This is a genomic window from Photorhabdus hindustanensis (assembly GCF_002968995.1).
Taxonomy (GTDB): domain Bacteria; phylum Pseudomonadota; class Gammaproteobacteria; order Enterobacterales; family Enterobacteriaceae; genus Photorhabdus; species Photorhabdus akhurstii.
This window is the reverse complement of the sequence record NZ_PUWT01000016.1, coordinates 57672-111098: the sequence shown is the minus strand read 5'-3', so window position 1 is coordinate 111098 and position 53427 is coordinate 57672. Positions and strand designations below refer to the sequence as shown.

Here is a 53427-nt window from a genome sequence, read left to right as displayed (position 1 = left end):
CCCCAGACTGGCGGCTATCAGACGACCGTAGCCCTGTGTATCGGTCAAATCGGTGCTTTTCCCTTCAAAGACCGTCTTAGCCAACGCATTCGCCATTGCCGGCGGGTCATCACTGTTGTTCATCTGTTGCAGTTTCAGCCGCACTTCGGTTACCCGCGTGAGGAAGGTTTGTAAATTCAGCGTGCTGTCGGCTTTCATGCCCTCCGTTCCTCTGTTTTCTCCCATCAGCGCCAGCAACGGTCCAAAGGTCTCGTTCATTGGCCCGCGCACGCCGACCGTCTGTCGGTCAATCATTCGCGGCGTTTTTTTTATTCAGCAACGTTTTGGCGGATTTCACCAATGAATCCGATAAACTCGGCCCCTGTTGCCCGGTCTCCCCCTGATAGGCCAGTGTGTTCATCAACGCAATCAGCGGCGACTGACGCCTGTCCGCCATCAGGGTTAGCTGGTCGATAACATCCGACAAATTCCGGGTTTTATGCCAGCGCAAACTGTTGAGAAAATCCTGCCACACGCCGGCAAAATCGGTGAAGTAACGGGCGGTCAAGCGGGCTTTCAGCTCTTCGGGTGACACCGCAGCCGAGACTGTCTGACGGTTATCACTCAGCACCCAGTCAATCGCTTCCTTACGTGACGCCACCGCTTCCGCTATCGCTTTTTGTATCCCGCCTTCCCACGCCTGACGGGTAAACATCCCCGGTATCACGCGAGAGGTGGCAAACAGCCGTTCAGCATCGGTGTCGCCGGTCATTTGGTTGAGTGTCAGGTCCGCGTAATTTTTCTCCACCGATTGCAGCATCTGCTGGTAAAGCGCCGCTTCGGCATTGTGCTTACCGAGCTGGAGCAACAAAAGCTGACGCGCCTGTTTAACCAGCGCTTTATCCGGGGTTATCCGCCATTCGGGATGCGCGGGCAGATTCTCCGCATAAAACTTCCACAAACCCCACGACGCGTCCAGCCAGACGCCGGGGGCAATGCCGGCCCGCTCAGGTTCATTTTCATTCAGTATTCGGGTTAAAAACGCAGCATCCGCTTTTTCCGGCTGCGCCATCATCAAATAAGCTTTCAACTGGTCGTGACCGGCTTGCGCCCATTTGGCCCTCAAAGGGCTGCCCGGCGGTAAATTCACTAATGCGCTCAGTTTCGCATGCAGCACCGCCGCCGCTTTGTCCCGTATCAGGCGGTTATTGACCTGCGCATAATAGGGCAGCACCGTCGTCAACAGTTTCTGATTCTGACTCAAGCTAAAACGCTCATACCACGGCACGCCATGTTCAGCCCGGTATTGCAGCCGTTCCACCTCGTTACGCAGCTCCTTTAAAGCTATCAACTGGGCATCAGAATTCTCCGGCTGAGTTTTGAGGTCAGTTACCACCGCCTGCACCTCGACTATCTGGTCACGGTTGGTGAAAAGAGAGAGCACCATGCCGGCGCCCCACAATAAGCCCAGCACTATCAGGCCACGACAGATGGTCTGTGTGCGGAGCATGCCAACCCGCTGACCGTGGAAACGACGACTGCCCTCCAACACCCCCTGCCAGGCCGTATCGGGCAGCCAGATCTGCGGGATGCGAGTCGTCAGCGCCTTAAGCGGCAAACTGAACATCAAACCACGCAGCAAGACCACATCTCCATACTCCGCTAACCACGGCGTCAGGACCTGTTTCCAATGAGCAATCCCCCGTTGTTTCAAATTCGCGGACAGACGACAGAGAAAATCGTGGGCCGTCTTCTCCAGCAGTTGCTGCATCCCGCGCTCGCGCAACGGGTCAACCAATTCTTGCAACTGCGTCTCTACAATATCCGGGGTACAGCGTTCAGGAAAAAAGCAGCCGACAGCCTGAGTGATACGATCTTCCTGAGACCAGATGCTGTGACACACCTGCCACAGGTAGACCGGAGCCTGCCAGCGTAACTGTTGGGCCTGTTTTTGCAACATCCGCAAAGCTTTATCCATCAACACCGGCTGCGCGCTTTGGTTTTCGGTCAGCGCCCAGACAATACCATTGAGCGGCTGGTAACGGCGCAGGCGACGCAGCGCCATCAACTGAGCGGTATCCAGTTCAGCTTGCAAACTGCCGCCCCAGAGCAACAACGAGCGATAACCTTCCTGCCAATACGCCGTGGTCAGCCCCGGCGCGATGGCTTCCACCTGCTCCACTTCGCCCACCACCAGTAAAATGCGGACTCTATACCACCAGAACCGCCCGTAACGGAGGCGCATGCGATCGCCTAAATCACTCAATACCAAAGCGGCCTGGCTAGAGCGACCCGCTGCCCGCTCGATTTCAGGTCTGAGTTTTTTCTGTGCTTTATTCTGCCGAATATGCCACCAGACAGCATTGCCAAATAAGCCTATTAATAGGATCGGAAAAACTGTGGCGTAGGCATACCATGCGGATTTAAGCAGCCCCCGTTCCTCAAGTAATGTTTGATTCAAGTAGATCAACATGAGAAATATCCCAGCAAGGCTAAGGGTAATAAAAATATATCCAAAATAGCCATATTGGTGATGACGATTAACTTTCATTGATGTAATTCCTTAGTCATTAAATAGAGGCTAGCGCTCCCCTCGGGTAATTGATTGATAACGATATGATCGCTACCGGTCAGGCTAATTGCCTCAGTTAGCATGGCTGATGCCAAAAATATCGATAGCGGCCCCGGAGGACCAAAAGTATGATCGATTAAATGAACCGAATTTTCGGTAAAAAGATTAAACGCAGAGTCATGACTGTTAATTGTCAGTTCAGTCAGAGCATCATTCGTGACACCCGTTAGCCAAAGGTGCCGCATGTTATTTTTATCAATACGGTTATATTCAAACAATATCTGTAAGTCTTTGATTATTTCTCCGGGTAATGAAGGTAATGTTCGCCCCATACCGGCAAGGACATTGAGTTTTTCCTGCGTGGCAAATTTTGTCGACGAAAATAATTGAGCCGAGACAAATTCACTGTACGCTTTTTTATTGTTTTCAGAAGGCCAGCACTGGAATGCAATAACCATTATTAGCCCTTCAAAATCATCCTCATTGTATAATTTATCGATCTCATCCCGGTTTATTATCGGTAAAGGACTCATTTTCCACTGTCGATATATCGCAGGCTTATAAGAAGCGTGATCCTCGGAAGCAATATAAATCTGGCGTAAAAGAGAGCGATAACCCGGACACTGTTTTTCAAAATCCTGATCAATGTTAGCCAATAATTGCCGTCTATCGCTCGATGGCAGAGATAATGCCCGCCCTTGCTCAGGAAAAGCAGAAATCTCTTTCGCATCACCTAACAGCGACGCAATACCTTGTTGCTCAGGCGTCAGAATAATATTACCGATCACCGCCAGTTGTTTTCTGCTCCATTGCTGCCATTGGAAACGGGTTTCAGCACTGGCTTCTTCCCAAGCGTATGCTGCCGCGCAATATTGCTCATAGCGATTTAATACCGCACCAAATAATAGCAGCCACACCAGAAAGGACGGTAAACTGCTATAAATCGCCGCGTGATAGAAATCGGTGGTGTCTTTTATAAAAGCATAAATCAGTGTGCCGGCAATCAGTATTAAAAGTAAAATGATAAACCATAACCGATAACGCAGAGGCGACACTGCTTTAAGTTCCGGTATTTCAGGTATGGGCCAACTCATAATAATAACTCGATATTATCCTGGGAAATGGAATCGAAAACAGGCAACAACAATCATATATCACCATTGAATGCATACCTTGTTCCGCATTTAAATAAAAGATCAGGCTACTGATTAATTTAACCGATTTGTCTTTATCATAGAGCGTTAACTCTGTCACGTTTACGATTCTACTTTGATCAGTGATATGACTGATAAACATAATTATCTCCTCATATTCTCATCCGTTTAACCATATAATTTTATCCATACTATGAAGAAGATAAGAGAGCCACTCATTAACACAGCGGCAAAAATCAAGAATGACGCACTCCAGTATTTCTTATCTTGAATGCATTTCTTTATCCGATAAAGAGTAAATGCATCCAGTATCAGAATTATCGGCCAAGTGTAAAATAATATTAAAAGATAGACTAATAATGCCGATCCCCAAAAACCAAAACTAATCACATCTAACCTCACTAACTGATTATTTCTTTAAACATCTGGTTTCTCCTTCCACTGATGGTTAACCCTTACATCCCTATAAGGGGTTTTATTTGAAGCATGTTATTGCCGTTTAAAAGCACCGGGTCTAACCCTGACGGTCTGACTAATTGCATCCCAAAATGCCACGATTTCATTCTGAGTATAGGCTGTTGGTGTTTCTTCATCATTAACCACCGTTAAATCAAACACCGGTGTTTTTTTTCCGCCAGTTTTTTCATTTGTCAGTAATGTAAACAGATAACGCGGATCATCACTATTCGGCTGCTGCCCCACCAACAGCAACTCTTCGGTATCCAACTTATTAATTTTCCTCACTCCTTTACGGAAAACCCCTCCCCGATACAGACTCGGTGCAATTACACCGAAGCGTTCCAGCATACTGTCTTTTTCCCGGATAAAGTTATCCGTCTGTATTCTCACATTCAAATAATTATCCGGGTTCGTTTTATATAATGAACCAATATCTTCCTTATCCCTGTGATTATCGATAATAAACGCATTAGGAATACAACTCCCAGCGGTAGTGGGTATTTCCGTCTCCTTACGTCCTTGTATACGGGATAATAAGTTTTTCAACTCAACCAATTTCTCTGGCACAGTATTGGTATAGACCGTCGGTTCAGTCTGTCGATCCTTGTCATAACGTGCCGCAGAGCCATCTTTCGCTTTCATCTCCACTTTTATTGCCACACCATTATTGTACAGATGAGCTTCCAACACCCGGACTACATCCGGTACACTTTGGTTCTCCATCCGCTCGAAAATAATCCCCTGCATTCCTTCAGGTAAACGGTAGATATTTTTCAAATAAGGCATATCAATCGATTCCACCGTTTTTGTTTGCCGTAATGCCTCTTCCCGTAACTGAATACGCTGCTCAAAAGCAGGTAAGTAGAGCCGTTGAGTCTCTACCCAATTATCATTTACCCTAGCCATATTTACAGTGTTATTGTAGTCCGCTGGCAAATCAACCAAATATCGGCCAATACAACGGGTTTGCAAGTTTGTTAATAATCTATCCACGGCTAATTTTTCCTTCTGATTTAACACAGTATGAGGGGGATAAGGCTGTAACTGTTGCCATAACCCGTAAAACACCAGCAACAACAAGCTGACAATTGCAATAATGATTAATACTCTTTTTCTATTCATCGGGATAAGCTAGGGAAGTTTGTTTAACTAATTGCGCTATTTTGATAATTGCCCGCAGAGTAAAAAAACGGGTTTTATCAGTATTATAGGCATGCTCATGATCAACCTCCGCCCCCAATATTGAACGCAGCCCTCCAGCGGTAAACTTTCCACCCTGCACCGGTACTGTTCCATCACCGGGTTGCTGCGGCTGTTCAAGAATAAAAGCTCTTAAATGGCTATGGTCATCGGGTTTGTTTGGGTCGAGGGAATATCCCACCATGCGTGTATCAGAAAAGTGATTATTAAATGGATCATATACCGGTCTATTAAATGCCAGACTAGGATCATCTCCCCGGTCAACATAACTTCTACGAGTCCACCTCACGACACCGTAAGAGAGGTGTGTGGTACTGTTACCATAAAAAGCATAGGTATTACTGTGATAACAGCTAGTTAGTCCCTCAATAAAAGGCCGGACTTTTGTCGACAATATATCACGATATGTATCCCAATCTGCCTGCATTACTACCGGGTTTCTTTTCTCATTGGTCGGATTAATTAGACGATCTTCACATAGCCCCCACCACTTATCACGTTGCAAGTAGATTTCTTCATAAGGATCGCGTTTGGGTAAGGTATAAAGTGTCTTACCATCTTTAATCTGCAACCACCCAGTGCCATATCTCAAACTAGGTAATAGTTGAAGTGGTCCCGGTGATTGCGCCATCACTGGCGTCATCTCGGCGCCATTACTGCCGATAACCAGTCCGACTCCTCCCCCTTCACCCGCTTTCATCCGTTTATAAGCCGTCGGCGCGCCATAGGTCGGCATGACACCATGTACAATACCCAGTATTTTCTTATGTCCTCCCAGTTTCTCTGAATAGTGACGCGCCACTAATCCCCCCATTGAGTGGGTCACCAGAATCACTTTTTCACAGGGCTGACCACGCTGTTTATAGCGTGTAATAATATCAATAACATACTCAACCAGTTGATTTGCTGAATCAGCATTAGACTGGAGCCAGTTATATCCCATGACATGAACCGGAAATTGATATTGATAACTCAGCTTAATCTCTTTCGATAAAAGCTTTTCTTCCCCCGTTTCCGCCTGTAGATCCATAAACTCCAGTTTCTGGCGCAGGGTCAGTTCTCCTGTCTTATTCAACCGGTTAAACAATAACTCATCCTGATCATCCAACGCAGCCTGGAGCCAGGGTAAAAATTCTCCATAACTCATATAAGATGCCTGCCCCCAGCCTCGCTCTTGACGAGAAGGAAATTTGGGGCCTTCTTTATGATTGTCATCCACCCTTCCACGCAAATCGACCACGGTATTTTCCGGATCAAGCAGCTTTTTTCGTGTTTCTGGTCCTTTTAACATCCACTCCCACACGCTTAAATAACCATCCACACGCCAGACTGATGTTCCATATTGATCTTGCAAATTACTCCCCATCACGCCGGGCAAAAAAATCACTGGGATCACCCGGTTAGGCACCTTATAACAAATCGCCGTCAGGTCCTTGTGACTGGGCGCACTCATTAGCGGGTAATACAACCTGCCATGTTCATCATAAACAGGATAAACAACCACTTTTTCTGATGAGTCAGTCATAATCACTCCTTACCTTCTTTTAAATAAAACTTTATTGCTTCCACACCCAATTTCTTCTGTTTAGCCGTCTTGCCATCTTCACCCGTTATCGAAGAGTGCTGACTATCGTCATGATTGTGTAAAAAGGCATGTTGATCCTTCACCGGCATATCATCAAAAGGCCAGAGCACCTGTGGTGTGACAGAAAAATCCACTGTTTCACGTTGGGAAACCATCTGACTAACACTCTGCCCGCCAAACTTCTGCCACGCTGTCGCCCGTTGGATGATGTGATTGGGCGCACCACATTCCACCTGACCACTCCCTATTCGGATATAACCACCGCCACTGACCAACAAGATCTCCTCTTTAGCACTGATGATCACTTTCCCTTCATGGCTATTCACCGTGATATCTTTCAGTGCCGCCAGCCCCATTGCATCACCCTGCGCCTCAATCTCTACCCGGCCTTTGCTGGCAAACAGTTTGATGCCCAGTTTTTGGGCAAACAGGCTGATCCTTTCACCCGCCGCTACCGTGAATTTTCTCAGCACACTGAAATCGGCATTTTTCCCACTGGTGGCGATAATATTTTCCCCGGCCGCCAACTGGAGGCTTTTTGCCGTCGTCTGCGCGATACCCTCCGGCGCGGAGAGTAACAACGCGGATTTTTTCAGTTCAGCTAATGTTTCACTTAACAACGCCTTCTGTTGCTGCAAATCCGCCAGTTCCGCTTTAGCGATTTCAGCCGCGCCGCATAATGCCTCGGTTAAGGTCTGCGCTTGTTGAAGTTGATTCAGCGCCGCCTCCATCGCCAGCACCTCACCCCCCGCTTTGGCCTGTTTATCCGCACTGATAAACAACCCTTTACCGGCCCGGATCACGCCCCAGTCGTCGGTGCGCAGCTCAAAGCCTTCACCCCGTTTATCCGGGTGTGGGCGCTGGCTATCAACGAGATGACCTAGGTTCAACTGGCTTTTACCGCCGTATTCGGTACTCAGTTTGATATGTTCCCGACCGCGTTCGTCACCCATCCGCAGTTTGTTGTTCGCCGGGGTGCGCAGAATGTTGCATTTGTAGTTGTAGAGATTGACGTGATCCGGGTGCTCCGAGTCATGCAGGGAATAGGCGATATAGGGCCGGTCCGGGTCGCCCCCTTCAAAGGCGATCGCCACTTCGGTGCCTTCCAGCAACGGCCAGTGAAAGCCATACTTCTCCCCCGCATACGGACGCGCCAGACGCACCCACAGGCTTTCGCCTCCTTGCGGCCATTTCTCCCGGTCAAAGTTAAACGCCACCCGATATAAGCCGTCTTTGTCGATATCGCCGTAGATATCATTCACTTTCGTGCTGCTCACCCGCGCAGGTATCGTGCCCGCCATCACCGGTTTCGGCACCCGTTCCGGGCGAAAGCAGACGGTTTCAGAATAAGGAATGGCGGTAAACGCCATTTCAAAACTGCTGTCCCGGCGAGCGCTGTTGGTGATCTGGGTGATGATCGCCCCTTTGCGAAATGCTTCCGGGGCGTCTCCTTTCACTTTTAGTTCCTGCCCCGGCACCAGCGTGGCGGAGGTGGTCATCCCCCGCAGGCGAATGCGTTGATTCAGGTAACGCTCGTGATGCAGGCGGGCATAAAACACTCCACTTTCCGTCTCCGGTTGATAGGCGTAACGATCACCGGGTATCCGGTAGTCATCACGGTAATGATACGCTTCACCATAGGTGGTGCGGTCGCCCCGTGTCACATCCGCCTCGGTGTTCAAGCCGGGATATGGCCGGGCATCGTGGTAGTCATAATTGCGGGTTGTAATTTTTCCCTCCACCACCTGATACGCGGTCTCCATGCCCCACACCACCGCGTCCTCCTCGCCGTGCATGCCTGACGGATTACGGGCAGGCAGGTAGACGTTGAACTGGTAGTCACGCTGGTCGTCGTAAAACTCCACCACATCGATCTTTAATCGGTCATCCGCCGTCACTTTGTACCAGATACCCACTTCCGCCAGCAGGCGTTGGATAAAGCGCAGGTCATCTTCGCCATACTGCATCACCTGTTCCCGCCTCGGGTAGCTGTATGCCAGGCTGAACAGGAAATCCTGCCCGCGAAATCCATGACGATCCCGCAGGATTTTCTCCACAATCTCCGGCACCGACAGTTTTTGGTAGATGGCGTATTGATGGCTTCTCGCCAGCAATGCCAACCGTGGCTCTAGCGTCACTTCATAGCGGCTTTCATCCGGTGAGGTGGAGAGCAGTTTAAAGCCGCTGATCACCCCGTAAACCGAGCGCAATGGCGCCGGGGGTTCGATCGGCCAGCCCCGTATCCCCAGATTGATCTCAGGCGAAGTCAGGGTAAATGCAGCCTGCTGCATCAGCATCTGTGCCGGTTCAATCCCTTTCTCCACACTGGTGAATTCAATGGCATAGTGAAACGGCTGGCTTAAGGCTTCCTGCCCGGTAAAGGCCAACACATCCAGCGGGGCTTTATTGTGCCACACTTTTAGTCTGTAACGACTGTGATCAAAGATAATCACCGGTGTTGAATACGTCATATTTTCTCCTAAATCTTCTGCGATCATGAGTAAATGATAAGAACTCAATATAGGGCCATGTCATTATGGTTATATCGGGAAGTAACCCACACCGGTATTTCCCGGTCGGCAGTTAAGTAAACCGTAGATATTTACCCGGACTATGCATGTTTTCGTAATACATCAACACATGAACAGGATGAGCGATTTTTAAATTTTCCTATCTTCTTGGCGGGTGCTTATAAAGATCAACTCTTTTTTTCAAAAAAATACGATTTTTAATGTACCCTCTTATCTCTGTCGATATAGCGGCATGTTGAACAAGATATTTAGACTCCATAAACAGTAACATGACATTTATTGACAAAAATAAGCTTGCATTGATTGCCATAAAATGAGAAGGACTTGAGCATTCTGTTATAATCAGATAATCCCCCATAAGAGCAATATCCTATTTTCATTCCTATTCAATATGTTACATGGATTTCAATTTCATTATTCCTTTTTAAATATCACGCATCAATTCACTGTAAAAAAGAATAATTCTCATTCATGCTATACTAATAACAAGATATCCAGTGATGCAAGATAAAAAAACAGACCAACCTCATTGCCACAAGGCAAGTGTAAAGGCGCTACCACGAATACAATCCGATGGATTAATCAGAATATTGTTAATGATACTCTGTCAGGATATCTACCCTTTTACTGTCCCAAGAATTAGCAATTCGATTAACCGATTCAAACAACCTATTATCAAGAATGAGTGTAAATTACATTTCATGCTGATATGCCCACCATTTATTCCTTAATCTTCTACAACAAGATAAATTATTTATAGAGCAAGACAATTCTCTTAATTAGCCGATAATAAAGTCAAGACTTTTTTATCATAAAATGTCTCTCGTTTAATTTTCATTAAACTTCAAAATAAATCACTAAACGTTTCCCAGTAAAACAGTCAACAATCCCAATGAATATGATATTCATTGATAACATGCTCATTTGTTTTTAATGAGAATTTATTCACAAAGATAGAGATAAATGAGTACTAAGACGTGGCAAATAATTACCAATTAATCAATAAAGTAACTTTTTGATGTTAAATAAATTCATCAAGTAATGGAACTATCTACCTTGTTAAGCTGTCATAAATTGATGAGATTCATTCCCCTATAATTAAGGATAGAAACTATAATGCTAAAACAACTTATCTCAGCTACTCTGATTTTTATACTGTCAACTGCTGCACTCGCAGGAAAACCACAAAACTATCTCTACACTTCATCCGATGAGCTCGATCAATTACGTCCTCTGTTAGAACGTCAAGACATTGATGGTGTACAAATTGTTTATAACTGGAAACAATTGGAGAGTGAGCCGGGGAAATATGATTTTTCCGCCATCGAAAAAGATCTGTCGTTGCTTAATAGAATAAAAAAGAAGCTGTTTATTCAGATCCAAGATCGCTTTTTTGAGAAAAATGCTCGCTACATTCCATTTTATCTCCAACAAGACACAAAATATCAAGGCGGTTTAGTTGCTCAAGTTGATAATCCCGGTGAAGGCAAAGCACAAAGTTATGGTTGGGTCGCTATTCAGTGGAATACAGCGTTGCGCAAAAGCTATCAGAATCTGCTTTCCGAACTGGCAAAAGAATTTGATGGCCGTATTGCCGGGATTAATCTACCAGAAACCGCCGTTGATATTGATATGAAACAGGATAAGACTGGTTTTAGCTGTGACCGCTATTTTGCCGCCGAACTTGATAATATCAAATTTGCCCGCCAGGTATTTAAAAAATCCTACGTGGTACAATACGTTAATTTCTGGCCATGTGAATGGGATAATGATCATCAATATATGTCTCGTTTTTTTAACTTTGCGTCGAAAAATAAGATCGGTCTCGGCGGCCCCGATATCGTACCGTATCAACCTGCTCAGATGAAAAACGCTTATCCCTTTTTCAATCGCTACAAGGGCAAACTGGATTTGGTGGCAATGGCAGTCCAGGAGCCCACACTAACCTATACCAACCCAAAAACCAAAAAACCCTTCACTCAGCAGGAGTTTACCGATTTTGCCGAAAGCTACTTAGGGGCGAACATCATTTTTTGGAGCGCCACAACACCGTGGCTAAAACAATAAAACAAAAGTCATGCAGATTTGTGCATGCACAAATGGGTTGTCCTGACATCAGATGAGAATGAATAAAAATGTCAGGCTTGTCGTATACGTTGCCAAAAGGCGAGGAAACGATCCATTTTTCCTCACCATGACCAGATATTCACTCGGAATATTCAAATAAGAATTATAAATATAAGTTTATCATTTAGGTACAGTGAAAAGTCTTTATAATTATCTCCACATAACAACAACGCGGAGCTTACAATAATCCTCTCCGCGTAGGTGAATTTTAACTCATGTCATTGACTGAATCGATGAAACGATTAAGTACACTTGAGTGCGATTTAGATTTATAAATATAACATTGATTTGCTGCACCAGGTTTTGCAATAGGAACAAAACTCAAAGCATCTCCTCCTTCCAATTCGTCAGGATGAGAATCGGTAATAAATATATAATCTCTGGAATAAATGAAATTCATGCAGCATCCCATATTATCCATCTGACGCATATTTACTTTTCCACCACTTTGAATAACTTCTTCTTCCAGGTTTTTAATGAAACTACTTTTATAAAGTACAGGATCGCATAGCCAAGTATTACTCTTGAGCAATTGCATCACATCGCCACCAGCAATATCCAATAATTCTTTTCGGCAGCAAATTCCCAATTCAGGCCCTTTTATTTTACGAATGAGACTAAAACGGTCACTTAGTATCTTTTCTGAGCTCAGAATGAGCGTGTTGCCGTCGTAATCCACTATTTCTTCAATGTTATCATAACTAAACCGGAATATATTTACCTGGGAGCTATTTCTGTCAGCTGCTTTATATAAATAAATAAGATGTTTGTTTTTCCCCCAATCGTAATAAATATTAACTATGTTACATATACTACCACTGATATGTTTTTTAGTTATTTCTTTTTCTTGTAAATAAAGATCTTTAAGATCATTATATAATTCTAAACCATCTTTAGTCAGACTCATCCCAAATTTCTCCCTTTTGAAAAGGCGCTTCCCTAATGTTGCCTCGAAGTCTTTGATTGATTTAGCTACTGGAGGAGTTGTACGGTTCATCACTCTTGCCGCTTTACTTAAAGAACCATTTTCCACCACTGCCATGAATGCTTCTAATTTACGAGAAAAAAACATAATTCACCGTTCCTATATAACTTGTGGCTAAAATAATTTCTTTGAAATAGCCTTCACCAAATGACAGCTAAATCAAGTTTGATACTGTGAAGGCATAAATTTTGTACAAAAAAACAAATACTTCTCAAACATATACCACATAAAAAAAAGCGTATGTTCAATACATAGGTGGCTCAATAAACTCTATTATTCATGTTTATCATGGTTCAAAAATTAATCTCAACCAATCAACCATTAGAAAATATAAACATTACTAACGAGCTCAATTTTCTATCAAAGATTAGGATAGGGTTCTACATTTTTCAGTAATCAATTTTTGTAACACTTGAGATAAAAACGGTCTAACAGAGGCTGTTTCTCACCACAAATTATTATATTTTCCACAACAAATTATAATATTAGGGGGGCCGTTACTATTTCGTACTGACCATTGTCAATAGTTACTTTTTAAGATCCATCTGTTATTATTGTTCCTGTGTCTTTTTACTGGATGGCTGTAAAAGATGAAATTTATCTCTTTTAATATTAATGGATTACGTGCCCGCCCCCATCAGTTAGCTGCGATCGTCGAGCAACATCGACCCGATGTTATCGGCTTACAGGAAACAAAAGTTCATGACGAAGCGTTCCCTTTAGAAGAGGTGAGAGAACTTGGCTATCATGTATTTTATCACGGCCAGAAAGCCCATTACGGCGTCGCTCTGTTAACGCGCCAGGCGCCTCTTGCCGTATATCGTGGTTTTCCAGGGGATGATGAAGATGCTCAACGCCGTGTTATCATGGCAGAAATGGAGACCCCACACGGGCCATTGACCGTTATTAATGGCTATTTTCCACAGGGAGAAAGCCGTGAACATCCAGTGAAATTTCCGGCAAAAGAGAAATTTTATCAGGATCTGCAAAACTATCTGGAGCAAAACTTAACCCCTCAATCACAAGTGATTATCATGGGCGATATGAATATCAGCCCGACAGATCTGGATATCGGAATTGGTGAGAACAACCAAAAGCGCTGGTTAAAAACAGGTAAATGTTCTTTCCTGCCAGAAGAGAGAGATTGGATGGATCGCCTGAAAAACTGGGGCCTGGTTGATACATTCCGCCATCTCAATCCTGAATGTAACGACCAATTTTCCTGGTTTGATTATCGCTCCAAAGGATTTGATGATAATCGCGGGCTACGTATTGATTTATTGCTTGCAACTAAACCCTTGGTGGAGCGCTGTATCGCAACAGGTATTGACTATAAAATCCGTGAGATGGAAAAACCTTCGGACCATGCCCCTGTTTGGGCAGAATTTAAAATCTGATATTCTATTAACATAGAATATCAATCGTTTATTTTAAAATAACGTTAATTAATAATTGCTGCGCCCTATGGCGCAGCTGTTTTACTATTTTTTGTTGCTTTCGTTTTTTTCCCTCTTTTATCTTTAACCGGCAGTGGTGGTAAATCACGAAAAGCTGTTAAATTACGGTTCTGTTTAGCCTGCCAAATTAATTGCTGCAATGTCTCCTCAAGCGGCCCCATGAAATCTTGATAGCGGAACTGTTTTTCGCTGATTTGTGTTAACCGGGATTCCCAATGGGCGGTCATATCCGGTAAAGCAGCCATATCAGGCAATACATGAATCAACGCCCTACCCGCAGGTGTAGCATGAATATGGCGCCCTTGCTTATAAAGAAACTCCCGCTTAAACAGCAATTCGATAATGCCAGCCCGGGTTGCTTCCGTCCCCAGTCCATCTGTTGCACGAAGAACTTTTTTCAGTTCCTTATCCTGTACAAAACGGGCAATTCCCGTCATAGCAGAAAGGATAGTTGCATCAGTAAATGGTTTCGGCGGTTGGGTTTGGCGCTCTACCACCTCCCCTCTTTCACACAATAATTCATCACCTTTAGCAACAACGGGTAATGGCGTTCCGTCATTCTCTTCATCACGCTCTTTATTACCAAGCAACGTTCTCCAACCTGCCTCAGCAAGAAAACGAGCTTTAGCAATAAATTTTCCACCGGCAATTTCTAATTCAATAACACATTTACGGAATATGGCATCCGGGAAAAATTGCATCAAATATTGTCTGGCAATCAAACCATAAACATTAGCCTCATTATCCGTCAGATTTATATGACTACTTCGTGCTGTCGGGATAATTGCATGGTGAGCATCAACCTTTTTATCATCCCAACAACGATTCTTTCTATCTATTTCCAATAATTCTTGTGGCAACAGATTTGTTGCGTGAATAGATATCGCATTAAGCACTGCATGACGACCGGCAAAGTGTTCATCAGGCAAATAACGGCAATCAGAACGAGGATAAGTAATTAGCTTATGTGTTTCATACAATCGCTGACAAATATCCAACACTTGTTGCGCATTTAGGCCAAAACGCTTAGCAGCTTCAATCTGCAAAGAAGATAATGAAAATGGCAAAGGCGCGATTTCAGATTCCCGTTTATCCTGATAAGAGGTCACATAGGCTGGTTGACCGGTTATTCTGGCAACCACATGTTCAGCCAAAGGCCGGTGTATCAATCGTCCTTCTTCATCCAAAAAATCGATACAAGATTCACTTGGTTGCCAGATAGCGATAAAACGTTCATCTTTCGGCGTGACAATATGCGCTTTCACCTCAAAAAAATCTTTGGGTACGAAATGCTCAATCTCTTCATCCCTGCGGACCACTAACCCCAAAACCGGAGTCTGAACACGCCCGACAGATAATACCCCCTGATACCCTGCATTACGGCCAAGCAAGGTATAGGCGCGGGTCATATTAATGCCATACAACCAATCCGCTCTGGCTCTGGCGAGAGCTGAAACACATAGCGGAATAAAATCCCGGTTATCTCTCAACCGCTCAACCGCTCTGGTCACCGCCTGTGGATTTAGATCACTTATTAAGCAACGACGAACATTTTTACGCCTGACATCATCCAGCTTCAAAAAATCCAGAACCTCATCCACCAACAGTTGCCCTTCCCGATCCGGGTCACCGGCATGCACTATTTCATCGGCTTTTTCCAACAACGTCTGGATAATGTTGAGCTGTTTCTCAACAGAAGGTCGCGGTTTTAACTGCCATCTTTCAGGAATAATTGGAAGATCAACTAATGACCAACGGGCAAAACGACCGTCGTAGGCATCAGGTTCGGCTTGTTCCAGCAAGTGACCGATACACCAGGTAACAAACTGGTTATCGCCACAAGCAATAAAGCCATCACCACGGCGATGCGGTTTGGGTAAAATATCGGCAATCGCCCTGGCCAGGCTAGGTTTTTCTGCAATAAAAAGCCGCATGGATATTATTCATTAACCTCAATTAGTACTCTGCCTGACTGTTGCTCAGACAATTCACCAATCGCGGTCAGTTCGATGCCATGACATCGTGCAATTGCTTTCACTTCGTCCATAGCTTCTGGTAGAACAGCCAACAGCAGGCCGCCGGATGTTTGTGGATCACATAACAGTTTGCGTTGAAGTTCTGTCATTTCACCAACAAGATGACCGTAACTATCAAAGTTACGCCCGGTTCCCCCCGGAACACAACCCTTTTCAATATAGGATTCCACTTCCGGCAGTTTAGGCACTTTTGCAAAATGGAGAGTGGCCTGAACCCCCGATCCTTCACAAATTTCACTCAAATGCCCTAACAGACCAAACCCGGTTACATCAGTCATTGCGGTAACACCCGCCACCTCGGCAAAATCCATCCCCAACTTATTTAAACGACACATGGTTTCGATCGCGACGCCCTGATGTTCAGGCAACAACAAGCCTTTTTTCTCCGCCGTGGTTAATACACCGATGCCAAGCGGCTTGGTCAGCAATAGCTGGCTGCCCGCTTTCGCCGCGCTGTTCTGCTTCACTCGGTCAATATTAACGATACCGGTTACAGCCAGACCAAAAATAGGTTCAGGCGCATCAATAGAGTGCCCTCCCGCCAGCGCAATCCCAGCCCCTTTACACGCAGCCCGGCCACCTTCAATCACCTTACGGGCAATTTCCGGCGCCAATTTATCGATAGGCCATCCCAAAATAGCTATCGCCATGATGGGCTTACCGCCCATCGCATAAATATCACTGATAGCATTTGTGGCAGCAATGCGCCCAAAATCAAATGGATCATCTACAATCGGCATGAAGAAATCTGTCGTACTGACAATACCGGTCCCGTTGCCAATATCATAAACCGCAGCATCATCACGGGTTTCATTACCAACTAGTAAATGAGGGTCAAGAAATTTTTCCTGCTCACTATGTAGAATGGTTTCCAAAACTTTTGGTGAAATTTTACAACCGCATCCAGCGCCGTGGCTATATTGGGTAAGGCGAACTTCTGTTGACATAACAGACCCCGGTTACAAGTAGCTGACAAAATTGGTCATATCCGGCGGAGTAACCTTATTGGGCGCTCTTAACACAAGCGTTCCAAGGTAGAGAAAACCCACTATTTTGTCATGTTCATCACACCCCAAACCGGCACGCACAGTATTATCATCAATCCACGGACCGGTACGCCAGATACCACCAAACCCTTGAGCCACCGCCGCCATTTGCATCGCATGTACCGCACAACCCGCGGAAACCACCTGTTCCCATTCCGGTATTTTGGAATTCTCAGCCACTTTTGCAATAACAGCGATGATTAATGGCGCGCGATAAGGAGCGCTTTTCGCTTTTTCTTCCGCATCAGCGCCAAGCTGACTATCAATGGCTGCTTGATGGAGTAATCGACTAAACCGTTCAATACCTTCATCCTGCATGACAATAAAGCGCCACGGACGTAGTGCGCCATGATCAGGCGCTCTCATTCCCGCCGCCAGAATATGCTGTAATGCTTCACCTTGAGGCGCCGGGGTTGTTAAACGTGATACTGAACGTCTGTTCAACAAAAGTTCTAATGCATCCATCTTTTCTCTCCTAGATAATGTATTTTATTATAAGCTAACATTTTCTGTTTATTTGTTAACAAATAAAAGTCCCAAAAGCTGTCTTTTCAGACAATATGCCACTATTTGAAGCTGACATTTACATGTCTGATCATTAGGATAGCTTTACTTGATCCTATTTTTGGAGATGATATGCGTATTTTATGGAAGTTGATCGCAAGATTATTTAAATGGAGTTGGCGACTATTAAATTTTATTCGGGAAGTCATTTCAAACCTGATTTTTATCATGCTGGTTCTGGTTGTGATTGGCGGTTTCCTGCTTTATCAACAGCCAAACAAAACGGCAGATAGTTATCGGGGAGCATTATATGTCAATCTCACCGGTGTTATTGTGGATCAGGTCTCCAGCCGTACTCCATTGACTCAATTGAGCCGTGAACTGTTTGGCGCATCCGGCAATAAATTTCAGGAAAACTCCCTGTTTGACATTGTTGATAGCATTCGCCAGGCAAAAACCGATACCAAAATCACGGGTCTGGTGCTGAAACTTGATGATTTCATCGGCGCCGACCAGCCATCCATGCAGTATATCGGTAAGGCAATTAATGAGTTTAAAACTTCCGGTAAACCCGTTTATGCTATCAGTGATAGTTATAATCAGTCACAGTATTATCTGTCTACCTTTGCCGATAAAATCTATCTATCGCCACAAGGAACGGTTGGTCTTTATGGCTATTCAACCAATAACCTGTATTACAAATCCTTGCTGGACTCACTGAAAGTCACCGCGCATATTTTCCGCGTCGGCACGTATAAATCAGCCGTTGAACCGGTTATGCGTGATGATATGTCCCCCGATGCCCGCGAAGCTGATAGCCGTTGGGTCAACGGTCTGTGGCACAACTATCTCAATACTGTCGCTACCAACCGCAAACTCACTGTTGATCAAGTATTCCCAGGCGCTGATGAGATGATTGCCGGCTTACGTGCTGTTGGCGGAGACAATGCGCAATATGCTCTTAAACATAAGCTGGTCGATTATGTTGCGCCACGCAATGTCATTGAAAGCGACATGACAAAAGCCTTTGGTTGGGACGAAAAAAACCGCCACTTCAATGCTATCAGCATTTACGATTATGCACCGCAATTGGTGGAAGGCAGATCATCATCTAAAGGCAATATCGCCGTTATTGTCGCACAAGGCGCAATCGTCGATGGGCAGCAGACGCCAGGTATGGTTGGCGGTGACACAACCGCCGCTCAGATTCGTCAAGCCCGTCTGGATGATAATATCAAAGCCGTTATTCTGCGAGTAAACAGCCCTGGCGGCAGTGTGAGCGCTTCTGATGTTATTCGCACTGAACTGGCCGCGCTACGCGCAGCGAACAAACCTGTAGTGGTTTCTATGGGGGGAATGGCGGCATCCGGCGGTTACTGGATCTCTACTCCATCTAATTACATCATCGCAAACCAAAGTACGTTGACGGGTTCTATCGGTATCTTCGGTGTCATCACCACTTATGAAAACAGTCTGGAACATATTGGTATCCACACTGATGGCGTTTCCACGACGCCACTCGCGGGTATTTCTGTTACCAAAGGACTCAGCAAACAGTTCTCAGAGCTGATGCAGCTTAATATCGAAAATGGCTATAACAACTTTATCGGTATTGTTGCTGATTCACGCCATAAAACACGTGAAGAAGTCGATAAAATTGCTCAGGGGCATGTGTGGATTGGTCATGATGCTAAAACCAATGGATTGGTCGACCAATTAGGGGATTTCGATGATGCGGTCACTAAAGCGGCTGCATTGGCAAAATTGGATAACCCAGAGCTTGACTGGATGCAACCTGAAATGTCATTCAGTGAGTTGCTGATGAGTCAGTTGACAACAACCGCGCAAGTTATCGTACCGGAAGCGGTTCAAGCTTGGCTCCCCGCTCCACTGGCGCAGGTGGCTCAGGAAGTGAAACAACAAAGTGAGTTCTATCGCCATCTGAATGATCCACAAAATCGTTATGCATTCTGTTTAAATTGCGGAGATATTCGCTAAACAGCCCATAATAATGCCTGATTCCAGGTAATAACTCGATTAATTTAGCCTGACAAATCCCTGTCAGGCTTTTTTTCTTCTGTAATACTCCTATAATCCAGCTGATCTTTTTATGAGGTACAGTCATGCAGAAGAAGTCTATTTATGTCGTCTATACTGGCGGAACTATTGGGATGCAACACTCATCTCAGGGATACATTCCCGTTTCCGGGCATTTACAGCGTCAATTAACAAAGATGCCCGAATTCCATCGACCGGAAATGCCGACATTCACCATCCGTGAACATCAACCACTGATCGATTCTTCTGATATGACCCCAGAAGACTGGCAGTTTATCGCTGATGATATCCGAGAAAATTACCATGATTATGATGGGTTCGTGATCCTGCATGGTACGGATACAATGGCATTTACGGCATCGGCCCTCTCCTTTATGTTTGAGAATCTGAGTAAGCCAGTCATTGTCACAGGGTCGCAAATCCCACTGGAAGCACTGCGCTCTGATGGGCAAACAAACTTATTGAACGCGCTTTACCTTGCCGCTAATTACCCGGTTAACGAGGTCAGCCTGTTTTTCAATAATAAACTGTTTCGTGGGAATCGAACCGTCAAAGCACATGCCGACGGTTTCGATGCTTTTGCCTCGCCAAACTGTTCTCCATTAATGGAAGCCGGTATTAACATCAAAACTTTCAATGCCTGTTCTGCCCCTGCCAGTCATGGTGAGTTTATTACTCATCGGATTACCCCGCAGCCAATTGGCGTAATCACCATTTACCCTGGCCTTTCCAGTCAGGTTGTGAATAATATTTTAATGCAGCCGGTTAAGGCTCTCATCCTGCGCTCGTATGGCGTCGGAAACGCACCTCAGCACCCTGAACTGCTGAAAGAGCTAAAACAGGCAACAGAGAGAGGGATCGTGGTTGTTAATTTGACTCAATGCATTTCTGGCCGAGTAAATATGGAAGGTTATGCAACGGGCCATGCTCTGGCGGAAGCAGGGGTAATCAGCGGCTACGATATGACTTTTGAAGCAACTTTAACCAAGTTGCACTATTTACTCAGTCAACCCTATAGCAATGAAAAAATTCGTTATTTAATGCAACAAAATTTACGTGGTGAATTAAGTTATCCTGATAAATAATCAAGGAAAAAGATGAAAACAGCCCTATTACTTATTGATCTACAGAACGACTTCTGTACCGGCGGCGCTTTAGCCGTAGAAGAGAGTGAACAAGTCATTGTTGCGGCAAATCAGGCAATTGATATTTGTCTGAAACACAATATCAGCATTATTGCCACTCAAGACTGGCATCCGGCTGAACATATGAGCTTCGCAGTAAATTCCGGGCAACAGATCGGTGATATCGGTATATTAAACGGTATTCCACAAGTATGGTGGCCGGTACACTGTGTTCAGGGTCAGCCTGGCGCTGATTTCCATCCACAGCTAAACAAGCAAGCCATTCTCGAAATTTTCCATAAAGGTGAAAATCCACAGATCGATAGCTACAGTGCTTTCTTTGACAACGGTCATCTGAGTAAAACCCGGCTTGATGACTGGTTGCAAACACAGCAAATTGAATGTCTGTTTGTTATCGGTATCGCGACTGATTATTGCGTGAAGTTTACTGTGCTGGATGCGCTGGCATTAGGTTATGAGACTTGGGTCATTACTGATGGTTGCCGGGGGGTTAACCTCAGCCCAAATGATAGCCAATCAGCATTCAAAGAGATAAAAGAGAAAGGCGCTATATTGATAGAACTTGATCAACTAGAAAACGCTCTCCTCTGATATCAATCCAAGGCCAGGCTGAGTTTACACACTCAGCCTTTTCATCACCTACTTGCCAAAGATTATGGCTTGAATGTCGCCACCATTTCAGACTGAAAGATCGCTTTCAGTTCTTGTTTACTCTTCATCACCAACTGACCGTCAGTGCCGATCGTCATATGTTGCGGATCATGGTTATGCCTTGATTGCCATAGCATAATCATTTGCAAACTATGCTCTTTCTGCTCTACCGTTAGAGGCACGCCATCCTGCCATTTACCCAGTTCTACCGCCTGAACCAAGCGTTGATATATTTCTGGTGTCATTACAGATAACAGATCATCCAGTTCCATTGATATTTCCTCATTATTTTCCAGAATTAGCTGAAACGATTTTTTGCGTAAATTAAGATTATGTCCGCAATCATAAAAACGATTAACCTACTGTTTTTTCGCCTGTATTTTCATCAGTAAAGCTTAATGCAGCCGAGTTGATGCAAAAACGTTCTCCTGTCGGTTGCGGGCCATCAGGGAACACATGCCCCAAATGAGCGTTGCAATGACCGCAACGTACCTCAATACGGTGCATATTGTGACTATTATCATCAAGATACTTCACCGCATCATGAGTAACAGGCTGGTAAAAACTCGGCCAGCCACAACCAGAATCAAATTTAGTATCGGACATAAATAACAGCTGCTCGCAACATAAACAATGATACATGCCACTTTTCTTATTATGCAGCAATTTCCCTGAGAATGGCGGCTCTGTCCCGGCATTCTGGGTTACATGACGCTGAATATCAGTAAGTTCTTTACAAAGGGAAACATCAGGATTCTTAGCCATAACGACCACCTTAATAATAAGACTCATGTTCTCAATAAAATTGATTAATAATAACAAAAAATTAACATCACATCAGTGGAATTTATTTTAAGTGGTTAACTGAATCTGTCTATACCCTATGGATTTCAAGATGAATCGCGACGGCAAGGGAGCGAATCCCCGGGAGCATAGAGAACTATGTGACCGGGGTGAGTGAGTGCGGCCAACAAAGAGGCAACTTGAAAGACGACGGGTATATCCTACTATTTGTGATGTGACTCGCATATCTAACTAATTAACTTTCAATATCTGTCTACGCCTTGATAATGATGGGCGGCTCGATTGCCGGTACCCTATGGCAAGCGTCTAAATGGTGAACTCAAAGCTAATGTTTTTCAGCTATTGACACGATTCCGCTTGACGGCTGGCAAGGTTTTGGTAACTTTAGTAATAATTTTTAATTCACTAAAAAATAGCTGGTGGAACACTATGACTATCAAAGTAGGTATCAACGGTTTTGGTCGTATTGGCCGTATTGTTTTCCGTGCCGCACAAGAACGCTCAGACATCGAAATCGTTGCAATCAACGATTTGCTGGACGCCGAATACATGGCTTACATGCTGAAATACGATTCAACTCACGGTCGCTTCAACGGCACTGTTGAAGTAAAAGACGGCCACCTGATTGTTAACGGCAAAACTATCCGCGTTACAGCAGAAAGAGATCCAGCTAACCTGAAATGGAATGAAGTGGGTGTTGATGTTGTCGCAGAAGCAACAGGTATCTTCCTGACTGACGAAACCGCACGTAAGCACATTGCCGCTGGTGCGAAAAAAGTTGTTCTGACCGGCCCGTCCAAAGATGACACGCCTATGTTTGTTATGGGTGTTAACCACAAAACTTATGCAGGCCAAGACATCGTTTCTAATGCTTCCTGCACCACTAACTGTCTGGCCCCGCTGGCTAAAGTTATCAATGATAAATTCGGCATTGTTGAAGGTCTGATGACCACTGTTCACGCAACAACGGCAACTCAGAAAACTGTTGACGGTCCTTCTGCGAAAGATTGGCGTGGTGGTCGTGGCGCCGCTCAAAATATCATCCCATCATCTACCGGTGCGGCTAAAGCGGTTGGTAAAGTTATCCCTGAACTGAACGGTAAACTGACAGGTATGGCTTTCCGCGTGCCTACTCCTAACGTATCAGTTGTCGACCTGACTGTACGTCTGGAACAATCAGCTACTTATCAACAAATCTGTGATGCAATCAAAGATGCTGCGGAAGGTGAACTGAAAGGCGTTCTGGGTTACACCGAAGATGACGTCGTATCCAACGATTTCAATGGCGAAAAACTGACTTCCGTATTTGACGCCAAAGCAGGTATCGCTCTGAACGACAACTTTGTGAAATTGGTTTCCTGGTATGACAACGAAACCGGTTACTCTAACAAAGTTCTGGATCTGATTGCTCACATCGCCAAATAACTGAGTAACTTCCTTGCCCGAAAAGAGCTGCCCTTCCCCGGCAGCTCTTTTGTTTCAATCTGTATACAACATGCGTTATTCTTGGGTCATGCCATCGCCCAACTTTGATTCACAAGGTTATACGGATGAACGACAGAATCTTTTCATTACCGGTCGCAGAACAAATTTCTCCAGCGATTAGTCAACGAAATATAGATGGTTTCCCACTGATAGTCGTCTCTCATCCTAAAGTTCGTGGCGCAATCAGTCTGCAAGGAGCACATCTCATCGCCTGGCAACCCAGTGGTGAGGAACCGGGGTTGTGGTTAAGCAGGAAAACCATATTTGCAGCAGGTACTGCTATCCGCGGTGGTATTCCTATTTGTTGGCCTTGGTTTGGTTCCTCAAGAGCGCCAAGTCACGGGTTTGCCAGAATTCTTCCCTGGGAATTTAGCGCACATAATGAACATGAAAATGGCGTCATACTCACTTTTACGCTGAGGAACAATGAATATACCCATAAATTGTGGCCTTATGATTTTACTTTGATTGCCCGTTTCAAACTGTGTGAAACCTGTGAAGTGGAACTGGAAACCTATGGTGATTATCAAGCAACCTGTGCCCTACACACTTATCTGAATATTGGCGATATTAATCAAATTTCAGTCAGTGGCTTAGGTAAACATTTTATTGATACGGTTGCCGATAAAGAGCAATACACAACAACAGAGGATCTTATTTTCAACGGTCGTACCGATCATATTTATACCGAGCCAGAAGATTTTAATCTGATAAGGGATAAATCGCTGAAACGAACCATTGAAATTCACCATTATCATCACAGTGATGTTGTATGCTGGAATCCCGGCGCCCAACTATCGAACGGAATAAAAGATATGTGCAATGAAGGTTATAAAAATATGGTTTGTGTAGAAACAGCTCGTATCAATAAACCATTAATCTCTCAAGATGATAGTCCAGCCCATATTTCAGTTTTGATCCGTTGCCGGAAAGATTACCAGTAAATATCTCACTCATTCACATTAAAAAGACTGAATACTATTCCATGAATTCAGTCTCTATCCAATATTATCGCAGTGAGTAATTAAAAACTATATGTAACACCTGTCCAAACAATACTTGAATATGACTTATTAACCATCGGACTATCTTTAATTTCACTCGGTAAACGCTCAACACGTCCCATCATAAATGCAGACCATTCCTGGTTAAATTTATAATTGGCAGATAATTCCACATAGGGAGTCCAACTATCATCTGGAGTATATTTTTCTAGTCCGCTACGGCGCGATTCATTATCTTTGATACCATACTCATAACGATTTTGTTTTTTACTATTCCAAACCACGCCTAATCCCGGTTGTAATGACCAATCATCACTTTTAAATTCATACAAATAAGCCAGGTCAATCCTTACACCTTTACTTTTACTCAACGTATCCGCAGCAAAAGAGCTACGCAACGTACCCCAATCTTCAATATGACGATAGCTAAAACCGCCCATCATAGTATCATCACGACGATCCAGCTTTTTCATCTGCTTATCTTCATTATCTTTTGGGCGGAAACTTTGAGGATAGTAATAGACATCTAAAGATAACTGATCTTTTGGTTGATTCCACAAATAGTACCCGGCGGCTAAAGTATGAAAATAGAAATTGTCACTTTCATAATTAACCATTGGAACAAACAACACTTTATCTTTATTCTTCACACCTTTATAAGGTGATGCCTCAGCCAAAACAGAAGCGCCAATTGACCACTGCCCTGCATAAGCTAAAGATGAAGACAGACAAAAAGTGACGACTGTGGCTAAAATTTTAGCTTTGTTGATCATGATTAACTATTTCCTTTAAAACAATTATGCGATTAGCTATATCAAGTGTAAGAGATCATTTCCCTCATTTTCAAGTAATAATGTCCTATTTTTCTTAAAGAGCACAATATGTTTACTGCCCATCCAATTTTTCTGGCGAAAATAGACAGATTATACAAAACAAAAATATATTAATTTGACAAGAGCGGTAACTTATTTCCTGTAATAATACCCGTCGCTAACTACTATTTGACACACTGCCTGGTATTTAACGACATGGTATTTAATGACATAGAGATACCGGGACCCGATTTGCCAATGCACACAATAATTCATAGCCAATCGTCCCGGAAATCTCGGCCACATCATCCACCGGCAAATTTTGCCCCCATAATTCAACAGGACTGCCAATTTTGGCCTGCGGACAAAGCGTTAAATCCACCGACAACATATCCATTGATACTGTACCTAATACTTGAGTCCTAACACCATCGACAATAATCGGCGTCCCCGTCATTACACGACGGGGATAACCATCAGCATAGCCACAGGCAACTGTACCAACTCGCATAGGACCCGGTGCTGTATATTCACTACCATAACCAATTTTGTCTCCTGCTTTGAGATCCTGAATGGCAATAATTTCACTTTGCAGGCTCATCACGGCTTTCAACCCAATATCGGCAATATCTTTCCACTTTCCACTCGGTGAGGCGCCATACAGCACAATCCCGGGACGTACCCAATCTCGATGAGTTTGTGGATACCACAAAGAAGCGGCTGAATTAGCCAGACATTGAGAAATATCCAATCCATGACTGACCGAATTAATAACGTTAAGTTGTTCAGCAACACTAATCTCCTTATTATCCTTATCCGCATTCGCAAAATGTGACATTAATGTTATTTGCCCAATTTGCCGGATACGCTTTGCCGATGATAAAACCGTTCTATATTGATCCGCAGGAAATCCCAATCGATTCATACCGCTATTGAGTTTGAGATAAATATCGATTGGCTTACTTAAATTGGCCATCTCTATTGCTTTCAGTTGCCAATGACTATGCACTACCGTTATTAACCGATATTCATCAATTATCGACAAGTCTTCAGGTTTAAAAAATCCTTCCAATAGCAAAATTGGTCCCTGCCAACCCTGCTCTCGTAATAAAATCGCCTCATTAAAATCAAGTAAAGCAAATCCATCAGCCTGATCGAGATATTGCCATATGCGACTCAAACCATGCCCATAAGCATTTGCTTTAACAACAGCCCAGATTTTACTATTACCAACCTTATTACGAATAATCGCCAGATTATTTCCCAATGCATCAAGATGAATCGTTGCCGAAATCGGACGTGGCATATTCTATTAGCCTCTTAGTTCAGTGTGTAATTGGTGGCTAAATGGTGCCAATTTTGTATTAAAACCATTAACATAACGAAATACTGATAAATCATCAGACGCAATGGCGGGCTTTTTACCCGAAATAATATCAGCCAGTAATTGACTGGAACCACATGCCATTGTCCATCCCAATGTACCATGCCCTGTATTTAGGTAGAGATTGTGATATTCAGTCGGGCCAACAATTGGGGTGCCATCTGGCGTCATTGGGCGTAATCCCGTCCAAAAACGGGTCTGAGTAATATCACCTCCGCCGGGATAAAGGTCTTGTACCACCATTTTTAATGTTTCATAACGTGCTTTAAGCAGATCCAAATTGAAGCCTACAACTTCTGCCATTCCGCCCACACGAATACGGTTATCAAACCGGGTAATCGCAATTTTGTATGTTTCATCCAATGCAGTAGATACCGGAGCCCGTTCTGCATCGACAATAGGCATCGTTAATGAATAACCTTTCAGTGGATATACGGGAATTTTGACAAAATCTTTTAACAATTCAGTGGAATAAGCACCCATCGCGACAACATAGCTGTCTGCTGTCATAATGTCATCTTCGCATTGGACGCCGGTAATCCGCTGCCCTTCCACCAATAACTGTTTGACCTGTTTATTAAACAGAAACGTTACCCCTGCCGCTTCTGCCATTTTTGCCAACTCTTTGGTAAAAAGCTGACAATCCCCCGTTTCGTCGTTCGGTAATTGCAAGCCCCCCGCCAACTTGTGAGCGACATGCGCTAACGCTGGCTCTACTGTCGCCAGTTTATCCGCCGTTAATAAATTGTAAGGAACGCCTTCCTGTTCAAGAACAGCTATGTCATTCACCGCATTATCAAACTGCTTATTCGTACGGAATAACTGAAGCGTACCCTTCTGACGCCCTTCATATTGAATACCGGTATCTGCCCTCAACTGTTTGATACAATCACGGCTGTACTCTGCCAGTCGCACCATTCGGCTCTTATTTATCGCATAGTGACTGGCATCGCAATTACGCAACATCTGCCACATCCAGCGTAACTGAAACAGCGATCCATCAGGACGAATAGCCAATGGAGCATGGCGTTGAAACATCCATTTAATGGCTTTCAATGGAATACCCGGCGCTCCCCACGGGGTCGCGTATCCCGGCGAGATCTGCCCGGCATTAGCCGCGCTGGTTTCCTCAGCAGCGCTTCCCTGGCGATCAATGACAGTGACTTCATGACCTTGCTGTACCAAATACCAGGCACTGGTTACACCAATCACACCACTACCTAAAACAAGGATTTTCATCATAGCCCTCGGATGATTTAAAATTTTAGGCAAGCATAATATGCTGTTTATAAAAAACCAATATAGAACAATCATCGGTCACGTCAATAATCTATATTTATGATTTAGGTCACAATTAGATTACATTTATGCAACAGTCTTATTTGTGATTAACACATAACCAAATTATAAAAATTAATATTAAAATCATAAAATTAAGATAATAATTACAATATGAATCACATGCTAATTATTTCATATCAAGTCATTATTCTGAGTTTTTCGGCAAAAAAAGCGAATCAATTAAACAACCACAAGATACCAATAACCATCAATTAATCGAAATAAAAATTCAAATAAAAACCCAATATTTAGAATAATATTCTAAAATAGAGACATTAACGATTGGCTTGAAATTGAGTGAGAAAGAAACAAAACTCCCGGTACAGAGCATGCTGCACCGGGCCAACTCAAAATAATTTTGATTTGAAACTAATAGATTGGATAAAGCCTGAGATTAAGTAAGAATATTAACGAGATATCAGCGACAATTCAGATAAATCACCAGGCATTGTACTTTGCATACTGTGCCAAATGACGCCACTCTCTTTACCATAGTTACGAACACATTCCATGACTTTATCGTAGGATTTATCGCGGCATAATATCACCAGTTGCTGATAAAAATTCAGCGCCAATTTACGCGCTTCAGGATTAGAGAAGTAATAACGCCCCACACGGGTATATAGCCCTCTCAACCCATTGATAATCAGGCCATAAATTGGATTACCGGAAGCAAAAGCCAAACCACGGAAAATATCATAATCCAGCGAGCTAAATGATTCTGAATTATCTTCCACATTCTCTTTTTCTGCCAATACTTCCAATGACTTACCCGGATTATGCCTAAAAGCCGTGCGAATAAATATCGCCGCGATATTCGTTCTCACCGCCAGTAGGTTATCAATCAACTCAGGAACACGATCGTGATCAAGACGGGCCAGAGTCTCTAAAATATTAAGACCCGATGTTTCCCAAAAGTTATTCACTTTTGTTGGTTTGCCATGCTGAATAGTTAACCATCCATCGCGTGCCAAACGCTGCAATACTTCACGCAGGGTGGTCCTTGTTACACCAATTAACTCAGATAATTCACGTTCTGCCGGAAGAATGGAACCAGGAGGAAAACGGCCGTTCCATATACTCTCAATAATATACTCTTCCGCAAAACCTGCGGGACTTTGAGCCTTAATGACCATATTTTTGTTATTCCAACGTGATTTTTTCAACTAATAATAGATGAAATTATATCAGAATACGCAACTTCAATATAGCTATGTAGTCTAGAAAGCGTAAAGGCGGTCATAAAAACAAGCGTACTCATGCTTAACTATGACTCATTTCCCTTAAAATATTCTGTATTAAAGCGTACTATTGTTTAAAGAACACGATCTTACGAATTTAGAGGAACTTTAATTGCAATGGAAACCAGTATCCTAAAAACGGCGGTAAAAAACTTTCTCGGCAACTCGCCAGATTGGTATAAGCTAGCTATCATCACTTTTCTCATCACCAACCCATTGATATTCTTCTTTATTAACCCATTCGTCGCAGGCTGGCTGCTTGTTATTGAATTCATCTTTACGTTAGCAATGGCACTTAAATGTTACCCGTTACAACCGGGTGGCTTATTGGCAATTGAAGCGGTCATCATCGGCATGACCTCGCCTCAACAAGTGGGTCATGAAATTGCTAATAATTTGGAAGTTGTACTGTTGCTGATATTTATGGTGGCAGGAATTTACTTTATGAAGCAATTACTATTATTCGCTTTCACTAAACTCCTGCTCTCCATAAAATCTAAGCGCATGCTTGCTTTAGCATTCTGTCTGGCTAGTGCATTTCTGTCAGCATTTCTTGACGCGCTGACAGTTATTGCAGTGGTTATTAGTGTTTCCCTTGGCTTCTATTCCATTTACAACAACTTTATTACCGATCAACATGATGTCATTAATTCTAAACATGACAATCACATTGACACAGCAAAAAAGAAACAAACGCTTGAACAATTTCGTGCTTTTTTGCGCAGTCTGATGATGCATGCCGGTTTAGGTACTGCCCTCGGCGGCGTGATGACAATGGTAGGAGAACCACAAAATCTGATTATCGCCAAAAACGTTAATTGGGATTTTGTCACCTTCTTTATTCGCATGGCTCCGATTACCTTACCTGTCTTTATTTGCGGGCTGTTAGTCTGTTTTTTGGTCGAACACTTTAAACTGTTCGGTTATGGCGCAGAATTGCCAGAACGCGTCCGGCAGGTATTGGAAGATTACGACAAGAAAACCAGCGCAAAACGCACTCGTAAAGAAAAAGCGCAACTTATTACTCAAGCGCTGATTGGTATATGGCTCATTGTTGCGCTGGCATTTCATTTGGCAGAGGTTGGCCTAATCGGCCTTTCAGTCATTATTCTAACCACGTCGTTCTGTGGAATTACCGAAGAACATGCACTGGGTAAAGCATTTGAAGAGGCGCTGCCATTCACGGCATTACTGACTGTATTCTTTTCTATCGTTGCAGTCATCGTTGATCAGCAACTCTTTACGCCATTTATTCAGTTCGTATTACAGGTTTCTGAAACTTCTCAACTTTCTCTATTCTATCTGTTCAACGGCCTGCTCTCATCAGTATCAGATAACGTATTCGTTGGTACGGTTTATATCAACGAAGCGAGGGCTGCTATGCAAGAGGGGTTAATTTCACATAAACAATTTGAATATCTGGCTGTCGCCATTAATACCGGCACTAACCTACCTTCCGTTGCCACACCGAACGGGCAAGCGGCATTTCTGTTCCTGTTGACTTCGGCATTATCGCCGTTAATTCGTTTGTCTTACGGTCGCATGGTGATGATGGCATTACCCTACACTATCGTGATGACTTTGGTCGGTTTGCTGTGCGTAGAATTTCTATTAATTCCGGTCACTGACATGATGGTTCAATGGGGCTTAATTGCCTTGCCATAATCAGCAACAATTTATTTCGTAACATAATCAAAGCCGTATTGCACAGTGACTACACGCAATACGGTTTTAGTTTTTTCTCCGAAAAAACCAAATTTACCTTAATTGACTTTTTTTGTTACCTGTAAATCGGCAAAATAAGCGTTCAATTGTTTATCTTAATCTGCATGGAAAAACGGAAATGATGCGATTTTTAAACCACTGTTCTCAAGGACGAAGCGCATGGCTGTTAATGACCTTGACTGCCCTGATACTGGAAGGTTCGGCATTATATTTTCAACATATGATGAAATTACAGCCCTGCGTGATGTGTATTTATGAGCGGGTTGCGCTGTTTGGTGTGTTAGGCGCCGGGGTATTGGGTATGATCGCACCAAAAACGCCGTTACGCTGGCTGGCTATTGTTTTGTGGATCTACAGTGCCTGGAGCGGCCTGCGACTCGCATGGGAACATACCATGATGCTGTTGCACCCTTCGCCATTTAATACCTGTGATTTCTTCGTCAACTTCCCTTCATGGCTGGCGCTAAATCAATGGCTTCCTTCTGTATTTGAAGCTACAGGTGATTGTTCAGTAAGACAGTGGCAATTCCTGACATTAGAGATGCCACAATGGCTGGTCGGTATTTTTGCGGCTTATTTGATTGTTGCTGCATTAGTATTAATTAGCCAATTTTTCAGCCGTAAATAATTTCCCACTCAGACAGCTAACAATCATTGTCTGATGAATCAAATATACTCGCAGAATCATGCCTAAGGCTGCCTATAACCGGATACCCGAACGGCATGTTCCTGCTCAATATCAATTGCCTCAAATTGATGCACAGGAACCTTGCAATAACGCCCTTTCATCACAACGCTTACCATTTGCCAACTGGCAAACAGGTATTTGCGCACCATCTAATTGTATTGCTAACGCCGGTATACCCCCTGCATAAGAACAGATTGCTCTGGCATTATCTCTAAGAGCCACTTCCGACTGAGAATTTCCCGGTTGAGAATATTGTATCCTCTGATATTGGGTAGCTGTTTTCCCTGTCTGGCTACTACAACCCGTTAATACAGCAATACCAAAGAGTACTCCTAATAAGAGTGTCCGGCATCCTTTCTTATTACTGACGTTTAACATATCTCTTCTCCAGAAAACGATTCAGGGAAAACAGAAGCACCGTTAATTGTTAATTAATGCGCACTGGTGTTAGAAAGCAGGTTTATTACCATGACACCGGCGACAATAAGAGACATACCTAAAATAGCCGCCCAATCCAACTTCTGCTGATATAAGAATATCGCGGCAACAGAAACCAGCACAATACCCAAGCCAGACCATATGGCGTAAGCAATTCCTAATGGCACCACTTTAACCACCTGGGATAACCCCCAGAAAGCAATGCCGTATCCAACAATGACCAGTATAGAGGGGAATAATTTACTAAACCCATCGGAGGCTTTTAATGAAGCCGTTGCGATAACTTCGGCAACAATTGCCATTGCTAAATATGCAAATCCATTCATATCCTTACTCGCTATAGTAGAAACAACAAATCGACCAATATTAATAGACAAAAACGGATTGAATTTATCACAAACCCTTTAAGGTGTAACGTAACAAAATTGATATATTTCGTTCCTTAAATCCAATTCAAGCCTTATTTACTCCCCGCTTAAGAGGCACCGCTCAGGCAGGAAAATCGCTGGAGAGATTTTACAGAGAATATGGAAAAGTGCTAACGATAGGTTCCAGCTTTGAGATTTAGATCAGAATCATTCGCACGACACCCTTTAGGATTGCTAAGAAAACATAGCGCGGTAGAATTAAAAACGTGTACATTTATAAACTAAAAATAATCTTATCATTTTATTAAGCAATGGTGGTGATGAAACGATAAGAAAGTTATGTTGCCTAACGTTGAGTCAACATGTTAAAAACGACTACCGGAGCAAAGAAAAGAAACATTCAACCCAGTTCCTGTATCGTACAGCAATTCACTGGACAATAACATATTTCATCACCATTAATATAAGCCTTATATTATTCTTGATATCAATGGCAATGTATTTACTATTAAAAATACGCTTAGCTATTAAATGAAAACTAAGCGTATAAGCTGCATTTATCAATAAACCATCTCATCCCAGATACAATATCCTGATGTTCCCGCCATATGATGTCGACAAGTAATATTAACATACTGAACTGAAACAACTTCCTCCGGCTGGCCGTTATTATCATTAATAACATGCGGATAATTAACATTTAAATCGCAAATCTTTGCTCCAGTGAGCAAAATGGAATAAAAAAAGTTCCTGTGAACCTATTTGAGAAGTCCGATAAATATCAAACGTCAATTCCAGTTTTTCACGATTAGCTGCCGCGATCATGAGCAATGGAGAAGATTTATCTAATAGTTTAATGAAGTTTACCGGCTGGTAATTGACATGTTGAGCGACAGTCAGACCATGATTAAATTGCAACACCATAATTTGATTTTCATGTCCATTCTGATACCGATTACCAATAGAATCCAAAGTTGAACATCCTTGAGAAATAAGCCCCTGAGATTCACCTTTTATCGTCACATAAATCATATTTGCCATAGCTTTACCTACTTAGTTTACCTTATGTTCGAGTTCGCATTCTGAATTATTTTCCTTTGATTTCAAGAAGAGAATTGTAATGAATCGTTAGTTATCTTATATAAATGTAAATATTGAGGGCTTGTAGTCAGGCAAAATATACAAACGAACTTATTACACTATTGCTATCCTTTAGTATAGAAAAAACCGTAAATTAATCAATATCAACGGACAGCATCAGATTGAATTTATACATCACCTAACCCCCTATGAATTCTCACTCTGTAGAGATTATAGACCCGTTTACTATATGTTGAAGATAATCCGATTATCTGATTAAGTGACGTCATCTAAACGTTGAACCAGCATGTTAAGAAGCCACTAGCGGAACAAATAGGGTATATGAAAAGAAACATACAACCCGGTTTCTGTGTCGTACAGCAACCCGGAGGATTGAGCTTTCAAGCAAGTCTGTTATTCAGCCATTCAAATAGCGAAGCGGCCCGCTATTTTATGGAATTAAATTCAAATTACCGATTCCTGAAACCGGGACAAATTCTGCTGGTGGCAGATCCAGATTCCTATAATCCCCCACATCTCATACAGCTATTGAAACAATCTCAGTATGAAGTCAACCAATCCGTTTCAGCTCTGCCTGGTGAATCCGCAGCATTTTTGCATCGTCATTTTGGTCTGTTTCACTATGTACTGGATCAGGGAGGAACCTTAGTTGGCACCGCATCATCAATGGGTGACACTTATTTCTCCCAAATCAAAAAAAATCTGTCAAAGTTACAGAAGCTTTATCAAAAAGAATATCGGTTAAATGGGCTAAACCGAAAATTTATCAGTACCGAGTTTTATGTAGAAAGACAACTGATTATGGGTAACTTAAAGGGATTATTAAATAAAGTTGGCCGACTCTCTTTGAAAATCGACCAACATCCTAATTTAAAACATGCGCTAAAATTATCAACCAAAGCCATTGCTCACCAATGGGATAAAGCAGGGATTGGCGCGATAAAGGGATATAGTCATATAATCACCCGCAGTGCTAAAATGGTTAAATGGATGAAATATGGCGGCCGAGTTGCTATTGGTCTGGATTTTATCGATACCACCGGCCAGGTTATTGATGCCTGTAATTATGGGCAGACCGGAAAATGTGAAAAAGTGGCAATAAAGGAATATAGTAAATTTGCTGGCAGGACAGGAATAGGAGCAGGTCTTGCATATATTGGTGGAATTACCGCAGATGCAGCATGTGTTGCTCTTGGTGCTACAACTGGGGGACTAGTTGCTGGAATTTGCATTGTAGGGGGTGGCTTAGCAAGTGGTTATATCGGTAGTAAAAGTGGCGAAAAGGCTGCTGAATTCGTTGTAGATTTTTTTATAGGAAATTAACTATGAACATATTGGATTTGATAATGACAATATGTCTTTTCTTATCTCTTTTATTTTTGATTATATCAATAGCCATTTATAAAATAAATCAAAAAAAGATGGATAAAATTATTGAATTATATATAGAAGAAGGACTTTATTTACCAACAGGCATAATAATAAAACGCTTCGGAAGGATGCGTGATCAGATTCACGTCGTTTTGTTCTTCTACATGTTGTTAATCGGAAAAAAAATGAAGATAAATCAGCCTGATAGTAAATATATGCACCAAGAATCTTATTACTTTATTCAAAATCTACCCTCCAGTTTAACGCATTGGATGAAAACATGTATCATTACCACTTATATAAGTGCAGCATTTGCTCTAATGTCAACAATAATAATCTTAATTCAAAAATATTATTAATTGTGCTAAATGGATATGCGTAGCTGTCGGTAGTGTAGTAGGTGGAGCTGCCGGAAGCACAGAAGAAAATTTTTTAATCGATAAAATAGTAAGTGAATAACATGAATATCTTAATTAATACAGTTAACTTTATCATGCTTTCTTTATTTTTAGTTAGTATGTTTTTGTTGCTATCTTTATTCGTTTTTTATGGAACAAATAAAAAATCCTTCATTGAAATCAGAGATGAATATATACAAAATGGTTTTTTTTATACCACAAATTATATATGTAATATCGTTTTCTGGCTTCTATGGGAGTTATTATCTATCATGTTTCCTCCACCAGATAATAACTAGAAGAAAGACTATAATATCTCGTGCTTTTATAGGTAACTCCATCCCGCAAGAAGCATATGAGTTCGCAAAGAATATACCTAAAAAACTTGCATCAATAATGATTATCTATTATTATTTATTTTCCGCCTCTATATTTTTATTCATCTTAAGCTGTCTGCTTCTCTTGTTATACAAGTACCTAACGCATACATAAAACACACCCTATTGATTAAAACACAAATAGGAAATTAACATGAACAGATTAACTCTTATCATTATGACTATCCTTTACATTTTATTTCTTGTTTTTTTAGTTGTATCAATCATTATTTACAAAATAAATCAGAATAAGATGGATGAAATTATTGAATTATATATAGGGAGAGGGCTTTGTTTATCAACAGGCGTAAATATTGGTCGTTTCCTAGGTGTTTATGGTCAGTTTCAGGTTGCTATGTTTTTCTACATGTTGTTAACTGGAAAAAGAATTAGGATAAATAGACCTGATAGTAAATATATGTACCAAGAGTCTTACAACTTTATTCAAAGTTTACCCTCCAATTTAACCCATTGGATAAAAATATATTTCATTACCATCAATATAGGTGGAATATTCCTCTTTATATCAATGGCAATGTTCTTATTTGAAAAATACGCTTAGCTGGCGATGCAATGTGCAATGGATTATAGAAGACTATGAGATTTTTATAGAGAATTTGTTATGAGTATATTAGACCTAATAACCATCATTTCCGTTATTTTTCTCTTCTTATTTTTTATTATATCAATAACTATTTACAAGATAAATCAAAGTAAAATGGATAAAATTATTGAATCATATATAGGGAAAGGACTTTATTTATCAGCAGGCGTAAAGCTGGGCCGTTTTTTGGGTGTTTATGGTCAGTATCAGGTTGCGGTATTTTTCTATATGCTACTCACTGGTAAAAGAATGAGAATCAATGAAAAGGATAGCAAATATATGTATCAAGAATCTTATAACTTTATTCAAAACCTACCCTCCAGCTTAACTCACTGGATAAAAATATATTTCATCACCTTTAATATAAGTGGTGCATTTTTCTTCATAACAATGATAACATTTCTATTTAGAGAATATTATTAACTATACTGGACATTCAATGGGACTTTAATATGAATAGAATAACTTTTATCATCTTGGTTATTTCTTATATCTTTTTCAACCTTTTTCTCATTATATCAATAGTCATTTACAAAATAAATCAAAAAAAGATGGATAAAATTATTGATTTATATATGGAAAAAGGTTTTTGCTTATCAACAGCAGCATACATTGGTCATTCTATGGGTATTCATGGTCAGATTCATCCTGCCGTATTTTTCTATAAGTTATTAACAGGAAAAAGAATAAGGATAAATGAGCCTGGTAGTAAATATATGCCACAAGAATCTTATGATTTCATTCAAAACTTACCCTCCAATTTGACCCACTGGATAAAAATATATTTCATCACTATCAATATAAGCCTTGTATCCTTATCTATATCAATGGCAATATACCTATTTGAAAAATACGCTTAATTATACTGAATACTCAATGGGCTTTTATATGAACAGAATCACTTTCATCATCTTGGTTATTTCTTATATCTCTTTCAATCTTTTTCTCATTATATCAATAGCCATTTACAAAATAAATCAAAAAAAGATGGATGAAATTATTGAATTATATATGGAAAAAGGTTTTTACTTATCAACAGCAGCATACATTGGTCATTCTATAGGTGTTCATGGTCAGATTCATCCTGCCGTATTTTTCTATAAATTATTAACAGGGAAAAGAATAAGGATAAATGAGCCTGGTAGTAAATATATGCCCCAAGAATCCTATGATTTCATTCAAAACTTACCCTCCAATTTGACCCACTGGATAAAAATATATTTCATCACCATTAATATAAGTTTTATATCCTTCTTTATATCAACAGTAACGGCTTTATGTCATAAATACTCTTATATTTTTAACTGAATTCAACTCAAAATACGCACTAAAATTTGGAGATCACATTAAGAATAAAAATGGATAATGTAATGGATAAATCTGCTATTGAGTATTTTTTGGAGATGAATATGCACAGAATAATTCCTCTTGTTGTTATTATCTCTTAATCAGTTTATTATCTTTCGCTATTGGAATAGTATTTCTTACATATGATAAATATATCTTACCGTTTTTTAATTAAGACTTTTTTAGAAGAACACGTAGCCAGGAAGACTATAGGTAACTATGGATTTGAGAAAGCTGCGGAATTTACTGTAGATTTTTTATAGGAAATTAAATATGTGCATATTGGATTTGGTAATGACCATATGTTTTTTCTTATCTCTTTTATTTTTGGTTATATCAATAGCCATTTACAAAATAAACCAAAAAAAGATGGATAAAATTATTGAATTATATATAGAAGAAGGACTTTATTTACCAACAGGCATAATAATACAACGCTTCGGAAGGATGCGTGATCAGATTCACGTCGTTTTGTTCTTCTACAGGCTGTTAACTGGAAAAAAAATGAAGATAAATCAGCCTGATAGTAAATATATGCACCAAGAATCTTATAACTTTATTCAAAATCTACCCTCCAGTTTAACGCATTGGATGAAAATATGTACCATTATCACTTATATAGGTACAGCATTTTTTCTCATATCAACAATAATAATCTTAATTCAAAAATATTATTAATTGTGCTAAATGGATATGCGTAGCTGTCGGTAGTGTAGTAGGTGGAGTTGCCGGAAGTAAAGCAGGATATTTTTTAATTGATAAAATAGTAAGTGAATAACATGAACATCTTAATTAATACAGTTAAATTTATCATGATTTCTTTATTTTTAGTTAGTATGTTTTTGTTGCTATCTTTATTCATTTTTTATGGAATAAATAAAAAATCCTTCACGAAAATCAAAGACGAATATATAAAAAATGGGTTTCTTATACCACAAATCATATATGTAATATCGTTTTCTGGCTTCTATGGGAGTTATTATCTATCATGTTTCCTCTACCAGATAATAACTAGAAAAAAAAACTATAATATCTCGTGCTTTTATAGGTAATTCCATCCCACAAGAAGCATATGAGTTCGCAAAGAATATACCTAAAAAACTTGCATCAATAATGATTATCTATTATTATTTGTTCTCTTTCTCTATATTCTTATTCATTTTAAGCTGTCTAATTCTCTTGTTATACAAGTATTTAACGAATACATAAAACACACCTTATTGATTAAAACACAAACAGGAAATTAACATGAACAGATTAACTCTTATCATTATGACTATCCTTTATATTTTATTTATTGTTTTTTTAGTTGTATCAATCATTATTTACAAAATAAATCAGAGTAAGATGGATGAAATTATTGAATCATATATAGGAAAAGGACTTTACTTATCAGCAGGAGTAAAGTTGGGCCGTTTTTTGGGTGTTTATGGTCAATTTCAAGTTGCTATGTTTTTTTACCAATTACTCATTGGAAAAAGAATGAGAATCAATGAAAAGGATAGTAAATATATGTATAAAGAGTCCTACGACTTTATCCAGAGATTACCGAAAAATATGACAAGTTGGTTAAAACCCTATATTTTAACCACATCCATCAGTATATTATCTTTCTCTATCGGAATGATATTTGTTTTATATTTCAAATACATCAAATAGACTATAAATTTATATTTAACATTAATAATAGCAGAGTAAAACACATCATTTTATTTATTTTTCATATTTCATTATCTATTTTTATGATTATATTTATAGCCATTTGCAAAATAAATAAAAAAAGATAAAATAATTTAATTATATATAGAAGAAGGGTTTTATTTACCAATAGGAATAACGATAAAACGCTTCGGAAGGATGCGTGATCAGATTTACGTCATTTTGTTATTCTACATGCTGTTAATCGAAAAAAGAATGAAGACAAATCAGCCTGATAGTAAATATATGCACCAAGAATTTTATTACTTTATTAAAAATCCACCCTCCAGTTTAACTCATTGGATGAAAATATGTATCATTACCACTTATATAGGTGCAGCATTGATTCTCATATCAACAATAATAACCTTAATTCAAAAACATTATTCATCGTGTTAAATCTATTTAAGAGGCTCAATAAACATCAAATGTCAGTTCCAGTTTTTCACGTGTTAGCATCCGCTATCATTAACAATGGTGAAGGTTTAATGACGTTTAGCATCTAGAATATAGGCAATCCTCATCTCCCATACAGAAAAAACTGTCAATTCATCCGCATTAACAGGTAAAAACGGGCGGAAGCTATCACAAACTCTTTAAGGTGTTAAGGTAACAAAAATGGTATACTCCACCGCCTAAATCCCATTTAAACATTATTTACAGAGCGTCCGTGGTGGATCAGAAACAACAATATAACCTGAACAAATTACAGAAACGTTTACGCCGTGATGTCGGTCAGGCAATCGCTGATTTCAATATGATTGAGGAAGGCGATCGCATTATGGTCTGCCTTTCTGGTGGTAAAGACAGCTATACCCTGCTGTCCATCCTGCAAAATCTGCAAAAAAGCGCTCCGGTTAATTTCTCACTTGTCGCAGTTAATCTGGATCAGAAACAACCCGGTTTTCCTGAGCATATCCTGCCCGCTTATCTGGATGAACTGGGTGTCGAATATAAAATTGTCGAAGAAAACACTTATGGCATAGTGAAAGAGAAGATACCCGAAGGTAAAACAACTTGTTCTCTCTGCTCCCGCCTGCGCCGTGGCATCTTATATCGTACAGCCACTGAGTTGGGCGCCACGAAAATTGCATTAGGCCATCACCGTGATGATATTTTGCAAACCTTATTTCTCAACATGTTTTATGGCGGCAAACTAAAAGGTATGCCGCCAAAGTTAATGAGCGATGATGGTAAACATGTTGTTATTCGCCCTCTCGCCTATTGCCGCGAGAAAGATATTGAACGCTATGCAACCGCTAAAGCATTCCCGATCATTCCTTGTAATCTCTGTGGTTCACAACCCAATCTGCAACGTCAGGTTATCAAGGATATGTTACGGGAATGGGATAAGCGTTATCCCGGCAGAATTGAAACCATGTTTCGTGCGGTACAAAATGTCGTTCCATCACATCTCAGCGATTTTAATCTATTCGATTTTAAAAATATCACTCACGACAGCGAAGTGATTGATGGTGGCGATCTCGCTTTTGACCGCGAAGAATTACCCATACAACTCGTCAGTGATATAGAAGATCAACCCGATTATCAATCAGAACGACTGGATGTTATTGAAGTCAAATAGCTATTCTTACTGCCTATCCCAATAGCAGGATCTTAATCATACCGCTCTGGATATATCTCAGAGCGTTAATTTCCTCTTCTCTTTCGCCTTGATTTTTATTTATTTTCCTCCACAAAAATGAAAAATAAAAAAAAAGCCGACATTAGAAATTAACATCGGCACAAGAATGGGCAATTATTCTGTATAAAGACTTATGTGAGAAAAACTACAATTACGGAGAACAACGTTCATCGCTTAACGTTGTTTTCACCTGCGAGAGTTATCATGCCTCAATGAGGCTTGGTGAATATTGATATATCTCAAATTAAGAACCGATTTTTGTAACACTTTCTTGCAGCCGTGTTTCATCTCTCCAAATATACCCGTTATCTTTCAAGTTGCCTCTTTGTTGGCTGCACTCGCTCACCCCGGTCACATAGTTACCTATGCTCCCGGGGATTCACTCCCTTGCCGTCGCGATGCATCTTGAAATCCTTAGGGTATAACTATTTAATTTTCATAGCCATTTACTTCTTTTTAACCACCAGGCAACAAATATAATCAATCCCAATAACAGCAAACAAAAAATACTAAAACCCAGATGGTTTTCATTACCAGGAATACCGCCAAGGTTGACACCAAATAATCCAGTCAGGAATGTTGTCGGTAAAAAAATCATGGCAAATAATGACATAGTATAAGTACGACGGTTCATCGCATCCGCCATCATGGATGTAATTTCATCTGAAATAATCGCTGTGCGAGCAATACAACCATCCAAATCATCCAATTCCCTTCCCAAGCGGTCAGATATTTCCTGCATTCGATGACGATCTTCATCACTCATCCAGAGTAATCTTTCATTGGCGAGACGAGCAAATACATCTCTTTGAGGCGCCATATAACGGCGCAGAATAATCAATTGTTTGCGCAGTAAAGCTAATCCACCCCGCCCCGGTATCCGTTGCTCAAGAATCATATTCTCAAGCTCAATAAGGTTGTCATGCAGATCTTCAATAAAATTACCCACTTCATCGGTTATTGCATCAGCCATTTCAACCAACCAGTGCCCGGTCGTTTTCGCGCCTATTCCATTCTGTAAATCACTCAGTACCTGTTCAAGTGAATGAACTTTACGATGGCGACTGGAAACGATAATTTCAGAATTAATATAAATACGGAACGTGACCAGTTGATCGGGACGTTCACTTTTATTGCTATTAATTGTTCGCAGCGTAATCATCGTACCATCTCCGGTACGAACTATTTTCGGCCTAAAACTCTCTCCGGCCAGCCCCTTTTTGACTGTTTCCGGCAACAAATCAGTGTCCATTATCCAGCGATAACTTTTGGGATTGTGGTAATCCAGATGTTGCCAGAAAGGTTGAGCTGGTGTGGCTAATCCATTCATATCAATCGGCGTCATACCGCCTTGACCATCAAACTGACAAGCATAGACTGCATCAGCCTCTTGCAATGATGAACCATAAATGGTTTCCACATCCAGCTCCTTACCCTTAGTGCTTAATTATGTACATAGTGTGACTATATGCCACGTCTTCTGGATTGGTGATCGGGTATCCTTTTAACCAAGGTTTTATCAATCTGCCGTTAGTGTATTGATAAATCGGCGCGATAGGCGCCTGTTCAGCAATCATTTGCTCCGCTTTGTTATAGTCATCGTTTCTTAAGCCGTCATCTGTTCGCAAGCTAGCAGATTGTAGCAGTTTGTCATAATTTGCCTGATGGAATTTAGCAATATTGCCACTATGCGTTGACGTTAACAGGCTTAGAAATGTAGAGGGTTCGTTATAATCACCCACCCAAGATGCACGAATAACATCAAAATTACCCGTATTACGGCTATCAATATAAGTTTTCCATTCCTGATTCATCAAACTCACTTGCACCCCCAGTTTTTTCTTCCACATAGAGGCAATAGCAATCGCAATTTTCTGGTGGTTTTCGGAATTATTATAGAGCAGAGAAAGTTTCAATGGATTGTTCGGCCCGTAACCAGCCGCTTGTAATAAAACCTTAGCCTGTTGGTCCAGTTCTGCCTGTGTATGTTGTTCCATGTCACTGAGCGCAGGATGAAAACCCGCCGTCACATCCGGCGTAAAATGCCAGGCTGGTTTTTCTCCTGTCCCCAGAACTTTTTCCGCAATGACTTTACGGTCAATTGCCATAGAAAGCGCTTTACGCACTCTGACATCATTAGTGGGCGCGCGTTGGGTGTTAAAAGCGTAATAATAGGTTCCTAACTGATCCGGCGTATAGACTTGCCCGGGTAATTCATGCTGCAATTTTTTATACATATTTTTTGGGAAGGATTCGGTGATATCCAAATCATCCGCCAGATAGCGTTTAGTCGCGTGTGATTCCTGATTAATGGGTACAAATGTGACTTTGGTTAGGACGGTTTTTTTATGCTCCCAATAATAAGGGTTTGGTGTCAAAACGATTTTTTCATTAACAATTCGATCATGTAATTTGAAAGCGCCATTTCCCACCAAATGATCAACCTTGATCCACTCTTTCCCATATTTCTCTACTATTTTCTTATTTACCGGATAGAGACTGAAATTCGCCGTCAGGTTGGGAAAATAAGGCACTGGCCGGTTTAACATCACTTTTAATGTGTGCTTATCAATAGCCTCAACACCCAGTTTTGTCGGCGACAGTTTGCCGTCAATAATTTCCTGAGCATTTTCAATACCCGCGAGTGCGGTAAACCAAGCAAAAGAAGAGGTGTTAGCCGGAGTGACCAACCGCTGCCAACTATACACAAAATCTGTCGCAGTAACCGGTTCGCCATTTGACCAACGGGCATCAGAACGCAATGTAAAAAACCAAGTTTTGTTGTCCACGGTTTTCCACGCTGTTGCGACGCCGGGAATGGCCTTTCCATACGCATCCTGATTCACCAACCCTTCAAACAGATCACGCTGAACTTGCGCTTCTGTCAGGCCCACGGCATTAATCGGGTCTAAAGACGCCGGTTCGTCCTTTAGGTGACGCACCAGTTCCTGTTTGTCATTAAGCTGAGTGCCCGGAGGAACCTCCGCAGCAAAAGCAGAAACAGTGATAAGAGAACTCTTGATAAGTAGTGCACAAGAAATCAGATTGAAATAACGCATAAGGTAATAATCTGCCCTGTTATAAAATAAATATTCCGTTGTTAAATTATAAGCCATTGTCGAAATGACACAATCAGACAATTTTACTCTCACAAGTACTATTTTTGATGGGCAAGAGCCGAATATTCTTCTACACTGGGCAATCGTGGTTCATTTATCAGAGGAAGAAAACGATGACACAAACAGTAAAATTTCAAGGCAATGATATCTCCGTAAGCGGCCAGTTCCCAAAATCAGGGGAAAAAGCGCAAGATTTTACTCTGACAGCCAAAGATCTCTCCGATGTCTCTCTTAGCCACTATGCCGGAAAGCGTAAGGTGCTGAATATTTTCCCAAGTATCGATACCGGTGTTTGCGCGGCATCAGTACGTAAATTCAATCAGGCAGCGAATGATTTGGAAAATACTGTCGTTCTGTGCATTTCCGCCGATCTGCCTTTTGCTCAGTCCCGTTTCTGTGGCGCGGAAGGGTTATCAAATGTCGTCACGCTCTCTACCCTGCGTGGCAGTACTTTCAGTGAAGATTATGGCGTTGCCATCAGCAACAGCCCTCTAAGTGGTCTCACAGCCCGTGCTGTCATTGTGCTTGATGAAAACGATAACGTGATTTATAGCCAACTGGTGGATGAAATCACTAATGAGCCAGATTACGATAGCGCACTGGCTGTACTGAAATAGATCCCGTGATTTATATAATGCCCACTTCCGGTGGGCATTAATTTACTCGTCATCATCCGGTTCATATTCAGTAGCATGTTTCCTGCTACTCAGGCCATATTCTCTCAGTTTATTAGCAATCGCAGTATGCGATACCCCAAGACGTTTAGCCAGTTTACGCGTGCTTGGGTAGTGCCGATAAAGACGCGTCAATACTGAACGTTCAAAACGTTTACTGATTTCATCCAGAGAACCGTTGAACACATCTTCACTAAAAGACACCTCTGTTTCAAACTCCGGTAGTTGTATATCCCGCGGCGTCAGCTCCATATTTTCGAGCTGAGTCAATGCCCGATAGATGGAATTTTGTAACTGCCTTACGTTACCGGGCCAACTGTAACTGGTCAGGAAATGGGGAAGTTCCGGGGACAGTTTAGGCTTCAATACCCCCTGTTCTTCAGCAAAACGCTCAATAAAATACTCCACCAGCGGCATAATATCCGTTTTACGATCACGCAACGGCGGAAGTGTAATCGCCAACACATTAAGGCGATAATAGAGATCTTCGCGAAATTCCCCCCGTTGGACTAATTCAACCAGATTTTTTTGCGTAGCACAGATAACCCTGACATTCACTTTGACTTCGTTTTCTTCCCCTACTCGGCGAAAAGTCCCATCATTCAGAAAACGCAGGAGCTTAATTTGCATCTGTGGCGACATTTCACCAATTTCATCCAGTAAAACAGTGCCGCCATTAGCCTGTTCGAAGAAACCTTTCTTTCCTTCAATCGCATTAGGATAAGCGCCGGCAGCATAGCCAAACAGCTCACTTTCTACTACATCATCCGGCATCGATGCGCAGTTCAACCCCAAGAAGGGTTGCTTTCCGCGTAAGCTGTGCAAATGACAGGCTTTTGCCAGAATATCTTTGCCCGTTCCTGTCTCGCCAATTAGCAGCAATGGCGCATCCAGCATCGCCATTTTACGAGCCTGTTCAATAATTTGAGTCATTTTTGGGCTAACAGAGATAATTTTCTTAAACTCACTCCCGTCATTGACAGCCAGTTTTTTCAATTGATTCCCTATTCGAGCAGCAGATTTGAGCATAATCACCGTGCCAACACACTGCATTTTCTGCTTTTCATCCATCAGTTGGATGGGCGTAATATCCATCAGGTAGTCCAAACCCTTGAGAGTTATCCTTTCCACTCGTTGTTGGACATTTTTATTTTCAAACCAGCGTGAAAAGTTATAACCGCTGATAAACTGTCCGATAGGCTTTTGATAAGTTTGTTCCTCACTCACACCAAACAACTTAAACACCGCAGAGTTAGCAAGCTCAATATTTCCTTTCAGATCAACTGAAAAAACAGGCTCAGGCAAGGACTCCAACAGTGCGCACATCGCTTTGTGTTCTCGTTCCGAAGGCATAAAAGAGACGGTACGAACATCAATAACACCGTTAATACGGCGAATTTCCGCCATCAATTTACGAAATACATTGAAATCAACAGGTGAAAAATTAAGGTAAATCCGGCCGATTTGGGATATTTCTATCCCTTTTAAATCAATATTCTCTAATACCAGTAGATCGAGTAATTCACGGGTAAGCCCAATTCGATCATGGCAAATAACTTCTAAGCGCATCTGTTTTGACCTTATTTACACTAATACATATAATTTTTTAAAATACTACTCTCTACGATTATTCATATGAAGCATTCTGTCAGTAAAAATTGACCAGACTCCGGTTTTTTCAATGTCGTAAATAACATAGCATTTGAAACTTTCACTAAAATAAACAAATTCTACAATTGATTATAAGGCAGATTAATAAAATAACGTAAAACGTTTTTGTTATCTGGATATTTTGTGCCTTCATATAGAATTAAAGTATATATCATTTAATCAACTATATTCTTAGATTTATTTGGCAGGATATTCTTAAGTTGAGTGATTAGCTGACGACGGAAATCTCCTAATTTAGGTTTATCACCTTCTATCCAAGGTAATGGTCTGCATAATTCCATCGCTTTAATACCCAACCGGGCGGTCAGTAAACCTACACCGATCCCTTGGGCGGCTCTGGCAGAAAGACGCGCGGTGATATCCTGCGATAACCAATCCATACCCACTTCCCGCACCATTTCTGAGACACCAGAAAAAATAATATTCAGCAGAACAAGGCGGAAAAGTCGAATACGACTGAAATATCCCAGTTCAATACCATATAAAGCTGCAATTCGATTAATTAGCCGGATATTACGCCAGGCAATAAATGCCATATCGACAACCGCCAACGGGCTAACAGCTATCATTAATGCCGATTCCGCAGCATAGCGGCTGATTTCCGTTCTGGCTTGGGCATCCAAAACAGGTTGAACCCATTTACTGTACAACAACACCACTTCACGATCGTTATGTGTATCATGTAAAGCGGCCCGCCAGCGCTGTAACGCAGGGTTATGCTGTTCGATACCCGCTTGACTTGCCAATCTCTCACAAAATTCTCGGCCTTTACCCACACCATGATGCTGTAATAACGCTTTCGCCGTATCGCGTTCTTCAGACCGCATTCTTAACCGATAAAGACGACGCCACTCACTGGCAAGAGAACCTATACCGGCAAAGACAATCATGCCCCCTGCCGCCGCGGCACCTAATGCGCTCCAATCCTGTTGCTGCCATGATTGATAAATCCACTGCACAAACTGAGCAACAGCGCTCACGCCCAGTAAAATCAGAGCGCCATATACCATTTTACGCCAGCAACTACGCTTAGGTTTCAGCGCTGCGTTAACTATCCCTTCTACCTGACCTTCACGCTCTTCCGTCTCAAGCTCTGGCGATACAGAATAGAAATTGACCATATCTTTTTCATCGAAAATCTGAGCGGGTTTTAAAACCGGCTCTTGTGGCCCTGATAAGGGTTCTTCAAAGTCAATTCTTGGCTTCAAGGGTTCCGTCATCTCACTTTATCTCCCACTAAAAACTCCAGCACAGTATCTAACCGAATATGAGGCAATGGTCTATCAGTATCTACCGGACAAGGGCCAAACTCCTCGAAAGAGAAACCCTGTTTTTGCCAGAAATTATCGTCAGGTAAACGCCGCGGCACTTCACCGGGAAAAAATGTCAGTGATTTACCATCTGTAAGTCGATATCCTTTCAACGCCGGAATCTTTTCACCATGATGTTCAATCATGCCGCTTTCTGTCGCCCGTACCGATGCCAGGCCGACACAATCCATGCTGATACCTTCAAAAGCCGCATTTTGTCTGGCTTCCTGAACCAATTGTTGGAGTAAAGACACCAAATTAGCATGTTGATCCGCGGTAACATGATCCGCCTTACTGGCAGCAAACATTAATTTATCTATACAAGGGGAAAACAGGCGGCGGAAGAGAGTGCGTTTACCATAATGAAAACTCTGCATTAATTGGGTCAGCGCCAAGCGCATATCATTAAATGCTTGTGGTCCACTGTTCAATGGCTGTAAACAATCTATCAACACAATCTGCCGATCAAAACGTAGAAAATGTGTTTTATAAAACCCTTTCACAACCGACTGACAGTAATATTCAAAGCGCTGACGTAACATACCGATATTGGTGTGTTGATCTGCCTGAGCAAATTGTGATTCAGTGATAGGGTTGATATCCGGCCACGGGAAAAATTGTAAAGCCGGAGCGCCCATCATATCACCGGGCAGAACGAATCTCCCCGGCTGAATAAAATGCAACCCTTGCTCTTTGCATTTAATCAAATATTCCGTATAGACCTGAGCAATAGCAGCCAATAGATTCTCATCTGCGGGCGCCTGTGGATCACACTGTTTGCAAAACTCCAGCCAAGGCTTTGCCCATTCAGCTCTTTGTCCCTGCAATAAGCTATTCATCTGGTGGGACCATGTTAAATAACTTTGTGCCAACATCGGTAGATCTAACAACCATTCACCGGGATAATCCACAATTTCCAGATATAACGTGGCTGTTTCTTTAAAATGACGCAGCAGAGAATCCTCAGAACGGTAACGAAGCGCCAGACGGATTTCGCTGACACCCCGTGTCGGGGTCGGCCAGGCAGGTGGTGTGCCGTAAAGTGCGGTCAACCCTTCATCATAAGTAAAACGAGGAACGCCTAAATCGCGTTGAGGAACCCGTTTTACACCCAACAAGCGACCGTCACGCACAGCAGAAAATAGCGGCAATCTTGCACCACTATGGAGGTTAAGTAACTGATTAACCAAAGATGTGATAAACGCTGTTTTCCCACTACGACTTAATCCTGTCACCGCTAACCGTAAATGGCGATCCATCCCACGATTAACCAACGCAGTTAATTCATTTTGCAGCCGTTTCATATCTCCCCTGTGATAAATATTGCGATCAATCAATACGTGTTTGCAAGGCTTCACGCTAAAGCTGCATCTCTTGTTTGGCCAATTTATGAAAAACCCAAACCGTGTTAGGGTCATCGGCTTCATTGAAACTCTGTTTCACTTGTTCCCGGAACCAATTACTGTGTTCCGCCGCTTCATGAGTTCGTTGCAACACTAATGACCCCACAATTAGCCCAAATCATCCCTTAATTACTATCAAATCAAAGCTGCCTGAAACGACTGCGAACACTGAACGTTTCTGAGGTAACATAACGTTCCATTTGGCGTAGACGAACCTCTCCCGATTTCAATTGATAATCAATTTCATTCAGCAAGTTTTGCGCTGAAAAATGGGCCTCTTGGGTATAACCCGGCGGTGCCGGGTCAAGGACGAAAACCAGTACAATATAAGCGACAACCGCAAAACCAAACAGGCCAAAAAAGAGTGACAATACCGCGATGACACGAATCAAGCGCACCGGTACATCAAAATAATCGGCCAGCCCGGCACAAACACCTTTAATTTTGCCCTTTTCGGGTATTCGATACAGTTTCCTACGGTTACTATTCGACATTATGATTGCCTCCAATCAGGATGTTCTGCATCCAGAATATCTTCCAATGTTTTGATTCGTGTCTGCATATGTTGTACACGCTCTGCCAGACGCTGAATTTCATTCTGATCCAACTGGCTGTGATTGGAATTCCGGCTGTTATAATGCAACCACAACCAGATGGGTAACACAAAAAGTACAAAGATAGTCAGTGGAATGCCGAGAAATATCGAGCCCATCACTTTTCCTTAAACGGTTAGTTGAGTGCGCCAACACTTAATGTTGTTCTTTATTAGCATTTATTTTAGCTTTCATTGCCGCTAACTGCGCACTGATTTCATCGTCTGCTTTTAATTCAGCAAACTGTTGATCCAGAGATTTTTGTTTTCCCATGCCCACGGCTTCTGTTTCCGCTTCCATATGATCGATACGCCGCTCAAATTGCTCGAAGCGAGCCATTGCCTGATCAATTTTACCGCTGTCTAAATGATGACGAACTTGTCGGGAAGAGGCCGCCGCCTGATGACGCAAAGCTAACGCTTGCTGTCTTGCTCGGGTTTCACTCAGTTTATTTTCAAGCTCCACAACCTCCCCTTTCATCCGCTCAAGCGTCTCTTCCAGTATGGTTAATTCATGTTTCAATGTATCCACTAAAGCAGCTGCTTTCTGTTTTTCGATCAGCGCTGCTCGCGCCAAATCTTCTCTCTCTTTATTCAACGCCAGTTCCGCTTTTTCCTGCCAATCGTGCATTTGTTGTTCACCTGCGGTAATACGGCGAGACAACTGCTTTTTCTCTGCCAGAGCGCGGGCGGAAGTTGAGCGAATTTCAACTAAAGTGTCTTCCATTTCTTGAATCATCAGACGAATCATTTTCTGCGGATCTTCCGCTTTATCCAATAATGAAGAGATATTGGCATTCACGATATCAGCAAAACGAGAGAAAATACCCATAATAAATTATCCTCTTTGGTTAAGGTTAGTTAATACTATTCATGTCACTCCTATAATTTATTATCAAGAATCGTGCCAACTTTTTATTTGTTCTATTCTCATGAAATACAAAGAGAATTTTTTATTTGACTTTTTATCACAACAAAATAAAGTGGTATAAATAACCAATTATTGGTGAAAATAACCATGAATGACGCCACAGAAAATCTATTAGGTGAAGCAAACAGCTTTGTCGAAATCTTGGAACAAGTATCCACACTAGCAAAATTAAGCAAACCCGTTATTGTTATTGGGGAACGCGGAACCGGCAAGGAGCTGATTGCCCGCCGTTTGCATTATTTATCCCCTCGCTGGCAAGGGCCATTGATCTCCCTAAACTGCGCGGCGTTGAATGAAAATTTATTGGATTCAGAGTTATTTGGTCATGAGGCTGGCGCATTTACTGGCGCACAAAAAAAGCACCAAGGAAGATTTGAACGTGCCGATGGGGGAACGCTATTTCTTGATGAGTTGGCAACCGCACCAATGCAAGTTCAGGAAAAGCTATTGCGCGTCATTGAATATGGGCATCTTGAACGCGTTGGCGGCAACCAACCATTACAGGTCGATGTTCGACTAATATGCGCAACCAATGATGATCTGCCCGCAATGGCCGCTAAGGGGCAATTCCGCGCTGATTTGCTCGATAGACTGGCTTTCGATGTGGTCGAAATTCCTCCATTGCGCCAGCGACAACAGGATATCATGTTGCTAGCACAACACTTTGCTATTCAGATGTGCCGGGAACTTGATTTGCCGCTATTTCCCGGTTTCACTGACCAGGCAAAACAACAGTTACAGAATTACACTTGGCCCGGTAATATCCGTGAACTGAAAAATGTTGTGGAACGATCCGTTTATCGTCACGGCGAGAATTCTGATCAACTTGATAATATTATTATTAACCCATTCGCCTCCACATCGCATTTTATAGCCAATGTTGATGATAGTAATATTGATGACAGTAATGATTTATCTCCACAACTTCTGCCTTCACTGCCTGTTAATTTGAAACAGTGGCAACATGACAGCGAACGACAACTCATAGAGTTATCGTTAAAAGAGAGCAGATTTAACCAAAGAAAAGCGGCAGAGAAACTACGACTGACCTATTATCAATTACGAGGCTTAATGAAGAAACATGATATCAATGTCGGCGACAAGTGATCCGAATGACAGATAAAAAAAAGCCAGCACCCGAGCTGGCTAAAAAAACACTGGAAGCAATGTGAGCAATGTCGTGCCTTTCCTGGGACATAGAAACTGTAACTGTTCCCCGGAAGTGCGGTATAGATGATAATGGTTCTCAATACGATTTGTAAAGCACTTTATTGAGAATTTTTCTCATTATCATCACCACCGCGTTTTTTTTGGGCTCAAGCGCTACTTGAGATACAATGTGTCAATTCTAATTAATAACAGATGCCTTATATGCGCAGTTTGATTTATTGGATCATATTATCCCTTTCAGCCCCGGCTATTGCAGAAACAATGGCTGCGCCTGAAAAACAGCCCCACGTTCCGACTGACATTCAGCAACACGGGTTTATTTATTGCGTTAATGGCAATCTGAATACCTTTAATCCCCAACTGGCTAGTAGTGGCTTAACTGTCGATACACTGGCCGCCCAACTTTACGAACGTCTATTAGATGTTGATCCTTATACTTACCGTTTGCTCCCTGAATTAGCTTCCCATTGGGAGATACTGGATAACGGCGCTACTTACCGCTTTTATCTACGCCGTAATGTCTCATTTCAATCAACAGACTGGTTTACTCCGACCCGTACAATGAATGCTGATGACGTCATCTTTAGCTTTAAACGTCTGTTTGATAAGCAACACTATTATCATAACGTCAATGGCGGGCATTATCCCTATTTTGACAGTCTCCAATTGGCCGACTCTATTCAAAGTATCCGTAAAATTAATGAATATACGGTGGAATTTCGCTTAAACGAACCAGATGCCTCTTTTCTTTGGCATTTGGCAACCCACTATGCCCCGATACTTTCACAAGAATATGGGCGACAATTGCATCAAATGAATCGCCATGAACAAATTGACTGGAAACCTGTCGGTACTGGCCCGTTTATGTTGAAAGATCATCGGACCAGACAATTTATCCGTCTGGTTCGCCATGATAAATACCGGAAAGGCAAACCACAAATGCGGCAAATAGTTATTGATGTCGGCGCTGGCGGCACCGGCAGAATGTCTAAGCTTTTAACCGGTGAATGTGATGTATTAGCGTATCCCGCTGCCAGCCAGCTGACAGTTTTACGAGATGATCCCCGCTTACGTCTGACTTTACGCCCAGGAATGAATATCGCTTATCTGGCTTTCAATACCAGCAAGCCGCCACTTGATAAACTACAGGTTCGCCAAGCCATTGCCTACGCTATTAATAACCAACGGCTGATGCAATCCATCTATTATGGTACGGCGGAAACAGCCTCATCAATTT

Annotated in this window: 47 protein-coding genes and 1 pseudogene (1 of these 48 cut by a window edge); 20 read left to right on the top strand and 28 right to left on the bottom strand. The window is 41.9% G+C overall.

Annotation, left to right across the window (positions count from 1 at the left end):
• From C6H66_RS26665 to C6H66_RS07075, 6 genes are all read right to left on the bottom strand, one after another.
• On the bottom strand, window positions 1-258 hold a 258-nt coding region (locus tag C6H66_RS26665; protein ID WP_248000626.1), incomplete at its 3' end, for a hypothetical protein.
• 28 nt (window positions 259-286) lie between these two features.
• On the bottom strand, window positions 287-2530 hold the full coding sequence (locus tag C6H66_RS07105; RefSeq protein WP_248000625.1) for an ImcF-related family protein: 2244 nt from the start codon (window positions 2528-2530) through the stop codon (window positions 287-289).
• Window positions 2527-3645: a hypothetical protein gene (locus C6H66_RS07100; RefSeq protein ID WP_105395193.1), complete on the bottom strand. Its 1119-nt coding sequence runs from the start codon at window positions 3643-3645 to the stop codon at window positions 2527-2529. Before C6H66_RS07100 ends, C6H66_RS07105 begins: the two co-directional genes overlap by 4 nt.
• 549 nt (window positions 3646-4194) lie before the next feature.
• Complete coding sequence (locus tag C6H66_RS07085) at window positions 4195-5286, bottom strand: T6SS immunity protein Tli4 family protein (RefSeq protein WP_105395191.1); 1092 nt, start codon at window positions 5284-5286, stop codon at window positions 4195-4197.
• A complete protein-coding gene (locus tag C6H66_RS07080; protein WP_105395190.1) occupies window positions 5279-6889 on the bottom strand; it encodes an esterase/lipase family protein in 1611 nt (536 codons plus the stop codon). Before C6H66_RS07080 ends, C6H66_RS07085 begins: the two co-directional genes overlap by 8 nt.
• 2 nt (window positions 6890-6891) lie before the next feature.
• Window positions 6892-9420: a type VI secretion system Vgr family protein gene (locus tag C6H66_RS07075; RefSeq protein WP_105395189.1), complete on the bottom strand. Its 2529-nt coding sequence runs from the start codon at window positions 9418-9420 to the stop codon at window positions 6892-6894.
• A gap of 1176 nt (window positions 9421-10596) precedes the next feature.
• Between C6H66_RS07075 and C6H66_RS07065 the strand changes: the two genes are divergently transcribed.
• The gene (locus C6H66_RS07065) at window positions 10597-11547 is read left to right on the top strand and encodes an aldo-keto reductase family protein (protein WP_105395188.1); all 951 of its coding nucleotides are present in this window, start codon (window positions 10597-10599) and stop codon (window positions 11545-11547) included.
• Window positions 11548-11815: 268 nt separating this feature from the next.
• Here C6H66_RS07065 and C6H66_RS07060 read toward each other — a convergent pair whose 3' ends face one another.
• Complete coding sequence (locus tag C6H66_RS07060; protein ID WP_036780805.1) at window positions 11816-12679, bottom strand: helix-turn-helix domain-containing protein; 864 nt, start codon at window positions 12677-12679, stop codon at window positions 11816-11818.
• A gap of 503 nt (window positions 12680-13182) precedes the next feature.
• Here C6H66_RS07060 and xthA point away from each other — a divergent pair.
• Window positions 13183-13989 carry an exodeoxyribonuclease III gene (gene xthA, locus C6H66_RS07055; RefSeq protein ID WP_046397482.1) on the top strand — a complete coding sequence of 269 codons (807 nt, stop codon included), beginning with the start codon at window positions 13183-13185 and terminating at the stop codon, window positions 13987-13989.
• 65 nt (window positions 13990-14054) lie between these two features.
• Here xthA and C6H66_RS07050 read toward each other — a convergent pair whose 3' ends face one another.
• From C6H66_RS07050 to C6H66_RS07040, 3 genes are read right to left on the bottom strand one after another with little or no spacing between them, the layout of a single operon-like run.
• On the bottom strand, window positions 14055-15983 hold the full coding sequence (locus tag C6H66_RS07050) for a DNA topoisomerase III (protein WP_036780803.1): 1929 nt from the start codon (window positions 15981-15983) through the stop codon (window positions 14055-14057).
• 5 nt (window positions 15984-15988) lie between these two features.
• A complete protein-coding gene (gene selD, locus C6H66_RS07045; protein WP_046397480.1) occupies window positions 15989-17032 on the bottom strand; it encodes a selenide, water dikinase SelD in 1044 nt (347 codons plus the stop codon).
• A 12-nt stretch (window positions 17033-17044) separates the two neighbouring features.
• Complete coding sequence (locus C6H66_RS07040; RefSeq protein WP_046397479.1) at window positions 17045-17596, bottom strand: NAD(P)H nitroreductase; 552 nt, start codon at window positions 17594-17596, stop codon at window positions 17045-17047.
• Between the two features lie 171 nt (window positions 17597-17767).
• Here C6H66_RS07040 and sppA point away from each other — a divergent pair, with 171 nt between their 5' ends.
• From sppA to pncA, 3 genes are all read left to right on the top strand, one after another.
• Complete coding sequence (sppA, locus tag C6H66_RS07035) at window positions 17768-19633, top strand: signal peptide peptidase SppA (protein ID WP_105395187.1); 1866 nt, start codon at window positions 17768-17770, stop codon at window positions 19631-19633.
• A gap of 125 nt (window positions 19634-19758) precedes the next feature.
• A complete protein-coding gene (ansA, locus tag C6H66_RS07030; protein WP_046397477.1) occupies window positions 19759-20778 on the top strand; it encodes an asparaginase in 1020 nt (339 codons plus the stop codon).
• A 12-nt stretch (window positions 20779-20790) separates the two neighbouring features.
• The gene (gene pncA / locus C6H66_RS07025) at window positions 20791-21429 is read left to right on the top strand and encodes a bifunctional nicotinamidase/pyrazinamidase (protein ID WP_105395186.1); all 639 of its coding nucleotides are present in this window, start codon (window positions 20791-20793) and stop codon (window positions 21427-21429) included.
• Window positions 21430-21491: 62 nt separating this feature from the next.
• On the opposite strand, the gene C6H66_RS07020 is transcribed toward pncA, so the two are convergent.
• Window positions 21492-21761, bottom strand: coding sequence for a YeaC family protein (locus C6H66_RS07020; RefSeq protein WP_036805531.1), 270 nt, complete (start codon window positions 21759-21761; stop codon window positions 21492-21494).
• An 82-nt stretch (window positions 21762-21843) separates the two neighbouring features.
• Window positions 21844-22254 (bottom strand): peptide-methionine (R)-S-oxide reductase MsrB, encoded by a 411-nt coding sequence (gene msrB, locus C6H66_RS07015; RefSeq protein ID WP_046397475.1) that lies wholly within the window; start codon window positions 22252-22254, stop codon window positions 21844-21846.
• Window positions 22255-22722: 468 nt separating this feature from the next.
• On the opposite strand from msrB, the gene gapA reads away from it, so the two are divergent.
• Together gapA and C6H66_RS07005 are read left to right on the top strand one after the other, a co-directional pair.
• A complete protein-coding gene (gene gapA / locus C6H66_RS07010) occupies window positions 22723-23718 on the top strand; it encodes a glyceraldehyde-3-phosphate dehydrogenase (RefSeq protein ID WP_065391550.1) in 996 nt (331 codons plus the stop codon).
• A gap of 125 nt (window positions 23719-23843) precedes the next feature.
• Complete coding sequence (locus C6H66_RS07005; protein ID WP_105395185.1) at window positions 23844-24722, top strand: D-hexose-6-phosphate mutarotase; 879 nt, start codon at window positions 23844-23846, stop codon at window positions 24720-24722.
• Between the two features lie 80 nt (window positions 24723-24802).
• On the opposite strand, the gene C6H66_RS07000 is transcribed toward C6H66_RS07005, so the two are convergent.
• The 4 genes from C6H66_RS07000 to fadR all read right to left on the bottom strand — a co-directional run bounded on the left by C6H66_RS07000 (window position 24803) and on the right by fadR (window position 29455).
• The gene (locus tag C6H66_RS07000; protein ID WP_046396850.1) at window positions 24803-25555 is read right to left on the bottom strand and encodes a MipA/OmpV family protein; all 753 of its coding nucleotides are present in this window, start codon (window positions 25553-25555) and stop codon (window positions 24803-24805) included.
• A 262-nt stretch (window positions 25556-25817) separates the two neighbouring features.
• Window positions 25818-26900: a catabolic alanine racemase DadX gene (gene dadX / locus C6H66_RS06995; protein ID WP_105395184.1), complete on the bottom strand. Its 1083-nt coding sequence runs from the start codon at window positions 26898-26900 to the stop codon at window positions 25818-25820.
• A 6-nt stretch (window positions 26901-26906) separates the two neighbouring features.
• Complete coding sequence (locus C6H66_RS06990; RefSeq protein WP_105395183.1) at window positions 26907-28217, bottom strand: D-amino acid dehydrogenase; 1311 nt, start codon at window positions 28215-28217, stop codon at window positions 26907-26909.
• 509 nt (window positions 28218-28726) lie between these two features.
• Window positions 28727-29455, bottom strand: coding sequence for a fatty acid metabolism transcriptional regulator FadR (fadR, locus tag C6H66_RS06985; protein WP_046396853.1), 729 nt, complete (start codon window positions 29453-29455; stop codon window positions 28727-28729).
• A 222-nt stretch (window positions 29456-29677) separates the two neighbouring features.
• Between fadR and nhaB the strand changes: the two genes are divergently transcribed.
• Together nhaB and dsbB are read left to right on the top strand one after the other, a co-directional pair.
• The gene (gene nhaB / locus C6H66_RS06980; protein WP_046396854.1) at window positions 29678-31225 is read left to right on the top strand and encodes a sodium/proton antiporter NhaB; all 1548 of its coding nucleotides are present in this window, start codon (window positions 29678-29680) and stop codon (window positions 31223-31225) included.
• Window positions 31226-31403: 178 nt separating this feature from the next.
• On the top strand, window positions 31404-31913 hold the full coding sequence (gene dsbB, locus C6H66_RS06975; RefSeq protein WP_065391543.1) for a disulfide bond formation protein DsbB: 510 nt from the start codon (window positions 31404-31406) through the stop codon (window positions 31911-31913).
• 120 nt (window positions 31914-32033) lie between these two features.
• Here the strand turns inward: dsbB and C6H66_RS06970 are convergent, their stop codons facing one another.
• The 3 genes and pseudogenes from C6H66_RS06970 to C6H66_RS06960 all read right to left on the bottom strand — a co-directional run bounded on the left by C6H66_RS06970 (window position 32034) and on the right by C6H66_RS06960 (window position 33820).
• Window positions 32034-32351, bottom strand: coding sequence for a putative hemolysin (locus tag C6H66_RS06970; RefSeq protein ID WP_181150153.1), 318 nt, complete (start codon window positions 32349-32351; stop codon window positions 32034-32036).
• A 53-nt stretch (window positions 32352-32404) separates the two neighbouring features.
• On the bottom strand, window positions 32405-32737 hold the full coding sequence (locus C6H66_RS06965) for a DMT family transporter (protein WP_036780782.1): 333 nt from the start codon (window positions 32735-32737) through the stop codon (window positions 32405-32407).
• Between the two features lie 602 nt (window positions 32738-33339).
• Window positions 33340-33820: pseudogene (locus tag C6H66_RS06960) on the bottom strand (Hcp family type VI secretion system effector).
• Window positions 33821-34312: 492 nt separating this feature from the next.
• Between C6H66_RS06960 and C6H66_RS06955 the strand changes: the two are divergent.
• The 8 genes from C6H66_RS06955 to ttcA all read left to right on the top strand — a co-directional run bounded on the left by C6H66_RS06955 (window position 34313) and on the right by ttcA (window position 41260).
• Entirely contained in the window at window positions 34313-35203 is an 891-nt protein-coding gene (locus tag C6H66_RS06955) for a hypothetical protein (protein WP_146111027.1), read from the top strand.
• A gap of 2 nt (window positions 35204-35205) precedes the next feature.
• A complete protein-coding gene (locus tag C6H66_RS06950; protein WP_105395181.1) occupies window positions 35206-35610 on the top strand; it encodes a hypothetical protein in 405 nt (134 codons plus the stop codon).
• Window positions 35611-36180: 570 nt separating this feature from the next.
• On the top strand, window positions 36181-36588 hold the full coding sequence (locus tag C6H66_RS06940) for a hypothetical protein (RefSeq protein ID WP_105395179.1): 408 nt from the start codon (window positions 36181-36183) through the stop codon (window positions 36586-36588).
• A 60-nt stretch (window positions 36589-36648) separates the two neighbouring features.
• Window positions 36649-37053 carry a hypothetical protein gene (locus tag C6H66_RS06935; protein WP_105395178.1) on the top strand — a complete coding sequence of 135 codons (405 nt, stop codon included), beginning with the start codon at window positions 36649-36651 and terminating at the stop codon, window positions 37051-37053.
• A 29-nt stretch (window positions 37054-37082) separates the two neighbouring features.
• Entirely contained in the window at window positions 37083-37490 is a 408-nt protein-coding gene (locus C6H66_RS06930) for a hypothetical protein (protein ID WP_105395177.1), read from the top strand.
• 28 nt (window positions 37491-37518) lie between these two features.
• Window positions 37519-37938: a hypothetical protein gene (locus tag C6H66_RS06925; protein WP_105395198.1), complete on the top strand. Its 420-nt coding sequence runs from the start codon at window positions 37519-37521 to the stop codon at window positions 37936-37938.
• 1287 nt (window positions 37939-39225) lie between these two features.
• Window positions 39226-39636, top strand: coding sequence for a hypothetical protein (locus tag C6H66_RS06915; RefSeq protein ID WP_105395175.1), 411 nt, complete (start codon window positions 39226-39228; stop codon window positions 39634-39636).
• Window positions 39637-40330: 694 nt separating this feature from the next.
• Complete coding sequence (gene ttcA, locus C6H66_RS06910; protein ID WP_181150154.1) at window positions 40331-41260, top strand: tRNA 2-thiocytidine(32) synthetase TtcA; 930 nt, start codon at window positions 40331-40333, stop codon at window positions 41258-41260.
• A gap of 496 nt (window positions 41261-41756) precedes the next feature.
• Here the strand turns inward: ttcA and zntB are convergent, their stop codons facing one another.
• On the bottom strand, window positions 41757-42740 hold the full coding sequence (gene zntB / locus C6H66_RS06900) for a zinc transporter ZntB (RefSeq protein WP_036805490.1): 984 nt from the start codon (window positions 42738-42740) through the stop codon (window positions 41757-41759).
• A gap of 16 nt (window positions 42741-42756) precedes the next feature.
• Window positions 42757-44379: a peptide ABC transporter substrate-binding protein gene (locus C6H66_RS06895; protein WP_105395197.1), complete on the bottom strand. Its 1623-nt coding sequence runs from the start codon at window positions 44377-44379 to the stop codon at window positions 42757-42759.
• Window positions 44380-44552: 173 nt separating this feature from the next.
• Here C6H66_RS06895 and tpx point away from each other — a divergent pair, with 173 nt between their 5' ends.
• Window positions 44553-45056, top strand: coding sequence for a thiol peroxidase (tpx, locus tag C6H66_RS06890; protein ID WP_105395172.1), 504 nt, complete (start codon window positions 44553-44555; stop codon window positions 45054-45056).
• A 42-nt stretch (window positions 45057-45098) separates the two neighbouring features.
• Here tpx and tyrR read toward each other — a convergent pair whose 3' ends face one another.
• The 7 genes from tyrR to pspA form a co-directional block, all read right to left on the bottom strand.
• Window positions 45099-46682 carry a transcriptional regulator TyrR gene (tyrR, locus tag C6H66_RS06885; RefSeq protein ID WP_046396869.1) on the bottom strand — a complete coding sequence of 528 codons (1584 nt, stop codon included), beginning with the start codon at window positions 46680-46682 and terminating at the stop codon, window positions 45099-45101.
• Between the two features lie 257 nt (window positions 46683-46939).
• The gene (locus C6H66_RS06880; protein ID WP_105395171.1) at window positions 46940-48004 is read right to left on the bottom strand and encodes a YcjF family protein; all 1065 of its coding nucleotides are present in this window, start codon (window positions 48002-48004) and stop codon (window positions 46940-46942) included.
• Window positions 48001-49398 (bottom strand): YcjX family GTP-binding protein, encoded by a 1398-nt coding sequence (locus tag C6H66_RS06875; RefSeq protein WP_105395170.1) that lies wholly within the window; start codon window positions 49396-49398, stop codon window positions 48001-48003. The genes C6H66_RS06880 and C6H66_RS06875 overlap by 4 nt, the downstream gene beginning before the upstream one ends.
• Window positions 49399-49453: 55 nt before the next feature.
• Window positions 49454-49591, bottom strand: coding sequence for a hypothetical protein (locus tag C6H66_RS25850; protein ID WP_160297026.1), 138 nt, complete (start codon window positions 49589-49591; stop codon window positions 49454-49456).
• A 46-nt stretch (window positions 49592-49637) separates the two neighbouring features.
• On the bottom strand, window positions 49638-49991 hold the full coding sequence (gene pspC / locus C6H66_RS06870) for an envelope stress response membrane protein PspC (protein ID WP_046396872.1): 354 nt from the start codon (window positions 49989-49991) through the stop codon (window positions 49638-49640).
• On the bottom strand, window positions 49991-50209 hold the full coding sequence (pspB, locus tag C6H66_RS06865; protein WP_036805474.1) for an envelope stress response membrane protein PspB: 219 nt from the start codon (window positions 50207-50209) through the stop codon (window positions 49991-49993). The genes pspC and pspB overlap by 1 nt, the downstream gene beginning before the upstream one ends.
• 37 nt (window positions 50210-50246) lie before the next feature.
• Window positions 50247-50921 carry a phage shock protein PspA gene (pspA, locus tag C6H66_RS06860; RefSeq protein WP_046396873.1) on the bottom strand — a complete coding sequence of 225 codons (675 nt, stop codon included), beginning with the start codon at window positions 50919-50921 and terminating at the stop codon, window positions 50247-50249.
• Between the two features lie 186 nt (window positions 50922-51107).
• Between pspA and pspF the strand changes: the two genes are divergently transcribed.
• Window positions 51108-52127 (top strand): phage shock protein operon transcriptional activator, encoded by a 1020-nt coding sequence (pspF, locus tag C6H66_RS06855; protein ID WP_105395169.1) that lies wholly within the window; start codon window positions 51108-51110, stop codon window positions 52125-52127.
• Window positions 52128-52391: 264 nt separating this feature from the next.
• Window positions 52392-53427: the 5' portion of an ABC transporter substrate-binding protein SapA gene (sapA, locus tag C6H66_RS06850; protein ID WP_105395196.1), read on the top strand. It continues 629 nt past the right edge of the window; only the first 1036 of its 1665 coding nucleotides appear in the window; it begins with the start codon at window positions 52392-52394; its stop codon lies beyond the right edge, outside the window.

Bases quoted from the DNA above. Each gene is read 5' to 3' on its own strand.
- C6H66_RS07105 (WP_248000625.1), bottom strand. From the start codon at position 2,530: ATGAAAGTTAATCGTCATCACCAATATGGCTATTTTGGATATATTTTT.
- C6H66_RS07100 (WP_105395193.1), bottom strand. From the start codon at position 3,645: ATGAGTTGGCCCATACCTGAAATACCGGAACTTAAAGCAGTGTCGCCT.
- C6H66_RS07085 (WP_105395191.1), bottom strand. From the start codon at position 5,286: ATGAATAGAAAAAGAGTATTAATCATTATTGCAATTGTCAGCTTGTTG.
- C6H66_RS07080 (WP_105395190.1), bottom strand. From the start codon at position 6,889: ATGACTGACTCATCAGAAAAAGTGGTTGTTTATCCTGTTTATGATGAA.
- C6H66_RS07075 (WP_105395189.1), bottom strand. From the start codon at position 9,420: ATGACGTATTCAACACCGGTGATTATCTTTGATCACAGTCGTTACAGA.
- C6H66_RS07065 (WP_105395188.1), top strand. From the start codon at position 10,597: ATGCTAAAACAACTTATCTCAGCTACTCTGATTTTTATACTGTCAACT.
- C6H66_RS07060 (WP_036780805.1), bottom strand. From the start codon at position 12,679: ATGTTTTTTTCTCGTAAATTAGAAGCATTCATGGCAGTGGTGGAAAAT.
- xthA (WP_046397482.1), top strand. From the start codon at position 13,183: ATGAAATTTATCTCTTTTAATATTAATGGATTACGTGCCCGCCCCCAT.
- C6H66_RS07050 (WP_036780803.1), bottom strand. From the start codon at position 15,983: ATGCGGCTTTTTATTGCAGAAAAACCTAGCCTGGCCAGGGCGATTGCC.
- selD (WP_046397480.1), bottom strand. From the start codon at position 17,032: ATGTCAACAGAAGTTCGCCTTACCCAATATAGCCACGGCGCTGGATGC.
- C6H66_RS07040 (WP_046397479.1), bottom strand. From the start codon at position 17,596: ATGGATGCATTAGAACTTTTGTTGAACAGACGTTCAGTATCACGTTTA.
- sppA (WP_105395187.1), top strand. From the start codon at position 17,768: ATGCGTATTTTATGGAAGTTGATCGCAAGATTATTTAAATGGAGTTGG.
- ansA (WP_046397477.1), top strand. From the start codon at position 19,759: ATGCAGAAGAAGTCTATTTATGTCGTCTATACTGGCGGAACTATTGGG.
- pncA (WP_105395186.1), top strand. From the start codon at position 20,791: ATGAAAACAGCCCTATTACTTATTGATCTACAGAACGACTTCTGTACC.
- C6H66_RS07020 (WP_036805531.1), bottom strand. From the start codon at position 21,761: ATGGAACTGGATGATCTGTTATCTGTAATGACACCAGAAATATATCAA.
- msrB (WP_046397475.1), bottom strand. From the start codon at position 22,254: ATGGCTAAGAATCCTGATGTTTCCCTTTGTAAAGAACTTACTGATATT.
- gapA (WP_065391550.1), top strand. From the start codon at position 22,723: ATGACTATCAAAGTAGGTATCAACGGTTTTGGTCGTATTGGCCGTATT.
- C6H66_RS07005 (WP_105395185.1), top strand. From the start codon at position 23,844: ATGAACGACAGAATCTTTTCATTACCGGTCGCAGAACAAATTTCTCCA.
- C6H66_RS07000 (WP_046396850.1), bottom strand. From the start codon at position 25,555: ATGATCAACAAAGCTAAAATTTTAGCCACAGTCGTCACTTTTTGTCTG.
- dadX (WP_105395184.1), bottom strand. From the start codon at position 26,900: ATGCCACGTCCGATTTCGGCAACGATTCATCTTGATGCATTGGGAAAT.
- C6H66_RS06990 (WP_105395183.1), bottom strand. From the start codon at position 28,217: ATGAAAATCCTTGTTTTAGGTAGTGGTGTGATTGGTGTAACCAGTGCC.
- fadR (WP_046396853.1), bottom strand. From the start codon at position 29,455: ATGGTCATTAAGGCTCAAAGTCCCGCAGGTTTTGCGGAAGAGTATATT.
- nhaB (WP_046396854.1), top strand. From the start codon at position 29,678: ATGGAAACCAGTATCCTAAAAACGGCGGTAAAAAACTTTCTCGGCAAC.
- dsbB (WP_065391543.1), top strand. From the start codon at position 31,404: ATGATGCGATTTTTAAACCACTGTTCTCAAGGACGAAGCGCATGGCTG.
- C6H66_RS06970 (WP_181150153.1), bottom strand. From the start codon at position 32,351: ATGTTAAACGTCAGTAATAAGAAAGGATGCCGGACACTCTTATTAGGA.
- C6H66_RS06965 (WP_036780782.1), bottom strand. From the start codon at position 32,737: ATGAATGGATTTGCATATTTAGCAATGGCAATTGTTGCCGAAGTTATC.
- C6H66_RS06955 (WP_146111027.1), top strand. From the start codon at position 34,313: ATGGAATTAAATTCAAATTACCGATTCCTGAAACCGGGACAAATTCTG.
- C6H66_RS06950 (WP_105395181.1), top strand. From the start codon at position 35,206: ATGAACATATTGGATTTGATAATGACAATATGTCTTTTCTTATCTCTT.
- C6H66_RS06940 (WP_105395179.1), top strand. From the start codon at position 36,181: ATGAACAGATTAACTCTTATCATTATGACTATCCTTTACATTTTATTT.
- C6H66_RS06935 (WP_105395178.1), top strand. From the start codon at position 36,649: ATGAGTATATTAGACCTAATAACCATCATTTCCGTTATTTTTCTCTTC.
- C6H66_RS06930 (WP_105395177.1), top strand. From the start codon at position 37,083: ATGAATAGAATAACTTTTATCATCTTGGTTATTTCTTATATCTTTTTC.
- C6H66_RS06925 (WP_105395198.1), top strand. From the start codon at position 37,519: ATGAACAGAATCACTTTCATCATCTTGGTTATTTCTTATATCTCTTTC.
- C6H66_RS06915 (WP_105395175.1), top strand. From the start codon at position 39,226: ATGAACAGATTAACTCTTATCATTATGACTATCCTTTATATTTTATTT.
- C6H66_RS06895 (WP_105395197.1), bottom strand. From the start codon at position 44,379: ATGCGTTATTTCAATCTGATTTCTTGTGCACTACTTATCAAGAGTTCT.
- tpx (WP_105395172.1), top strand. From the start codon at position 44,553: ATGACACAAACAGTAAAATTTCAAGGCAATGATATCTCCGTAAGCGGC.
- tyrR (WP_046396869.1), bottom strand. From the start codon at position 46,682: ATGCGCTTAGAAGTTATTTGCCATGATCGAATTGGGCTTACCCGTGAA.
- C6H66_RS06880 (WP_105395171.1), bottom strand. From the start codon at position 48,004: ATGACGGAACCCTTGAAGCCAAGAATTGACTTTGAAGAACCCTTATCA.
- C6H66_RS06875 (WP_105395170.1), bottom strand. From the start codon at position 49,398: ATGAAACGGCTGCAAAATGAATTAACTGCGTTGGTTAATCGTGGGATG.
- pspC (WP_046396872.1), bottom strand. From the start codon at position 49,991: ATGTCGAATAGTAACCGTAGGAAACTGTATCGAATACCCGAAAAGGGC.
- pspB (WP_036805474.1), bottom strand. From the start codon at position 50,209: ATGGGCTCGATATTTCTCGGCATTCCACTGACTATCTTTGTACTTTTT.
- pspA (WP_046396873.1), bottom strand. From the start codon at position 50,921: ATGGGTATTTTCTCTCGTTTTGCTGATATCGTGAATGCCAATATCTCT.
- pspF (WP_105395169.1), top strand. From the start codon at position 51,108: ATGAATGACGCCACAGAAAATCTATTAGGTGAAGCAAACAGCTTTGTC.